The following is a 56,505-nucleotide window of genomic DNA, read 5'->3' as shown; positions in this document are numbered from 1 at the left end:
TTTTGGTCGAAATCAAACCGCACACGCTGATGACGCCGAAAGGCGACCGCACCGGCTCAGTGATTGAGCCGATGCTGACCAGCCAATGGTTTGTCGCCATGTCCGCCACGCCAAACGGCGGCGAGTCTGACAGCGAATTCAAAGGCTTAAGCCTCGCCGACAAAGCCAAAAAAGCCGTCGATAGCGGCGCGGTACGCTTCATCCCCGAAAACTGGGTCAACACCTACAACCAATGGATGAACAACATCCAAGACTGGTGTATCTCGCGCCAACTGTGGTGGGGTCATCAAATCCCTGCATGGTACGACAACGAAGGCAATGTGTATGTTGCCCGCAATCAGGAAGAAGCCGAAAAACAAGCCGGCAAAACCGGTTTGACCCGCGAAGAAGACGTATTGGACACATGGTTCTCCTCCGCACTCGTGCCGTTTTCCACGCTCGGCTGGCCGTCTGAAACCGACGAACTCAAAGCCTTCCTGCCGTCCAATGTCTTGGTAACCGGCTACGAAATCATCTTCTTCTGGGTGGCGCGCATGATTATGATGACCACCCACTTCACCGGCAAAGTACCGTTTAAAGACGTGTACATCCACGGCATCGTGCGCGACCACGAAGGTAAAAAAATGTCCAAATCCGAAGGCAACGTCATCGACCCTGTCGATTTGATCGACGGTATCGACTTGGAAAAACTGTTGGTAAAACGTACCACCGGCCTGCGCAAACCCGAAACCGCGCCGAAAGTGGAAGAAGCAACCAAAAAACTCTTCCCCGAAGGCATCCCCAGCATGGGCGCGGACGCATTGCGCTTCACCATGGCGAGCTACGCCAGCCTCGGCCGCAGCGTCAACTTCGACTTCAAACGCGCCGAAGGCTACCGCAATTTCTGCAATAAATTGTGGAACGCCACCAACTTCGTGTTGATGAACACCGAAGACAAAGACTGCGGTCAAGACGAAATGCAGCCTTTGGCATTTACCTTTGCCGACCAGTGGATTATCGGCAAACTCCAACAAACCGAAGCCGCCGTAGCCGAAGCCTTTGAAACCTACCGCTTCGACCTCGCCGCGCAAATCCTGTACGAATTCGTGTGGAACGAATATTGCGACTGGTACATCGAGCTGGCAAAAGTGCAAATCCAAACCGGCTGCCCGACAACCCAGCGCACCACACGCCGCACCCTCGTGCGCGTACTCGAAACCATCCTGCGCCTGCTGCACCCAATCATGCCTTTTATTACCGAAGAGCTGTGGCAGGTCGTTGCGCCTCTGGCCAATGCCAAAACCGCCGACAGCATCATGTTGGCCGCCTATCCGCAAGCCGATAAAGAAAAAATCGTTCAGACGGCCTTCGACAAAATGGCCGCATTGAAAGACTTGGTGGAAGAAGTGCGCAAACTGCGCGGCGAAATGGGTATCGCGCCAAACGTCAAAGCACCGCTCTTCGTCGAAGGCAGTGCAGAACTCGAAGGCCTGCTCAAATACCTGCCATCGCTGACCCGACTGACCGAAGCCAAGCTGGTGGACAACCTGCCCGAAGCGGAAGATGCACCTGTCGCCGTCTGCAACGGCGCACGCCTGATGCTGAAAGTCGAAATCGACAAAGCCGCAGAAACCGCCCGTTTGAGCAAAGAAGCCGAGAAGCTGCAAAAAGCCTTGGACAAACTCAATGCCAAGCTCTCCAAACCCGGCTATACCGAAAAAGCCCCGGCGCATTTGGTGGAAAAAGACAAAGCTGATTTGGCAGAGTTGCAGGACAAAATGACGAAGGTTGAAGCGCAGTTGGCGAAGTTGAAAGGGTAGTATTGTTTGGTTGTAAGAAAGGCAGCCTGAAAACGGTGAGGTGATTTTCAGGCTGCTTTAATTAGAAATAAGGAACAAATTATGTTGGTGAATAATGATAAAAAAAGATACAGCTATAACAATATTGATACTAGAAATAAAAAATTTATCCATAAAAATTTTAATAAAACCACTAGCTACCACTCTAACTTTTCCCACTCCAAATTTATCAATGCCTCTTTTATAGGTGCTAAATTTAAATTTAGTTCACTATTTGGCTCTACTTTTGATAATTGTTACTTAAGGGGAACACTATTCAGAAAATGCAACTTAAAAGAATGTATTTTTAAAAATTGTATTATATCATCCTCCTTATTTGAAAACAGCAAACTAGAGAGTTGTTATTTTGAGAATTGCAAAATTCTTAATTCCCCATCATTATCAAATGCTATTTTGCATAATAAAGAAAATATTACTAATGAAATCCTAGAACAGTACCCTCAAGAACATTGTTTCAGTAAACAATTAATTGAAGAGGTTAAGTTACTAAAGAAAAATGAATTCATTCGTAAATCTTCTATTTTGCATTTAAAAAAACAACGGATAGAAACAGTTTCACTAAAAGTTCTCGTAGAAGAGTTTGGTGAAGAATTCTTAATTAATAACCTAAAAAATCTGAATATTATGGTAACTCGCAATTTTTCATCGCTAAGTTACATAACCAACATCTTGAAAAAAATACAGAATAATGATAAAAAGGAATTCCTCGGCTCCACTACGCTTGATATTCCAAAATTGACTGATGAATGCTCGTCTACGGACTGATGCGAGGTTAAGGCTTTCATTTTAAATATGTTGATGGAGGGATTGCCTATGGTGATGGATTGTTTTACTGTTTTAAGTTTTGTTTCATTAGTTGTTTACAAAATTATGTTGAACGTCAATATCAAGTGGTCTAGTGGGGTTCTAATAGCAAGCATAGGTTGGGTCAAGACCCAACAAAACCGTTAAATTATCTGTTTTGTGTTAGATTTTTAACCCAAGTTACCAAAAGGCCGTCTGAAACTTAAATTTCAGACGGCCTTTTTCTTTTTTTTAATCCATCACATTCAATCAAACCAAACGATCTGACTTTCATCCACGCTGATGCAGATTTCCTGTCCGGTTTGCGGTTTGTCCGTATTGTGGTCGGCGTGGGGATACCAAATCAAATCGCCGTATTGCGGATGGGCGAGGGTGAGGCGTGTACCTTCGGCGAGGGGGACGGCTTCGTTGATGCGGACGGCTGTGCCGTTTGGGTCGAATCGGATGGCGTGTTGGGGGATGTAGCGTGTGTCGCCGGTGTTGGCCAAACCGAGCAGCAAGGCGGCTTGGGCATTGACGGGGCGGCGGATAAGGGTTTCCGGCGTGCCGTGTTGGAGGATGCGGCCTTCGTGCATGATGGCGATGGTGTCGGCCATGGTGCAGGCTTCCTCGGCGGAGTGGGTGACGAGGATGGCGGGGATGTTTTGACTGCGGATGCGTTCGGCGGTCAGGGTGCGCAGGTGGTGGCGCAGGTGGGTGTCGAGGCTGGAGAAGGCTTCGTCCAAGAGCAACAGCGACGGGCGCGTGATTAGGGCGCGCGCGAGGGCGAGGCGTTGCTGTTCGCCGCCGGAGAGGCTTTCGGGTTTGCGTTGCGCTTCGTGTTCCAAACCGATGTCGCGCAAGGCCTGCATGGATTGTTCTTCGATTTCGGCTTTGGGCAGGCGGCGCATTTTGAGGCCGAAGCCGACGTTGTCGAGAGCGGTTAAATGCGGCAAAAGGGCGTAGTCTTGAAACATCAGCGAGATATTGCGTTTTTCAGACGGCGTGTCGGTGATGTTGTCGCCGTGGAGCCAGACTTCGCCGCTGTCGGGACGCACCAGGCCGACGATGGTTTTGAGCAGGGTGGATTTGCCGCAGCCGGAGCGGCCGAGTACGGCGAGGATTTCACCTGCTTCGACGTTTAGGTTGATGTCTTGGGCAACGGTTTTGCTGCCGAAGCGTTTGTTGATGTTTTTGAGTTGCAACATGGTTTCAGACGGCCTTTAAAAATGGGGTCGGCAACGGATGCTGTCGAGCCATGCGGACAGCGGATGTTTGGGGTCGATCAGGCCGTATCGACGGCAGGCTTCGATCGTGACCAACTGGGCATCGTGCATCATGTGTCCGCCCAGCATGGCATCGAGCAGGGTGGGGATGTCCATCAATTCAAAACCGGCGACTTCGCCGTCTTGGTTGGCGGGTTGGAAGCCTTCGGGCAGGACGATGTCGAAGATATGCAGGATTTCGTTGTGGACACCGCGATTAACGGGGCGCAAACTATATATTTGGGCAGTCGGTCGGATATGGGGGGTTAACGAAGCGGGAATGCCTGCTTCTTCTTCGCCCTCGCGGCAGACGGCTTCAGACGGCCTCTCGCCGCTGCTGATGCCGCCGCCGGTCAGGTTGTCGAGTTTGTTCGGATCGACGGCTTTGTGCGGACTGCGGCGGCCTATCCAAAAGCGCAGACTGTTTTCTGTTTCGACCAATCCGTTCAAATGCACTGCCTGACTCATCAGGCCGAACGGACGAAAGGCGGCGCGTTCGAGTGCGCATAAAGGCTTGCCTGCCTGGTCGCAGATGTCGAACTTTTCACCGCGCCAACCTTTGAGCCAACCGCACTCGCGCCATTTTTGCGCCAGCGTTTGCAAACTGTCGCCCATTTCCGGCCAGCTGTCGGTTTCCAAATTCAGGCCGTCTGAAAGGGTTGACTGCCTGCCTGTCCAATCTTGCCCGAGGCGTTCGCGCCATAACGGGTTCAGACGGCCTAAAGGCAGGCCGTTGAGATACAGAATGCACCAATCGTCGGATGCGCCATAGCTTGTCTGCGCCCAATCCCACAATGCGTCGTGGACATTGGGGGTGAATACCTGTTCAAAACGGAAAGACTGAGACATGGCGCATCCTCCAAAAGAACTAAAGATACGTCGATTTTAGCCGTTTACGGCGAATTTGCAAAACGACCATACCCCCTGAAAACCGCTATAATAGAGTAAACCATCCGAAACGAGCACATGATCATGAGTGAATTGACCGATATCCTTTCCTACAACCAACATTTCGTTGAATCGGGAGAGTACGAAAAATATTTCACCGACAAATACCCCGGCCGCGAGCTGGCCATTCTTTCCTGCATGGACGCACGCATTATTGAATTGCTGCCCAATGCTTTAGGCTTGAAAAACGGCGATGCCAAGCTCATCAAAAACGCCGGTGCGCTGGTGACGCACCCTTGGGGTTCGGTGATGCGCAGTTTGTTGGTCGCCGTATTTGAACTCAAAGTCAAAGAAATCATGGTCATTGCCCACCACGACTGCGGTATGCGCGGATTGCACGCTGAAGAGTTCCTCCAACGCGTACACGACAGCAATATCCCCGACGACCGCATCGAAACCCTGCGCAATGCCGGTATCGATTTGGACGGCTGGCTGACCGGTTTTGACAACGTCGAAGACAGCGTGCGCCACACCGTCGAGCTGATTCGCAAACATCCGCTGATGCCCGACAACATCGCCATCCACGGCCTGGTCATCCACCCGACCACAGGCAAGCTCAACCTGATTGTTGACGGCAGCCTGCCTGCTTCAGACGGCCAAAACATCTAACGCAGACACCACCACGAAATGAAAAACATCGGATTATTCGGCGGCACGTTTGACCCCATCCACAACGGCCACCTTCACATCGCCCGCGCCTTCGCTGACGAAATCGGTTTGGACCTTGTCGTCTTCCTGCCGGCAGGCGACCCATACCACAAAGACAGCACGCGCACGCCGGCACAAGAGCGCCTCAATATGGTTGAACTCGCCATCGCCGACGAGCCGAAATTCGCCGCCAGCGACTGCGACATCGTCCGCGACGGCGCGACTTATACGTTTGACACCGTCCAAATCTTCCGCCAGCAGTTTCCCGGCGCGCAACTGTGGTGGCTGATGGGCAGCGACAGCCTGATGCAGCTGCACACATGGAAAAAATGGCAAACCCTCGTGCGCCAGACCCATATCGCCATCGCCATGCGCCAAGGCGACAACCTCAACAAAACCCCGCGCGAATTGCACGCATGGCTTGGCGAAGCCCTGCAAAACGGCAGCGTCCGCATCCTCAACGCGCCGCTGCACAACACCAGCTCCACCCAAATCCGTGCCAATCTTGCCAAAACGCACCATTCAGACGGCCTGCCGCAACCCGTCGCCCAATACATCCGCCAACACAAACTCTATGAAAAATAGCGTTTATTCAGGCAGATAAGCTATAATGCCGTCTGAAAACATTTCAACTAGGAAAATAATGAACGAACAAGAATTGCAAGACCTGCAAAAAATGGTCGAAGTGGCCGTAAACGCCCTCGAAGACATCAAAGCCAAAGACATCTCTGTTTTGGAAACCCAAGACAAAACCTCCCTGTTCGCCCGCATGATTATTGCCAGCGGCGACAGCACACGCCAAGTCAAAGCACTGGCGAACAACGTTGCCGTCGATTTGAAAGAAGCCGGTTTTGAAATCCTCAGCACCGAAGGCGACAGCGGCGAATGGACGCTCGTCGACGCAGGCGACCTCGTTGTCCACGTCATGCTCCCTGCCGTGCGCGACTTCTACGACATCGACACCTTGTGGGGCGGAGAAAAACCGAGTTTCCACGCCGGTATGCAAAAACCTTGGCACGCCGCCGACTAAAACGGTTTATCCATACAAAGGCCGTCTGAAACTTGAAAGCAAGCAAGTTTCAGACGGCCTTTTGCTATAATTCCATTCTTTTCACATTATTCAATTTATTGCACCATCATGCCCCACCCCGATTTCTCCCAAACACTCTCCAAAGACTGCCATTTCCTGCGTTCCGCCTTCAAAAATCCCAACAAATACGGCGGCTTGGCCAAAGTCGAAGAAAAATACCAAAAATCGCACGAAATCTTTTTGAAGCGTTTGGCCGCATTACCCAAGCCCGAATTCGACAACACGCTGCCCGTTCACGAAAAACTCGACGAAATCAAAAAAGCCATTGCCGAGAATCAGGTAACGATTATCTGCGGCGAAACTGGTTCGGGCAAAACCACGCAGTTGCCCAAGATTTGTTTGGAACTCGAGCGCGGGGCGGCGGGGCTGATCGGGCATACCCAGCCGCGCCGTTTGGCCGCGCGCTCGGTGGCGGAGCGGATTGCCGAAGAGCTGAAATCGGAAATCGGCGGCGCGGTGGGCTATAAGGTGCGCTTTACCGACCACACCTCGCGCGATGCCTGTGTCAAGCTGATGACCGACGGCATCCTGTTGGCAGAAACCCAGACCGACCGTTATCTTGCCGCCTACGACACGATTATCATCGACGAAGCGCACGAACGCAGCCTGAATATCGACTTTCTCTTGGGTTATTTGAAACAGCTCCTGCCGCGTCGCCCCGATTTAAAAGTCATCATCACCTCGGCAACCATAGATGCAGAACGCTTCTCCCAACACTTCAACGGCGCGCCTGTGCTGGAAGTGAGCGGACGGACGTATCCCGTCGAAATCCTCTATCGACCGCTAACCAGCAAAGACGAAGACGACGCAGAAGTGGAGCTGACCGACGCGATTGTCGATGCGGCAGACGAATTGGCGCGCTACGGCGAAGGCGATATTTTGGTGTTCCTGCCGGGCGAACGCGAAATCCGCGAAGCCGCCGAAGCCCTGCGCAAATCCACGCTGCGCCGCAACGACGAAATCCTGCCCCTGTTCGCACGCCTGTCGCACGCCGAACAGCACAAAATCTTCCACCCTTCGGGCGTAAAACGCCGCATCGTGTTAGCAACCAACGTCGCCGAAACTTCGCTCACCGTGCCGGGCATCAAATACGTCATCGACACCGGCCTCGCGCGTGTCAAACGCTATTCCGCACGGGCAAAAGTGGAGCAGCTTCATGTAGAAAAAATCTCCCAAGCCGCCGCCCGCCAACGCTCCGGCCGCTGCGGACGCGTCTCCGCAGGCGTGTGTATCCGCTTATTTTCAGAAGAAGATTTCAATAGCCGCCCCGAATTCACCGACCCCGAAATCGTCCGCAGCAACCTCGCCGCCGTCATCCTGCGCATGGCAGCGTTGAAACTGGGCGATGTGGCGGCATTCCCGTTTTTGGAAATGCCCGATTCGCGGTATATCAATGATGGATTTCAGGTGTTGTTGGAATTGGGGGCGGTGGAGGAGAATTAGATTGAAAACAGGCAACCTTAAAATGTGAAGCAGCCTGCACTTTTAAGGTTAACTTGAATAAAGTTTAGATAACTTAAATGTAGAAAACCAAGCGGCCAACTAACTGACGGCTTGGTTTTTGACCCACCCCTGACCCTAATTCTTACAACGGTGTTTCAGGTATTCGGTTTCCCTTTCTCCTAGCTGTATTCACAGCAACAGTTGTAAGCCGAGATTTTGATTTATCTTTGCGCTATGAATGCAAACAGGCATTTCATAGGGCTTAATCAATAATCATGATGATAAATCGTCAGGCTTAATATTGCCCAATGAATAGCATTTTATTTAAGACTGCTTTCGTGCCTTGGGGGTTTTAGGTATTTTACCATGAAGCTGGATATTCAATAATATTATCTACAGAAAACCCATGATTTAGCAATGCTTGCCGAACGAGAAAAGGCAAAGATTGAGTATATTTAGGGAAGTCATGACAAAACTCCCACCAAAACCTACCCATATTTTCAAGATCTTTACTGCTTAATTTATCAAAAAATCGAAGTAACTCGCTAATTCCTATTGATTGATTGAAAATAGTTTGCCATGTCGCTGCTTCTAAACTTTTATCATAATCGCCATAAATTTTCTCTTTTAAGATTACATAAAATTGTTCATTCCTTTGATAATGAATGATAAATTTATATTTTGGTACAAATTTATTATAGCCATCTTTTTTACCAATAAGAAGACTAAAAATTATTTTGCCTTCTACTTTAATAAATTCAATTTTAGATGTCTCTGCATTTTTGCGCCAATACAGCTTGAATGTGTTCCTGCGTAACTTGTATCCGAATAAATTCAATAAAGGTTTGAGCTGCTGCTCTGTTGCCAATTTTTCGCCCTTGCTCCATGCACTCACAACTGATTGTTGTGTTCGGCAAGTTTTAGCAATTTCAGTTTGCGTCCAACCATTATTCAATGCCAACCTGACGAGTTCTCTCGTCTGCTTAAATGGTTTTTTCTTTGTCTTTTCAGATTGTGTTTCTGTCTTTTCGGTTTGTTTGTTTTCCATAATACCCCCAATATGCCAATTAAAATGGCGATACCAAGTATAATATCGCCATTTATAGGCAAGGCAAAGGCTATTTTTTGCCTTTACCGCTATTCGCAGGATTTTGTGGATTCATCTGCCAGCCACGATTTCCCTGATTTTGTGAATACGTTTTATTTGTTCCTGACGTGCCTTTATTAGCATTGCTCATGTTTGATTGATGATTGGCTTGTTTATTGCTCATTTTAGTTCTACTCCTGAAAAAGATATTTAATCTGCTTGGTGAAACTGTGAATTGCTTTGCAATCACTCGGTGTTGATGGGATTGCAATTCTACGGTTATTTGGTGCTACCAAAATATTGTGCTTTTTCCTATTTTGTATTTTCCACCCCCTATTTAGTAGTGAATGAATAAAAGAATTGATTTTTGAATTGGTGCTAAATTTTTTCATGATTACCCCCATGACGATAGGTAGCATCATAAAAAATTCGTAGCAAAAGTTCCATTGATAAAAAGTTGATAAGTTTTGATATTTTATGATATTTTGTAATTTGTTGATATTTAATGGTTTTAAGATAGATATCCTATAACTTTAAGATTTACTTCCTTAATTTTCAACATATCATTTATTCTATTTTATGCAATCCATTGAAAAAAAACTAACCCTAGCCCGCTACCGCCTGACCAAACTCGGCGAACAAATGGCGCGGCTGCCTATCGACCCGAAAATCGCGCGCATTTTGTTGGCGGCGAAAAAACACGACTGCATAGCAGAAATATTGGTGATTGCGTCCGCGCTGTCGATTCAAGACCCGCGCGAGCGGCCGCTGGAGGCCCGCGATGCCGCGACCAAGGCGCATGAACGCTTTACCGACAAGCAGTCCGATTTCCTTACCTATCTGAATATTTGGGACAGCTTCCAGCGCGAGCGCGACAAGGGCTTGTCCAACAAGCAGTTGGTGCAGTGGTGCCGTCAATATTTCCTGTCGCACCTGCGGATGCGCGAGTGGCGCGAGCTGCACCACCAGCTTGCCCAAACCGCGATTGAAATGGGTTTGACCACCAAGGAAGCCGCTTTCAGACGACCTCCCGAAATCAGGCAGCTCACGTCGTCTGAAAACCAAGGCGACCAAGACTTATCCGCCAAACTCAAACAAAAACAACTGGATAAGAAGCAACACCGCGCCCAAATCCGTGCCGCCAAAGAAGCGGACTACGAACAAATCCACCGCGCCCTGCTCACCGGCCTCATCGCCAACGTCGGCATGAAATCGCCCGACGGCAACGACTACACCGGTGCGCGCGGCAGCCGCTTCCACCTTTTCCCCGCCTCCGCCCTGTTCAAAGCCAAACCCAAATGGGTGATGGCGGCAGAACTCGTTGAAACAACAAAACTTTATGCCCGCGACGTAGCCGCTATCCAGCCCGAATGGATCGAGCAGGAAGCGCCGCACCTCGTCCGCTACCACTATTTCGAGCCGCACTGGGAACAAAAACGCGGCGAAGTCATCGCCAGCGAACGGGTAACGCTCTACGGCCTGACCGTCCTGCCGCGCCGCCCCGTGTCCTACGGCAGAATCGCCCCCGAAGAAGCGCGCGAAATCTTTATCCGCAGCGCGTTGGTAGCGCAGGAATGCGATTTGAAAGCGGACTTTTTTGTCCACAACAAAAAGCTGATTAAGGAAATTACCGAACTCGAACACAAATCGCGCAAGCAAGACGTGCTGGTCGACGACGAAGCGCTGTTTGCGTTTTATCACGAACGGCTGCCCGATTTTTATACGGCGGACGCGGTTTCAGACGACCTGCATCCCGCAAATCCGCAGCAAACCGCCCCCTCCCCCGTGGGGGAGGGCAAAACTGTTGCCGCACAAACCAACTTTTCCGCAACCGCAGCAAGCCCTCTCCCTAACCCTCTCCCACAGGAGAGGGAACAGAGTGCCGCAGTTTCAACGGTTTCAGGCAGCCTGAAATCATCCGCAACAACATTCCGCATACGCCCCGCCGCACATAATGATGCAGCCCAAATTGCCGAACTGTTCCGCCGCGCCGTCCTGCACATTGAAACAAGCCATTATAGCGACAGCGAAAAAGCCGCATGGATACAGGGCGCGGACAATGCCGCCTTTTGGCAAAAACGGATTGGACGCGGCTGTATCCGATTGGCAGCGCAAAATGACCGCATACTCGGCTTTATCGAATACCTGCCCGAGCAAAATCATTTGGACTGCCTATTTACCGACCCTGTCCACCAGCAGCAAGGCGTTGCTTCCGCGCTGCTGTCTGCCGTTTTGCCGCAGGCGGATGCAGATAAAACGGTAACGGCAGATGTGTCCGCAGCCGCGTTGCCCTTTTTTAAAAAACAGGGATTTATACTGCAACATCAAAACCAAATTCAGCGAAACGGCTTGGTTTTAATCAATTACCGCATGATTTTGCAAACCGACAGCATTGATGCGGCCGCACAAACCAACTTTTCCGCAACCGCAGCAAGCCCTCTCCCGCAGGAGAGGGAACAGGGTGCCACAGCTTCAACGGTTTCAGGCAGCCTGCATCCTGCAAAACCTCAGCAACCCACCCCCTCCCCCGTGGGGGAGGGTCGGGGAGAGGGCAAAACAGTTGCCGCTCAAACTAACTTTTCTGCAACTTCAGCAAACCCTCTCCCTAACCCTCTCCCGCAGGAGAGGGGAAAGGATGCCGAAGCTTCAACGGTTTCAGACGCCCCCAAACCCAAAAAGCAGCCTGCACCCCCAAAAGATCGTCTGAAACCCCTCCCCCTCGCCGACATCCGCACCTTCCAAGCCTGGCTCAAAACCGCCGAGCGCGACAATCCGCGCCTGCTGTTCCTCAGCCGCGACGACCTCATGCAGCACGCCGCCGCGCACATTACCGAAGAACAATTCCCCAAATACTGGCAAACCGCAGACGGCAAATTCAAACTCAGCTACCGCTTCGAGCCGCACCACCCGCTCGACGGCGTTACCCTCACCCTGCCGCTCACCGTCCTCAACCGCATCAGCCCCGCCGCCCTCGAATGGCTCGTGCCCGGTATGATACGCGAAAAAATCCAGTTGCAAATCAAAGCACTGCCCAAACAAATACGCCGCATCTGCGTGCCCGTGCCCGAATTCATCACCCAATTTTTAAACCAAAACCCCGACCGCAACGCCCCCATCCTGCCCCAACTCGCCCAAGCCATCGCCAAAACCGCAGGCGACATCCGCATACTCGAGCAAATCAACCAAGACGAATGGGCTGCGTTCAGGCTACCCGAACACTGCTATTTCAACCTCCGCATCATCGACGACGGCGGGCAAGAATTAGCCATGGGGCGCGATTTAATCCAAATCCAACAACAACTTGGCAAAGCCGCCGCCACCACCTTCCGCGACAACACCCAAGAATTCGAGCGCGACAACGTTACCGCATGGGACATCGGCACCCTGCCCGAATCCATCAAATTCGCCCGCGGCAAACAGCAGCTCACCGGCTACCTCGGCCTGCAAAAAGAAAAAGATGGCCGCATCGCCCTGCGCCTGTTCGACACGTCCGCCGCCGCCGAACAAGCACACAGATTAGGCGTGATCGAACTCATGAAACTACAACTAAAAGAACAAGTTAAAGACCTGAACAAAGGCATCCAAGGCTTCACCCAAGCCGCCATGCTGCTCAAACACATCAACGCCGACACCCTACGCGACGACCTCACCCAAGCCGTCTGCGACCGCGCCTTTATCGGCGAAGACGAGCTGCCGCGCAACGAAAAAGCCTTCAAAGAACAAATCAAACGCGCCCGCAGCCGCCTGCCCGCCGTCAAAGAAGCCCTCAGCCGCTACCTGCAGGAAACCGCCGCCGCCTACGCCGAACTGAACGGCAAACTCGGCAAACACCCGCTCACCCACCTCATACGCCAACGCCTGCAAACCCTACTCGCCGCCGGCTTCGCCACCCGCACCCCGTGGGCACAATGGCCGCGCCTCCCCATCTACCTCAAAGCCATGACTCTGCGTCTCGAAAAATACAGCGGCAACCCCGCCCGCGACGCAGCCCGCGAAGCCGACATACAGGAATTGGAACAAATGTGGCAGGAAAAAACCGACGGCTTGGTGAAACAAGGATTGCCCGTTTCAGACGACCTCGCCGCGTTTAAATGGATGATTGAAGAATTGAGGGTGTCGCTGTTCGCGCAGGAGTTGAAGACGCCGTATCCGGTGTCGGTGAAGAGGTTGATGAAGGCGTGGATTGATATAACCGTCTAACACTTTTTAAGGTAAAATCTAGCAATTTTAAAATTTTTCTGGGGCAGCAGATGAACAATCTTGAAACTAAAATTACCCATTCTGGGATACAAAGTCATTTTAAGAATACTGAACCAGAACAAGCTATCATCGAGTTAGCTTGGAATGGTTTTGATGCTAAGGCCAAAAATGTTGATATTACTTTCTTTAAGAATGAACTAGATACTTTACAAGCAGTAACTGTACTGGATGATGGTTTAGGGATTGATATAAATAATATTCAAGACAATTTTGGCAAATTTAATGATTCTTCAAAAAAGGATAATGTTGAACAGCATGGTTCACGTGGCAGGGGACGGTTAGCTTTTCATAAGCTAGCAAACAAAGCTGCATGGTATACAAAGAATATACATGGTAATCAAGCTAAAATTACTATTAATAGCTCAGATCTTACTAAATGCCCTTGGGAAAATATAAATGATTGCAAACAACATCTTTCATTAAAAGGAAAAAACTCTGGAACATGTGTTGAATTAAACGAAATTTTTCCTCAAATTTCTATAGACGAAGCTAAATTAGTACAAAAGTTATCGATTGAATTCGGTTGGTTTCTTGCTCTGCATGATACTCATAGCCTTCAATTAAATTCGACAAAAATTACACCTCCAAAACATAAATTATTCAAACACAATATTTATCTTGATGATTACAACTTTGAGATTAAATTATTTTTATGGAATAAGAAACCAACATCAGAGAAATCTTATATTTATCTATTAAACAGCCATAATAAAGTTGTCTTTAAGAAATTAAGTAGCTTTAACCAAAAAACGGACTTTTATATCAGCATATATATAATTTCAAAATGGGCTGATAACTTTTCAACTTACAAAGAACCTGATTTAATAAATGAACAACCAATTTATAATCCCTCATCAGAGACATGGAAAAGAGTAGAATTAGAATGCACTGAATTTACAAGAAAAATCTATCATGATTTTCTAAGATCAATGGTTGAGGAAAAAATAGATCAATTTGAAAAAAATGGAGTATTCCCAAATTATGTAGATATTTCAAATCAAGAACAAAAAGAATGGAGAAAAGAAAATACTAAACAATTAGTTCGTGAGCTGTATTTAGCAGATCCTAAAATTTTTAATAACTTAAATATCAAGCAACAAAAAATTATTATACGTCTGCTTGATAAGTTATCTATATCAAATGAGAATGATGGTTTAATTGAAATTATTGAAAGTGTTTTAAATCTAAATGAAGAAAACACAAAAAGACTAGCACAACAAATTTCAAAATCAAAATTAGAACATATTATTAGTACAATTGAAATTCTACAACGTAGGGAAAGTGTAGCTTATAAATTAAGAGAAATTATGAACTATCACTACCAAGAAGTTTTAGAAACCCCCGATCTTCAGGGCATTATTGAAAATAATACTTGGCTATTTGGTAATTCTTATGAAACCATTGGAGCAGAAGAGGATAGTTTTACAAAAACTGCATTGGCTCTAAGAAAGATGATTCCTGATATTGATCATATTAATCAATCTGATATGGATGACAACTTTCCCCCAGACAAATTAGAAGGTGTAAAAAGACAAGTTGATTTATTTTTAGCTCGTAAAGTTCCTTTTATATCACCGACTGGAGAGAAATTCTTTAGATGCATAATCATAGAAATTAAACGTCCTGCAATCTCCTTAAATTATAAACATTTAAGACAATTAGATGATTATAAAAGGATATTACAAAATCATCCGGAATTTAGTAGCGAAAATTTACGTTTTGAATTGATTCTAATTGGTAGAAAAATATCTCAAGCAGATACAGATATTCGTGGCCGTATAAATTCATTAAAAGATAAATTGGAACAAGGTTTAGTAACAGATGATGATAGGTTCAAGTGTTATGTAAAAAATTGGTATACATTGTTAGATTCTTTCGATTTATCAAACGGATACCTATTAGATACACTCAAAGCCAAACGTGAAGATCTTGGCAATTTTTCTGCAAAAGAATTGATTACTGATTTGCACCAAAAGTCTCTATAATTATTGCAATAATTAGAAAGTTGTAGCCTGCATCCAACCACATGCGTGCCTTCAGGTACACACCTTACCTGCCAATCACGCAAACTTGGAATTCGTTTGTAGTGTGTGTGCGGTACGCAAGTACACGGTCTTTCTAAACTACACCTTTTCCAACCACCCCAAAAGGTCGTCTGAACCCCATTTTCAGACGACCTTTTGCCACTTTGCTAAACAAATCTTCCCGCTACCTTCTCCCCAAACATCACCCGAACCAGTAAACTCCCCATTGTTTCAACAACTTCTTGGAAGCAAACCATGCCCCGTATCCATCCGCTCCACCTGTTCCCGCCCCATATCGCCGAACGCGGTCTGCTGTATTTTCAGCAGGGCAAGGTTCGCGATGTCCAAAAAACTTCCGCTGGGCGTTATCGGGCGGAGGTGTGCGGTTCGGAAAACTATTCGGTATGGCTGAAGCTGGATAGTGATTTGTACATTAAGGACGGGGGCTGCGATTGCCCTTATGGCTGGGCGTGCAAGCATATGGCGGCGTTGTGGTATGCGGTGCGCGCTCAAACGCCGGAGGGGCAGCCTGACGAATCTGAAGCGCAGCAGCCTAAAAAGGGCGGCAATCCGTATCGGCAGCAGCTCTCTAGTATCTTTTCCCGAACCCGATATTATGATTACTACGAAGCCGCTGATCTGGGCTTCAGGCTGCAAAACTGGTTGGAAGATGTGGCGCAGGAGGGAACGGCGGCGTTGCAGCATGCTTTGCCTCTGTTGATACCGCGTTTGCAGGATGCTTTTGAAAAGGCGGACGATTCGGACGGTATGTTGGGCGATGCTATGTATATGGCACTCGACCTGCTGGAAGAGGCGGTCATGGAAAACGTCCCGAAGCGTTTGATTAATTTTTTGGACAAATGCTTGGACGACAGCCGCTATTTTGATTTCTCGGAGGCAGGCAATAAAATCTACCAAATCCGCGCCCGAATCTGGCGTCTGTGCGGCGAATGGCAGGCGTGGCAAGATTATGTGGCTAAACGTTTGGCTGCTACCGAGTCGGGTTGGGAATATGAATTTTGGGCATTTGAGGGTTGGCAGGTTTTGCAGGCGAAAGGCGATACTGCTGCCGCGCAAGATTATTTCAGACGACATCTGCACCTGCCGCAATTCAGACAAATCGCGGTAGAACAAGCTGTCGGGCAGCAAGATTGGGCAGAAGCGGAACGCCTCTTGCGTGAAGGAATCAAGATTGCCAAAGCTGAAGGAACCCCCGGCACAGCGCACAAATGGAAGCTGCAACTTTTTGATGTATTGAAGGAAACCGGTAAAAATGTACGCGAAATCGCAGCGGATTTGGCGTTTTCCACCAGCCTTTCGTTGCCGCATTACGAAGCGTGGAAAGCCACGTTTCCCGCCGCCGAATGGCCGGATGAATTCAACCGCCTGCTTACGCGCTTGTCGGGTCAATATTCGCTGCGAGCTGAAATATTGGAGCATGAACAGGAATTCGATCTGTTGCTCGCCCTATTGCAGCAACACCTTTCGTTGTACATGATGGAACGTTTTGCCCCGTCTTTCCCCGAGCCGTATCACGATCAAATCGTAGCTTGCTACCTGAAAATCTTTGCGGCTGAAATCAATAAGGCAAGCAACCGTAAGCAATACCGCCAGCTCTTGAACCAATTAAAGACCCTCCGCCGCCAATATTCCGCACAACGGCAGGCGATGGAAGACTTTGCCGACGAAATCAGGGAACGATATAGCGAAAAACCGCGCCGGCCTGCGCTGTTGGAAGAATTGAATCGGGCGGGGTTTTAGGAGAAAGCTGTTCATCTATACCTTGTAATAGATCTTTCTAAATAGCAAGCTGTAGCCTGCATCAAACCGCGTGCGTGCCTTCGGGCGCACACCCTACCTATGAATCACAAAGAATTTGAAATTTATGCGTAGGGTGTGTGCGGTACGCACGCACGCGGTTTTTTTAAAATGTTCTTTCCAATCAAACCAAAGGCCGTCTGAAAGTACTTTCTACCTTTCAGACGGCCTTTTTATATTTATATTTCTGTTTATTTTTCCAACCGTGCAATCAGTTCATCGGCCAAGTCCAAATAAGCTTGGGTGCCTTTGGCGTGGGCGTCGTAGGCGAGGGCGGGGAGGCCGTGGCTAGGGGCTTCGGCGAGGCGGATGTTGCGGGGGATGACGGTGTCGAAGAGCAGGTTGCCGAAGTGTTGTTTGAGCTGTTCGCTGACTTCGACGACGAGGCGGCTGCGGCTGTCGTACATGGTGCGGACGATGCCGGTTACGTCGAGGTCGGGGTTGATGGCTTGGCGGATTTTGCGGACGGTGGCCACGAGGTCGGAGATGCCTTCGAGGGCGTAGTATTCGCAAAGCATGGGGACGATGACGCCGTTGGCGGCGACAAGGCCGTTGAGGGTGAGCAGGGTCAGGGACGGGGGGCAGTCGATGAGGACGTAGTCGTAGTTGTCGGCAACGAGCTGTAGGGCGTTTTTGAGGCGGATTTCGCGTGCGATTTCTTGGACGAGTTCGACTTCTGCGCCGGCCAGTGTGCGGTTGGCGCCCAATACGTCGTAGCCGCCTTCTTTGCTGCGGACGACGGCGTTGGGGATGTCGGTTTCGCCGAGGACGACTTGGTAAACGCCGTTTTCGATGGTGGCTTTGTTGATGCCGCTGCCTGTGGTGGCGTTGCCTTGGGGGTCGAGGTCGACGACGAGGACGCGGCGGCCTTTGGAGGCTAGGGAGGCGGCGAGGTTGACGGTGGTGGTGGTTTTGCCGACTCCGCCTTTTTGGTTGGCGACGGCGAGGATTTGTGCGCTCATGTGCTTTGCTGTCGTGTTAAGTGTGGATGGCTGGATTGTACCGTTATTCGGTATGCTTGGGTTGTTTTCAGACGGCCTTTTTGCGGATGATGACGATATGGCGTTCGGCATTGAGTTGGGGGACGTGCAATGCTTCGACTTTTTCTACGGCGACGCTTTCGGGTAGTTTGTCGATTTCTTCTTGCGGATATACGCCTTTCATGGCCGCCCAGTAGCCGCCGTCTTTGAGGAGGTGCTCGGTCCAGTTGACGAAGTCGGCGAGTTCGGCAAAGGCGCGGCTGGTGATGACGTCGGCGCGGCAGTCGGCGGCGGCTTCTACGCGGCCGCTGATGACGCGGACGTTTTTAAGGCCGAGTTCGATTACGGCTTGTTGCAGAAAGGCAGTTTTTTTGGTGTTGGCATCGAGGAGGGTGATGTCGAGGTCGGGGCGGCAGATGGCGGTGGGTATGCCGGGCTGTCCGCCGCCGGAGCCGACGTCGAGCATGGTTTGTGCGTGTTCGATATAGGGCAGGAGGGTCAGGCTGTCGAGCAGGTGGTGGCTGACGGTTTGGGCGGGATCGCGCAGGGCGGTCAGGTTGTAGGTTTTGTTCCACTTTTGCAGCAGGGCGGCATAGTCTAGCAGTTTGGCCTGTTTGGCTTCGTCGATGTCCAAACCCAGTGCCTGTATGCCGTCGCGGAGCTGTTGCGCCTGATTCATTTGTTATTCCTTATTGGTTAAAACGCGTTGGATGTAATGGTAACGGAAAGCATGCCGTCTGAAAATGTTTGTGCCTGTTGAATCAACGTTTCATTTTGTGAAAGACAATGGGCTGCTCCGGCGCGCGCGTGAGCTGTTTGGGCAGGGTCAGCATGGCGATGATCCATACGGAGAGGGTGTAGTAGAACATGCCTTGTCCGCGCATGCCTGCCAATGCGGCATTGCCTAAGATGGCTTCAAAAATCAAGCCTGCCGCCGCCGAGGCACACGCTGCGACGCCGGCAAGGAAGATGGCGTAACGCGAATGCCGGCGCATCATTTTTTTATACGCCAGCTTGGTCAGTCCGCCGGCAATCGGCAGGTTGAGGAAGGCAAACATGCCGCAGACAAACCATGCGACGGAATCCTGCCAACCGCTTTGCCATGCCCACGCGCCGTCTTTGACCGTGACCAACAGCCCTTGGCCGTCTGAAAAGGCGATTTGCACGATATTGTGCAATATCATCGCCAGCGGCAGGGTGAGGAACATCAGTGCCACCAATAGGGGGCGGTAGGGCTTTTCTTGAGTCAGGTACATGGCGGCTTGCCTTGGGGAAATAAGTTGAAATGATAGCAGATCGGCGGTTGATTCACGTTTGTTAGCGCTGAAATTGCTGACAAAAACGGTCAATTAAAAAAGAAATGAAAAATTCTTTTTTCTTGGCAAACGTTGGCAGATAAAGGGTAAGAAAACGTTTTCAGACGGCCTAATCTATGATTTTTATATGAACCGAACAGAAAATCTTTGCATTTCTCCGTAAAATCTACTAAATTCTTAATAACATATTATAAAGACCTGAAATCTGGAACCCAAACCGAAACTGCCTTCCGCCATTTACGCTCGGAAACTCAGCAGGCAAAAAGTTTCACACACAACAAAACCAAAAAATAATTCCTCTGAAATCAGTTGTTTATAATGATAGATAACCACAAGGCAAACCATGCCTGACTTTAGTAGGAGTAAAACCATGGCTGAAGCAACCGATGTCGTATTAGTAGGCGGCGGCATTATGAGCGCCACTTTGGGCGTATTGCTCAAAGAACTCGAACCATCTTGGGAAATCACCCTGATCGAACGCTTGGAAGATGTAGCGTTGGAATCATCAAATGCATGGAACAATGCCGGTACGGGACACTCTGCGCTGTGCGAATTGAACTATGCGCCCCTGACTGCCGACGGCACGATCGATCCGACCCGCGCCCTCAATATTGCCGAACAATTCCATATCAGCCGCCAATTTTGGGCGACTTTGGTCGAAGAAGGCAAACTGACCGACCGTTCTTTCATCAATTCCGTCCCCCATATGTCGCTGGTGATGAACGCCGACCATTGCAGTTATCTGCAAAAACGTTTCGACGTGTTCAAAACCCAAAAACTCTTTGAAAAAATGGAGTTTTCTACCGACCGCGCCAAAATCGCCGAATGGGCGCCGCTGGTTGTCAACGGTCGTGATGAAAGCCAACCCATTGCCGCCAACTACTCCGCCGAAGGTACGGACGTTGATTTCGGTAACTTGACCCGTCAAATGGTGCAATATCTGCGCGAAAAAGGCGTGAAAATGGAATTCAACCGCCATGTTGAAGACATCAAACGCGAATCTGACGGCGCGTGGGTACTCAAAACCTGCAACACTGAAAACCATGAAGACCATTTGACCCTCCGCAGCCGTTTCGTGTTCCTCGGCGCAGGCGGCGGCGCACTGACCCTGCTGCAAAAATCCGGTATTCCGGAAGGCAAAGGCTACGGCGGCTTCCCTGTTTCCGGCCTGTTCTTCCGCAACAGCAACCCTGAAACCGTTGCCCAACACAATGCCAAAGTGTACGGTCAAGCTTCCGTTGGCGCGCCTCCTATGTCCGTTCCACACTTGGATACCCGCAACGTGAACGGTGAACGTCATCTGATGTTCGGTCCATACGCAGGCTTCCGCCCCAACTTCCTCAAACAAGGCTCGCTCATGGATCTGCCGATGTCCATCCAAATGGACAACCTCTATCCTATGCTCCGCGCCGGTTGGGCTAATATGCCGCTGACCAAATATCTCTTGGGCGAATTGCGTAAAACCAAAGAAGAACGTTTTAATTCGCTCTTAGAGTATTATCCGGAAGCCAATCCTGATAATTGGGAACTGATTACCGCCGGTCAACGCGTACAAATCATCAAAAAAGACCCGAAAAAAGGCGGCGTACTCCAATTCGGTACCGAAATCGTCGCTCATGCCGACGGTTCGCTGGCCGCATTGCTAGGCGCGTCCCCAGGCGCATCAACCGCCGTGCCTTTGATGATTAAGCTGATCAACCAATGCTTCCCGGGCCGTATCGAGTCATGGTCAGGCCGTCTGAAAGAATTGGTGCCCGGCTACGGTATCAAGCTGAACGACAATCCGACTTTGGCGGACGAAATCATCAGCCACACTTCGGCCGTTTTGGGCATTCATCACTAATTGAAGCAGACACAAAGGCGGGCATTCTTGCCCGCCTTTTTTCAAACCATTAAAATAGCGGCATTCAGGCCGTCTGAAATCTAATCTGCGACAGCATGTTGCACGATTCAAACCCGAAAATCAGCCCCAATAGAAAAACGCCATGACCGATATTCTCAACAAAATCCTTGCCACCAAAGCAGAAGAAGTGGCCGCCCAAAAAGCCGCCGTTTCCTTGGAGGACATCAAAGCCCAAGCGCAGGCTGCCGCGCCGGTTCGCAGCTTTATCGGCTCGATCCGTGAAAAACACGCGCAGAATCTGCCTGCCATTATTGCCGAAGTCAAAAAAGCCAGCCCGAGCAAAGGCCTGATCCGTCCTGATTTTCATCCTGCCGAAATCGCCGTTGCCTATGAAAAAGCTGGCGCGGCCTGTTTGTCCGTGTTGACGGACGAACCTTATTTCCAAGGCTCACCCGAGTATTTGAAACAGGCGCGTGCGGCCGTGGCGCTGCCGGTCTTGCGTAAAGATTTTATCATCGACGAATACCAAATCTATCAGGCGCGCGCGTGGGGTGCGGATGCGGTTCTTCTGATTGCCGCTGCACTGGAAGCCGGGCAGCTTGAGCGTTTTGAAGCCGTTGCCCACGAATTGGGCATGACTGTATTGTTGGAGTTGCACGATGCGTCCGAGCTGGAAAAATGCCGCAACATGACTACGCCGTTGTGGGGCGTCAACAACCGCAACCTGCGTACGTTTGAAGTGACCCTGCAACAAACCCTCGACCTCTTGCCTGAATTGAACGGCAAAACCGTTGTAACCGAAAGCGGCATCCGCAACAAAGAAGACGTCGATTTCATGCGTAGCCACGGCGTGCATACTTTCCTGATCGGCGAAACCTTTATGCGAGCCGACGATATCGAAGCCGAAGTCAAAAAACTGTTTTAAACCCTAAAAACATCAGGCTGTCTGAATTTTCAGACGGCCTGAATCGATTTGAAGGCAGAATAATGTTTACCGTACAACGCATTTACGCTTATCAGCCGAATCTCGAGCAGACGGCCGTCTTTATCGACCGCCTCTATCCGCGCGGCGTCCGCAAAGAGGTTTTTGCCACCGCACTTTGGCTGAAAGACATTACGCCCAGTGCAAACCTGCGCCGTTGGTATCACGAAAATCCGGCTCAAAATTTCGACGGTTTTGTCAGCCGTTATCATGAAGAGTTGCACAATGAAACCGCACAAGCCGCCATCAAGCAGCTATTGGATTTGGAGCAGCAACACGGCAATATTTTATTGCTGACCGCCGTCAAAGACCCTCGACATTCCCACGTCTCTGCGTTGGCTCAATTTTTGGGCGCAAGGTTTGAATACCGCGATTAAAACATCAGTGTTTGGGCTGAATGCAAAAAGGCCGTCTGAAATCAGGGTTTCAGACGGCCTGCTATTTTCAAATCAAGAAGGATAACGGTGTGCCACCAATTTTCCGTCTATATATTCGCCGATATAGACTTGCGAGGCTTCAAGGTGGAGGCGGTCAAGCTCTTGTTGCAGCCACTCTTCATCACGCTTAATGATTTCGAGGATGTCGGGGTCGACTTGGCCGTCTGTAATCAGCGGATAGCGTAGGCTTTCGTCGCCGTACTGAATGACGGCGAGCTGGCCGTTTTGTTCCATCACGGCGCGTTTGACGGCAGAGATTTCGTAGATGCCGGCGGCGCGGAGTTTGAACATGAGGTCGTGTGCGCTGATGCCGTTTTTCATACATTCTTCAGCTTGGACTTCGCCGTTGACGATGGTCCAAACGGATTTGCCGTCAATCACGGATTTGACCCAGTGGTTGTGGTTTTTGATGAATTTCAGGCTCAATACCAATAGCGTCCACAAAATCAGTACGAGGAAAAATTGCAACAGGCCGATGCTGTCGCTGTAAATCACGTCGCTGATGATGCCGCCGAGTACAAAGTTTTGTACTTGATCCATGGCGGAGATCGGTGCGAGGTTGCCTTTACCTAAGATTTTGATTTACAAAATTAAACATAAAATATCCATCTAATCTGAGGAAAAATAGAAAGGTCGTCTGAAAACTAAATTTCAGACGACCTTTCCCGTTTGAAACGGTCCCAAATGGCAGGGTTGCTTTATTTCTTATTACCCAACTGCGGCAATACCGATCCTTCGCCCAGCGACAGCAAACCGCTGTGAGAGTAGATACCCAGTTTGGCGCGGGTGTCGGTGATGTCGAGGTTGCGCATGGTGAGCTGGCCGATGCGGTCGAGCGGGGTGAACGCGGCGTCTTCGACTTTTTCCATACTCAGGCGTTCCGGTTGGTAGGTCAGGTTAGGCGATTCGGTGTTCAGAATTGAGTAGTCGTTGCCGCGGCGCAGCTCGAGGGTGACTTCGCCGGTGATGGCTTTGGCGACCCAGCGTTGGGCGGTTTCGCGCAACATGAGGGCTTGGCTGTCGAACCAGCGGCCTTGGTAGAGCAGGCGGCCGAGGCGCAGGCCGTTGATGCGGTATTGTTCGATGGTGTCTTCGTTGTGGATACCGGTGACCAAACGCTCGTAGGCGATGTGGAACAATGCCATGCCCGGGGCTTCGTAGATGCCGCGTGATTTAGCTTCGATGATGCGGTTTTCGATTTGGTCGCTCATGCCCAAGCCGTGACGGCCGCCGATGCGGTTGGCTTCGAGGAAGAGTTCGACAGGATCGGCGTATTCTTTGCCGTTTAATGCAACCGGCACGCCTTCTTCAAAGCGCACGCTGACTTCTTCGGGTTTGACTTCGACGTTTTCGTTCCAAAAGGCAACGCCCATGATGGGTTTGACGATTTTGATGCCGCTGTTGAGGAATTCCAAGTCTTTGGCTTCATGCGTCGCGCCGAGCATATTGGAATCGGTGGAGTAGGCTTTTTCAACCGACATTTTGTAGTTGAAACCGTTGGCAATCAGAAATTCGCTCATTTCGTGACGGCCGCCGAGTTCGTCGATAAATTGTTGGTCGAGCCAAGGTTTGTAGATTTTCAACGCCGGATTGGTCAACAGGCCGTAGCGGTAGAAACGCTCGATGTCGTTGCCTTTGTAGGTACTGCCGTCGCCCCAGATATTCACATCGTCTTCTTTCATGGCGGAAACGAGCATGGTGCCGGTCACGGCGCGGCCCAGAGGCGTGGTGTTGAAGTAGGCGATGCCGCCGGTGGAAACGTGGAACGCGCCGCATTGGATGGCGGCGATGCCTTCGTGTGCCAACTGCGCGCGGCAGTCAATCAGGCGGGCATTTTCTGCGCCGTATTCCATCGCTTTTTTAGGAATGGCGTTGTAATCGTCTTCGTCAGGTTGGCCGAGGTTGGCGGTGTAGGCGTAAGGCAGTGCGCCTTTGAGTTTCATCCACAACAGCGCGGCAGAGGTATCAAGACCGCCGGAGAAGGCGATGCCGACTTTTTGACCGATGGGGAGATTTTGTAAAATAGTATGGTTTTGGCTCATTGGGATTCCTCCAGACTTGAAAAGTTGAAACCATTATCTTATAAATGGAATACATTGTCAGCAATTAGGCCGTCTGAATGTTCGGAGGGCCGTATTAAAGAAACCTCATCATGAACGCTTTTAACCTTATTATCATCGGCGACGAAATCCTGCACGGCAGCCGTCAAGACAAGCATTTCGCCTTTTTTAAATCTTTATTGGAATCGCACGGGCTGAAGCTCAATCAGGTGCAATACTTGCCCGACGAACCTGATTTGCTGGTTAAACAACTGCGCCGCAGTTTTTCAGACGGCCTGCCGACTTTTGTTACCGGCGGTATCGGTTCTACGCCTGACGACCACACGCGCCAAGCCGCAGCGGCCGCTTTGGATTTGCCTGTCGTCCGCCATCCTGAAGCCGCCAAGTTTATCGAAGGCGTGACCCAGAAACGCGGCGAACCGCTCGATTCGCCGGAACACGCCCAACGCCTGAAAATGGCGGACTTTCCCGCAGGCGCAAAACTTGTGCCCAACCCGTTCAACAACATCGCCGGATTTTCCATCCGCGAACATTATTTCTTCCCCGGCTTCCCTGTGATGGCGCACCCGATGGCGGAATGGGTATTGGAAACTTATTACGCCGACCGCTTTAACCAAACCGAACGCGGCAGCCGCAGTGTGTATGTGTTCGACCAACCCGAGTCGCGCATTACGCCGATTATGGAACATCTTGAACATACCTACGCCGGTGTCCGTTCGTACAGCTTGCCCACCGTGGGCCGTACCGATTCAGACGGCCGTTATACTCCGCCGCATATCGAGTTCGGCATCAAGGCGGAGGGCGAGGCCTGCCGCTTGATGGATGCGGCGTGGGAAGATGCGTTGCAGGGTTTGCAGGCGATTGGCGCGACTTTGAAAGAAACGGTGGAATAATGCACTTATCCCCAGCACAATCCAGACGCGCACTGACTTTTGCCTCTTTGCTGTTTTTGCCGCCAACCCTCATCATCGGTATTTGGCTGGCGCAATATGGCGGCTTCGCTTTTGAACCGCCGCTGATGCACGCCGTCCATGCCCACGCGGGAACATGGTTTGACCCGATTGCCACCGTGTTGCACTATCTAGGCAAAACCGCGATTGCCGTGCCGCTGATCGGCGCGGTTGCCGCCGCCCTGTATTTTGCCGATAAGAAGCGCGAAGCGCTGTTTTGCGTGTTGGCGGCATTGGTGCCGACTTTGAACATGTTGATTGTGAAAGTATGGTTTGCCCGCGAACGCCCGTTGCTTTGGCCGCGCCTGATTGAAGAGAGCAATTTTTCCTTTCCCAGCGGCCACAGTACGTTTTCCGCTGCCATTGCCGTCATGTTGATATTGCTTTGCCGTCGCACGCGCTACCGCCGTGCTGCTTGGATAGGCGGTATTTCCTTTGCTCTGTTGACTGGGTTTTCACGCATCTATTTGGGCGTGCATTATCCCACCGACGTTTGGGCAGGCTGGACAAACGGCACGCTGACTGCCTTGCTGGTGTATATGCTCATCTTCAGGCCGTCTGAAAAATAGAAGAAATAAATCATGAATACACGTTCACCCAACACGCCTTATTGGCTCAGAAACGGTCATGCCGACACCCTGTTTGCCAAGCTGCTGCAAGGCAAGGCGCCCGACTACCGCCGCGAGCTTCTGCCCGACAGTACCGGCAAAACCCAAGTTGCCTACGATTTTGTCGACAGCGCCAATCCCGATGCGCCGTTGGTGGTTTTGTTCCACGGACTGGAAGGCAGTAGCGAGAGCCATTACGCGGTCGAATTGATGAAAGCCGTACAGCAGCGCGGTTGGAACGGCGTGGTTGCCCATTTCCGCAGTTGCGGCGGTATAGAAAACACCGCGCCCGTGTTCTACCACCTCGGCGATACGCCCGAAATCGCCTTTATGCTCAACACACTGGCCCGACGCTATTCAACCATCTACGCTGTCGGCGTTTCTTTGGGGGGCAATGCCCTGGCCAAATATTTGGGTGAGCAGGGCAGCAATGCCGTTCCACGCGCATCTGCCGTCGTTTCCGCGCCGGTTGATGCCGTAGCGGCCGGTACGCGATTTGATCAGGGCATGACGCGACTGATTTACACGCGCTATTTTTTAAATTCGCTGTTGCCGAAAGCCCAGGCGATTCCTCAGTTTCAGACGGCCTTAAGCCAGCAAAACTGCAAAACGCTTGGCGACTTTGACGACCGCTTTACCGCGCCGCTACATGGTTTTGCCGACCGCCACGATTACTACCGCCGTAATTCCTGCAAACCGTTCCTGAAAGGCGTGGGTACGCCGTTACTGCTGCTAAATGCCGTCAATGACCCTTTCCTGCCGCCAGAAGCCCTGCCGACCGGGCGGGACGTGTCCTCGGCCGTTACGCTGCTGCAACCGGCATACGGCGGGCATGTCGGTTTTGTCAGCCGCGATCAAGGCCGTCTGAATCTGCAATGGCTGCCACAAATCGTGTTGGACTATTTCAAACAGTATCAGCCGTAAATGGAAAAGGGCATGTATGCAGACATGCCCTTAGGGTGTAGAAAGTAAAAAGGCCGTCTGAAAACGAGTTTCAGACGGCCTTTTGAATAGCTTGATTATTTACCTTTGTCGGCTTTGGCTTCTCTTTTCAGAGAAGCGTACAACTCAGGGTCGCGGTTTTTCAGCAGGGAAGCAACGGCCAAGTCGTCACGGTTAACTTTAGCCAAATCTACGCGCTCGATGTGTACCAAACGCAGCAATTCGCGTACAGGTTTAGGCATATTGCGGCCAGATTCGTAACGGGAACCGCCGGATTGAGTCACACCAATGCGGCTCCAGAAGTCCATTTGGTTCAGGCCGAGTTTTTTACGGATATCGCGGATGTTTTCAATTTTTTCGAACGATTTCATGAATCTTCCTTATTGTGGTATTTGTTGCATGCCTCTAGGCATAAAAATGGGTCTGCAAGAATGCCGGCATCCCTTTCCTGTAGGCTTTTGGGGTGATATGTGGGCGTATTGCAAATGACTGATCTAGATAATTAGACAGTATATTCGAAAGAAGTTTTCCGCTGTCTGCCATAATTTGTGTAAATATTTCTTAATTCATTATTTCAGTAAATTTTCATTATATAAATCATTAAATTATGCGCTTATCTTAAATATGGCGTAAGCAAATTTTTACATAATTAAACAATTCAATTTGGGTGAAAACTTAATTTCGAGTTTTTATTCGGTTTTCTAGGTTGAGAATGCGAATAAACTTCAGGCCGTCTGAATCTATGTTTTCAGACGGCCTGAAGGTTTTTTCAAGGTTAAGGCTTACCGCTGGCAGGGCTGATGGTGAGGATTTCGTAGCCGGTTTCGGTAACCAAAACTTCGTGTTCCCATTGGGCGGAGAGGGAGCGGTCTTTGGTAACCACTGTCCAACCGTCGTTCAGGATGCGCAGATGGCGTTTGCCTTGGTTGATCATCGGCTCGATGGTAAAAATCATGCCCGGTTTGAGGACGAGGCCCTCACCTTTGCGGCCGTAGTGGACTACTTGAGGTGCTTCGTGGAAGCCGCGGCCGATGCCGTGTCCGCAGAATTCCTGCACGACGGAGTAGCCGGCATTTTCGGCAACCTGTTGGCAGGCATAGCCGACGTCGCCGAGGGTGGCGCCGGGTTTGACCGCTTCTATACCCGCCATCATGGAGGCGTGGGTCACGTCGATCAGGCGTTGGGCAATCGGGGAGACTTTGCCGACGGTAAACATACGGCTGGAGTCGCCGTGGAAACCGTCTTTTTTAATGGTCAGGTCGATGTTGACGATGTCGCCTTCTTTCAGCGGCTTGTCGTCGGGAATGCCATGGCAGATGACGTGGTTGACGGAGGTGCAACAGGATTTCGGGTAGGGCGGGTTGCCGTAGTTGAGGGGGGCCGGATAACCGCCTTGAACGTTGACGTGGTAGTCGTAAACGAGTTTGTCGATTTCGTTGGTGGTGACGCCGGGTTTGACGAATTGGCCGATGTAATCGAGGGCTTCGGCGACCAAGCGGCCGAGTTCGCGCATTTTTTCGATTTCTTCGGGGGTTTTGATGATGACTTCGTTCATGAGGTTTCCTTCTTGTTTCAGACGGCATGGAGGCCGTCTGAACGGGACGGGTGTGCCGTCTGTTTAAAACAGGTTGTCGAGATTGTCTTTATTGCGCGGTTTGGCTTGTGGTTTTGCCCCAGGCTCGGCTTTCGGAGTCGGTTTGGACTCGGGGGCTTTGGCTTTTTCCGGTTTGTTTTCTACCGCTTGTGCGGCAGGTTTGTTGCTTGCGGCTTTGTTTTCTACCGGCTGGCTGTCTGCTTTAGGTTTGTTTTGAGCGGCAGGGCTGCTGTTGTCGGATGGTGTGTTTTCTGATTTGTCGGCTTCAGTGCGTTTGTTTTCTGTGCGTTTGCCGCGGTGTGCAGCGGCGCGGTCGTTTTTTACACCTTCTTCCGCTTTTTCACCTTTTTCATTTTGTGGGACGACAGGATTGCCGGAGGCAGTTTTTGCGTCGCCGTCCTTGGCAGGCTGAACGGTTTCAGGTTCGACTGTGCCGTTGGGGCGCCAAACTTCAATGCGTGTGTCGGTTTGTTCGGCAGGGCTTTTTTCGGGTACGTCGGTTTTACCGGAGTGTAGGGTGCTGAATACGCCGGCAACAAGGGCTGCGACGGCGATAAAGCTGACAAGGAATAAAGCGCGGATTAGGTGTTTGGGCTTAAGTTGGAAAGGGGTTTTATTATTCTTGGACATGATGGGTCGGGTAATCGTTGGAGGAATGGCCGTCTGAATATTCAGACGGCCCCGGGTTGCCTGTGAATCAGTTGGCAACGTAGTTTTGATAGAGGGTCACGACTTTTTGTACGCCGACGGTCGTGCTGACTTTTTGGGTCACGCGGGCTTGTTCGTCAGGTGTAAGGATGCCCATCACATAGGTCACGTTGCCGTAAGTCACGATTTTGACGCGTGCTTGGGTGGCCGGGCTGAGGCCCAACAGGGAGGCGCGGACTTTGGATGTACCCCAAGTATCGTTGGTCACGTCGCCGAGCGAACGCGCTTGTGAGGCAACGGTGATGTAGTTGTACACGCCTTCTGCGGCTTGTTCGGAACGGGCGATGCGTTCAACAAATTGTTTTTCGCCTTCGGTAGCCACTTGGCCGAGCAGGAGCAGGTGGCGGTTGTAGCCGACAACGTTCAGTTTGGGTTTGTAGCCTTCGACTTGGTTGTTTTGGCGCAGGTAGGAGCGTGCGGTGGTTTCGACGCGCAGTGCCATAACGTTGTCGTCTGTTTGCGCGCCGGTGGTGCGGCGGTCGACGGCGGATTTGGTGCCGACGGCTGCACCGCCGATCAGTGCGCCGACGCAGCCGCTCAGACTCAGGCTTAAGAGGGTCGCAGTCAGAACGGGGAGGGTGTAGCGTTTGATATTCTTCATATCCTTTTCCTTGGGTATGGACGGTTGGGTGTTCAGACGGCCTTTAAGGGATGGGCCGTCTGAAAAGAAAGGGTTACATGCCTTCAAGCAGGACGGAGTCGATGCAGTCGCACATGGCGTGAATCAGCAAAATATGGTTTTCCTGAATGCGGGCAGTGCGCGGATAAGGGACGTTGAGCAAAACATCGGTATCTTTGAGCATGGCAGCGATTTTGCCGCCGTCGCGGCCGGTCATGGCGATGACGTGCATATCGCGTTCGTGTGCCGCTTTGATGGCTTCGATGACGTTGGCGGAATTGCCGGAGGTGGAGATGCCGACCAATACGTCGCCTGCACGTCCGAGCGCGCGCACTTGTTTGCTGAATACATGGTCGAAACCGTAGTCGTTGCCGATGGCGGTCAGGGCGGAAGTATCCGTCGTCAGCGCAATAGCGGCCAATTCCATGCGTTCTTTTTCAAAACGGCCGGTCATTTCGGCGGCGAAGTGTTGCGCGTCGGCAGCCGAACCGCCGTTGCCGCAGGCCAGGATTTTGCCGTCGTTCATCAGACATTGAAGCATCAACTCGGCAGCCTGTGCGGTCGGCTCGACCAGTACTTTTTCGGCTTCCTGCTTGGCGCGGATGCTCTCGGCAAAATGCGCGGAAACGCGTTCTTGTAATGTTGTCATGAGGTTAACCTGTAATATTTTGAATCCATTCGGGTTGGCCGTCGCCCTCAATCAGTACCGCATCCAGGCGGCAGGGAGCGTGGCTCAACCCGTGCTTTTGCAGATAATACTCTACACTTCGTTGCAATTTCAATAATTTGGACGGCGAGATGCTGTATGCGGCACCACCGAAACCTCGGTTTTTGCGGTATTTTACTTCAACAAACACAATCGTACCGCCGTTTTTGACGATTAAATCGATTTCGCCGTAGGCACAATGCCAGTTCCGCGCCAACAGCGAGCAGCCTTTGTCCAGCAGGAATGCCAGCGCCGCATCTTCGGCCGCCGCCCCCTGTTTGTGGTTTAAGCGCATGAAAAGTTTACCCGTTATATAATCATTGTTTTTAAAGAGACGCCGTTTCAGACGGCCTTGAATCTATGTACACAAAACACCTGCAAAAAGCCGTCGACAGCATCGAAAAACAGACATTATACGTTGTCGCCACACCCATCGGCAATTTAGCCGACATAACGTTGCGCGCACTGGCCGTGCTGCAAAAGGCCGACATTATCTGCGCCGAGGACACCCGTGTTACCGCCCAGCTTTTGAGCGCATACGGCATTCAGGGCAAACTCGTGAGCGTTCGCGAACACAACGAGCAGCAAATGGCCGACAAAATCATCGGCCATCTTTCAGACGGCCTGAGCGTCGCCCAAGTTTCGGATGCGGGTACGCCAGCGGTGTGCGATCCGGGTGCGAAACTTGCCGCCCGCGTGCGCGAAGCCGGATTTAAAGTGGTGCCTGTGGTCGGCGCAAGCGCGGTCATGGGGGCGTTGAGCGTGGCCGGTGTGACGGAATCCGATTTTTACTTCAACGGTTTCCTGCCGCCTAAGGCCGGCGAACGCCAAAAACTGTTGACCAAATGGGTGGAAGCCGATTTTCCGATTGTGATGTTTGAAACGCCGCACCGTATCGAAGCAAGCCTTGCGGATATGGCCGCGCAGTTCCCCGAACGCCGTTTGACATTGGCGCGCGAAATTACCAAAACGTTTGAAACCTTCCTCTGCGGCACGGTTGCCGAAATTCAAGCCGCCCTTAAAAATGACAGCAACCAAACGCGCGGCGAGATGGTGCTGGTGTTGCACCCTGCGGTGAAAGAGAAGCACAGCGATTTGCCCGAAGCGGCGCAAAATACCATGAAAATCCTTGCGGCCGAGTTGCCGACCAAACAAGCCGCCGAGCTTGCCGCCAAGATTACCGGCGAAAGCAAAAAAACCTTGTACGATTTAGCGTTGGAGTGGAAACGGATTTCAGACGACGCTTGAGGTCTTGTAGGCTTATTTCTCTCAACCTGTGGTGTAAACAACGCGACGATTTCCTACAGGTAAGGCTGGGTATTGTTCGTTATCCGTTTGCCGGTTCTACAGGCTTTATATAGGTAAAGTTCTGTTTGCCGCATTGCTCCCCCCCCCCCCTTGTAATTTACAATGACACTGCATACAACTAGTATGTTCTTAAATCTTTCAATCTACGGGAGTGGACTTATGAAACAAAACATCATCGTTGCCTTATTCGACATCTCCAGCGAAGCTTATCAAGCCTTTTCTGAATTGAAAGCTTACTCGCAGACAACAGATGCTTTGGTGGCACAAGCCGTTTTGGTTAAAAAGGAAAATGGTCTGATTATCCCAGCAGAAAGCACCGACTTTACCGCCAATACGGTCGAAGGCACATGGACGGGCGGCCTCATTGGTTCGCTGGTCGGCATCCTCGGCGGTCCTATCGGTGTTCTGTTGGGTGGAGCTACTGGCGCACTCATCGGCAGTGATGTAGGCACTGCCCAAACATTGGGAGAGGGGGCGTTGCTGGAAAATACAGCCAAAAAACTGGATAACGGCAGTACTGCAATCATTATTTTGGCGCAAGAATCCGACGAGGCTGTATTGGATGCTTTCTTCCACCGTTTCAAAACCGTTATTCTCCGGCAAGATGCAGCCGTTGCCCAACAGGACGTATTGGCAGCAATAGAAGCGCAGGAAGAAGTGGCACGTCAGGCACACGAAGCTTGGAAAAAACAGCGCAAAGCCGAACGCAAAGAGAAAGTGGAAGCCTTCAAGGCCGACATCAAACAAAAATTCGACGAATTGGCAGCCAAGTTGAAATAACACTGCCACCAACCCAAGGTATGTAACCGCTCAAATTTTCCGTTTCGGATGCATGCCAAACCGGTTTGAGGCTACCTGAAAATCTATTTTTCAGGTAGCCTCTCCCTTTTTCATGCCCCGAGACCTTTGCAAAGGTCTCAACCTATGTTATTGCGAAGGTCTCGGCCTTTTTATAATTGGATTTTAGATCGATCCAATAGGTTCAATACGCTTCTAAGTTTGCATTTCAGACGGCCTCAATGTTTGGCAAACCTGCTTTAACGCTGCCATACGTTGCGCAAATATTCGATGCAGTCGGTCAGGGCGTAAAACGGGGCGTTGCCGTGATTGGCGTTGGGGTAGAGGGTAAAGCGGACATCCGCGCCGAGGTGGTGCAAAGTGCCGGCAAGAATTTTGGCTTGTGCAACCATGCCGCGGCTGGTTTGGTCGGGGCGGTTGTTTCTGCCTTCATGTTCGCCTGCGCCGAGGCGGATGCCGATTCTTTGCGGTAAAGTGTCGGGCAGCCAATCGAGTACGCGGCGGTCTTGCCACCAGATAGACGGCGACACCAGCAAATAATGGCGGAAGCGTTCGGGGCGGGTGAACAGGGAATAGAGGCCGTACAAGGCGCCGAACGAATGGCCGAAGACGGCTTGGTTTTGGGTATCGATGCGGTATTTGCCGTCGAGCAGGGCGGAGAGTTCGTCATCGATAAAGCGGCTGAAGCGGTCGGCTTGGCCGTATTGTTTGCGTTCGGATTCGGGCGCTTTGTCGGGCAGCGGCGGCGTGTAGTCGAGGGCGCGTTGGCTTAAGTCGCGGATGGTGCCGCCGGTGTAACCGATGCCGACAATCAGACAGGCGGCATGGCTTTTGGTGATGGGGTTGATGAGCAGGGATTGCGCCATATTGAGGATGGCGGGGAAAAAGGCGTCCCCGTCAAGAATATACAGTACGGGATAGCCGCCTGCCGGACGCTCGCCGAGTGCCGCGGCTTGAATGCGGTAGGTGCGGCCGGTGTGGGCGGAAGTAAGGGCGGTTTCTTCGGCTTGCAGCAGGGTGGCGGCTTGCCAGTTAGGACGGATGGACATGATGGGGTGCTTTAATCAATGGTTGCTTAAGGGAAAAGGCCGTCTGAACAATGGTTTTCAGACGGCCTTATTGTACGGATTTCTGCCTTTTTAACAATACGCGCGATTAGCGTACGTCAACGTAGGAGCTGCTGTGCAGTTCGCGCAGGAGGTTGGTGGTCGCCTGTTGCGCTTTTTGTTGGGACAGGTATTGGCGGACGGCGTTTTGTTGGCGCTCTTCAGGCGTACCTGCTTCGCGGACGTCGTTCAGCTTGATGATGTGCCAGCCGAATTGGGTGCGGATAGGGGCGCTGATTTGGCCGGGTTTGAGTTTGTGGACGGCTTCTTCAAATGGGGCAACCATCATGCCGTCGGCAAACCAGCCCAAATCGCCGCCGTTGCCGGCGCTGCTGTCTTGCGAGTATTGGCGTGCCAAACCGCCGAAATCTGCGCCGCTGCGGGCTTGTGAGTAGATTTTGCGGATGGTGCTTTCTGCGCCGACGGCGGCATTGTCGTTGTCGGCTTTAATGAGGATGTGTTGGGCATGATATTGGCGCACAGGGTCGGCTTCGGGCAGGGTGATGCCTTGTTGTTTGGCCTGCTCGATGTAACGTGCCACTTCGGAGTCGCTGACGCGGCTGTTTTGCATGATGGCCTGTTGGCGCACTTTTTCAACAATAATGCTGTCGGCGATGTCTTGACGGACAGCGGCAGACGGATTTTTGATGTTGGGGTTGTGCGCGATAACGGCTTCGATTTCGCTATCGGTTGCTTGGATGTTGCGGCGTTTGCCTGCTTGGAGGATCAGGGATTGGTTGATCATTTGTGCCAAAACTTGTTGGCGCAGCTCGTTGGCGTCCATTTGTGTGCCTTTAGGCATGGTTTGACGCGCTTGCGCTACGGCTTGCGCTACTTGGCGGTGGGTAATGACTTCGTTGTCGACAACCGCGGCAATGCCGTCTGAAAGATGTACGCCGCTTTGTACGGCTGGCATGGTGGTGGCGCTGACGGCAGCTGCTTTGGCTGCGCGCGCTTTGGTCGCTTTGGCTTTAGGGGCGGCGTGTGCGCCTACTGCGAGAGTGAGTGCGGCGACGAGAATCAGGGGTTTGAAGTTCATTGTTTGACTACCTCGTTGGTTTTGCTGTAACCGGGGATGGCTAAGCGGAGTTTTTCGAATGGGTTGTTGCCGATATTGCTCAAGTCTTTGAGTTGGAGGTTGAAGAATACGGCGTTTTTGTGGCTGTTTTCGCCGGTAACATAGCGTTGGCCGACCAAGCTTGCGCTCCAGCAGCCGCAGTTGCTTTTGTATTCTGCACCGATGAGCATTTCCAGCGGTTTTTTGGCTTCGATTTCGTAGTTGTAACGGGCAACGGCGTACAGGTTTTTACTCAACGGCCATTGGGCGGCAAGGTCGACTTGGCTGAGCCTGTCGTAGAAATAGTCGCCGTTGGCTTGCAGATAAATGCGCTCGTTGCGTCCGTATTTGTAGCGCGCGCTTAAGACTTTGCCGGGTTCGGGGTTGTAGGCAATCCCTGCGGCGTAGCTTTCGGCACGGCTTTGGTTTTGGTTGTAGTGGATGTCCAAGTCGATGCGGATGCTCGGGGTAATGTTGCCGTGTGCAAAGGCTACCCAGTCGGACTGGCTGCGCGGATAACGGCTGACGCTGCCGTCAGGCAGGACGTTGTCGTTTTTGAAGTAAAACTTCTGGCCGATACCTGCACGGAAGAGTTCCGCACCGGTGTTGGGGTTGAGGATACGGCTTTGTGTGGCCAGCGTCAGGCTGTTGGCCGAATTGATGCGGTCGTTGCCGGAATAAAGGTTTTCGCGGAACAGCTGCGAATAGGTAAAGCTGTTTTCAGAGCTGTCGAAATTAGGCAGGTCGTTTTGGGACTTGGTCGGAATGTAGTTGTAAAACAGGCGCGGTTCAAGCGTTTGCAGGTATTCCCCGCCGAAGAGCCGGGCCCTGCGCTCGAAAGTCAGGCCGCTGTCGACGTTGATAATCGGCAGGACGCGGCTGACATTGCGGCTGCTTTGGCCGTTGAAGCTGTTGAGGCTGTAATAAGTGGCGTGTACGCCGACTTTAGGCCGGATGTAGCCCCATTGGTTGTGGAAATCCCATTTGACGCTCGGGTAGAGCACCACGCGGCTGCCGTCTTGCTTGGTATCGTGGTCAAAACGGGTGAATTGGCCGAACACGTTGAGTTGCGCTTTGCCGAGATGGCTTTGCCAACGGCCGGTCAGACGGGGCATGATGGCATAAGGTTCGTCCTTATAGCCGTCTTGGTTGGCCAGCGTTTGGTATTTTTGTACGCGCAACGAGCCGTCAAAGCTGCCACCCAACAGTTTGTCGCTGTAATTGAGCCATGCCTGACGGTCGAGGTTGACGTTGCGCGCGATGTCTTCGCGGCCGTAGAAGTCGCGGTAGTAATCGTCGTCGGAAACTTGGTTGTAGTTGATGCCGCCGCTGATTTTGCTGTTCAGCTGCTGCTGGTGTTTCCATTTGAACTGGTAGCGGTTGTTGTGGACGCTTTTTTGGTCGTTGGGCATCCAGTCGCCATCGACTTCGCCGCTGTAATTCGGTTGCAGATAACGGACTTGGCCGCCCAGTTGCACGCCGCGTTTGCTGATAATGCCCGGGCGGATGGTGGTATCCAAATTCGGCGCAAGGTTGAAGTAGTAGGGCAGGCTCAGCTCAAGGCCGTCTGAACCTGTGGCAATGGTCGGAACGAGCAGGCCGCTTTTGCGGTTGCCATTGATGGGGAAGTCCGCCCAAGGCGTGTAGAGGACGGATACGCCGCCGAATACGAGCGAAGCGTGTTTGGCCACGCCGATACCAGTCGATTCATCGGCCTCAATGCTTTGCGCTTGGATATACCAGCTGGCATCGCCGGGCGAACAGGTGTTGAATTTGGTATTGATGAGTTTGTAGAGGCCTTTGCCTTTGAGTTCGGCTTTTTCGCTGACACTTTGAAGGCGGCGTCCGCCTTGTTCGGTATTGAGGCGCACGGCGGTGCCGGAACCGGTTTGGTCTTTGAGGTTGTAAACCAATTGGTCGCCGGATACGGTCGAACCGTTTTGATACAGAGTAAAGCGGTCGCCGGCGGTAACGGTATCGGTGGCTTGGTCGTATTGCGCCCAATCGGCGTTGAGAACATCGGCATTGCGCTCGACGATGACGTCGCCTTCGGCACGGACGCCGACCTGGGTTTGGCCTTCTATTTTATCGGCGTTGACGCGGGTGTAATCGGCAGGCAGGGCAGGCTCGCCGCTGCGTTTGATTTCGGCGGTTTCGGCCGGCTTGGCATCTTCGTGGTCGCAAAACAGGCAAGTGCTGCCCAAAGAAAGCGGATCGGCTTCGCTTTGGCTGGTTTTTGCCGGTTTGGATGCGGAGGTGTGGGCAGGGGTATAGTCTTCCGCCTGCGGAACAGAAGCATCTTCCGCGCGCACGGCTGTTGCGCCAAAGCCCATAATTAAGGCGAGTACCAAGGGTTTGAGTGAAAATAAACGAGCCAAAATCGCCCCTTAAATCGGTTTGCCAGTTAGAATAGCGGTTATTGTAACCTGAAATTCTGCGATACCGCTATGCAACGACAAACCGAATTACAAAACTGGCTGGAGTCTGTTTACCCGAACCAGCCGTTCGAATTGAGCTTTGCGGCAGCCGATGCCGACTTCCGCCGCTATTTCCGTGCGACGTTTTCAGACGGCCAGACCGTTATCTGTATGGACGCGCCTCCTGAGAAGATGAGTGTTGCGCCTTATTTGAAAGTACAAAAACTGTTTAACATGGTCAATGTGCCGCAAGTGCTTCATGTGGATGAAGCGTTGGGCTTTATGGTGTTGAACGATTTGGGCAATACCACATTCCTGGCCGCCATGAATCAGGAAAACAGTGCAACCGCCCACAAAGCCCTGCTGCTTGAAGCCATCGACGAACTGATCGAACTGCAAAAGGCCAGCCAGCCCGGAAAACTGCCGGAATACGACCGCGAAATCATGCTGCGCGAGATTAACTTGTTCTCCGAATGGTTTGTGGCCAAAGAATTGGGCCGCGAGCTGACTTTCAAGCAACGTCAGTTGTGGCAGCAAACCGTCGACACGCTGTTGCCGCCTCTGTTGGCGCAGCCTAAAGTGTATGTCCACCGCGACTTTATCGTCCGCAATCTGATGCTGGCAAAAGGTCGTCCGGGCGTGTTGGACTTCCAAGACGCGCTTTACGGCCCGATTTCCTATGATTTGGTGTCGCTGTTGCGCGATGCATTTATCGAATGGGAAGAAGAATTTGTATTGGACTTGGTTATCCGTTACTGGGAAAAAGCACGCGCCGCCCAGCTGCCTGTGCCTGCCGAGTTTGACGAGTTCTACCGCTGGTTTGAATGGATGGGTGTACAACGCCATTTGAAAGTGGCCGGTATTTTTGCCCGCCTGTACTACCGCGACGGCAAAGACAAATACCGTCCTGAAATTCCGCGCTTCTTGAACTACTTGCGCCGCGTATCCCGCCGTTACAACGATTTGGCGCCGCTGTATGCGTTGCTGGTCGAATTGGTCGGCGATGACGAATTGGAAACAGGCTATACCTTCTAAGCTTGGTTTTAAGATTTGATTCCACTTTTCAGACGGCCTGATCAACAAAAGGCCGTCTGAAACCTTTACAGAACATATAAAAATGACTTACATGATTTACCCCAAAACCTACGACGTGATTGTCGTCGGTGGCGGCCATGCCGGTACCGAAGCCGCGCTTGCCGCCGCACGCATGGGTGCGCAAACCCTGCTGCTCTCGCACAACATCGAAACCCTCGGCCAAATGTCGTGCAATCCCTCCATCGGCGGTATCGGCAAGGGCCACCTCGTGCGCGAACTCGACGCATTGGGCGGCGCGATGGCGTTGGCCACCGACAAATCCGGTATCCAGTTCCGCCGTTTGAACGCCAGCAAAGGCGCGGCGGTGCGAGCCACGCGCGCGCAGGCCGACCGTATCCTATATAAAGCCGCCATACGCGAAATGTTGGAAAACCAAGAAAACCTCGACCTTTTCCAACAAGCCGTCGAAGACGTCACGCTCGACGGCGACCGCATCAGCGGCGTAATCACCGCGATGGGCGTGGAATTTAAAGCCCGCGCCGTGGTGCTGACCGCAGGCACGTTTTTGTCCGGCAAAATCCACATCGGTTTGGAAAACTACGAAGGCGGCCGCGCGGGCGACCCCGCCGCCAAATCGCTGGGCGGCCGTTTGCGCGAATTAAACCTGCCGCAAGGCCGTCTGAAAACCGGCACACCGCCGCGCATCGACGGCCGCACGATTGATTTCTCCCAGCTTACCGAACAGCCCGGCGACACGCCCGTTCCCGTCTTTTCCGTGCGCGGCAACGCCGAAATGCACCCGCGCCAAGTGTCCTGCTGGATTACGCATACCAACCTGAAAACACACGAAATTATCCGCTCAGGCTTCGACCGCAGCCCCATGTTCACCGGCAAAATCGAAGGCGTCGGCCCGCGCTACTGCCCGTCCATCGAAGACAAAATCAACCGCTTTGCCGACAAAGACAGCCACCAGATTTTCCTCGAACCCGAAGGCCTGACCACCAACGAATACTACCCCAACGGTATCTCCACCAGCCTGCCGTTCGACATCCAAATCGCGCTCGTGCGCAGTATGAAAGGCCTGGAAAACGCCCACATCCTGCGCCCCGGCTACGCCATCGAATACGACTACTTCGACCCGCGCAACCTCAAAGCCAGCCTCGAAACCAAAACCATCCAAGGCCTCTTCTTCGCCGGACAAATCAACGGCACGACCGGCTACGAAGAAGCCGCCGCACAAGGCCTGCTCGCAGGCGCAAACGCCGTGCAATACGTCCGCGAACAAGACCCGCTCCTGCTGCGCCGCGAACAAGCCTACCTCGGCGTATTGGTGGACGACCTCATCACCAAAGGCGTGAACGAACCCTACCGCATGTTCACCAGCCGCGCCGAATACCGCCTGCAACTGCGCGAAGACAACGCCGACATGCGCCTGACCGAAGACGGCTACAAAATCGGCTTGGTGGGTGAAGCGCAATGGCGCATGTTCAACGAAAAACGCGAAGCCATCGAACGCGAAATCCAACGCTTGAAAACGACGTGGTACACGCCGCAAAAACTCGCCGAAGACGAACAAATCCGCGTGTTCGGACAAAAACTCAGCCGCGAAGCCAACCTGCACGACCTCCTGCGCCGCCCGAACCTCGACTACGCCACACTGATGACCCTGCCCGACGCACAACCTGAAACCGCACTTGCCGACAGCGTGGTCGAACAAGTCGAAATCCAAGTCAAATATCAAGGCTATATCGACCGCCAAAACGAAGAAATCGACAGCCGCCGCGATATCGAAACCTTAAAGTTGCCCGAGGATATCGATTACAGTAAAGTCAAAGGTTTGTCGGCAGAAGTGCAGCAAAAGCTCAACCAGCACAAACCCGAAACCGTCGGCCAAGCCAGCCGCATTTCCGGCGTAACGCCTGCCGCCGTCGCATTGCTGATGGTGCATTTGAAACGCGGGTTTAAAGATGCTAAGTAAGGTTTAATCCGAATAAAGGCCGTCTGAAACTTTCAGACGGCCTTTTTAAAACTGACACATATTTATGTAGATTAAAATAGAACGCATCCCTGCTGTCATTCTCATGCAGGCGTGAATCTAGAATCTGATCTACTGCATACCCAAAACCTGTCGAATAATAAGGCTTATTCTGGCAGGCAATTTATTGTCAGAGCAGAATATGTTTGTAATTTATGTGAGCAATACCCACACTTGTGTCTATATTTGTTATTTCATCTCCATACTGACTTCGACGTCTGTATCAGTAATAATGCAACGAGCACGGTACTCTATTTCCATGCCAGCGTTATTTTTTGCGGTAAAGCCACGAGTAACTACGATATTCTCTGTTATTCCGAGGAATGTCCCTGTATCGAGAACATGCCCTCTAAACGTGGACGGATTTACTAATTGCTGTTTAATGGCGACATCGCATAGGTTAATAGCAGCAGCTTCATCAATCTGCTTATCTTGCACAGCTGTAACATGGGCTTGGTTTTTAATATCATCCTCGGAAACATAGAAACGTTTACCGTTGGTGCAATCAGCAAAGAATACAATTTTGCTGCGAGGTTTGCTTTTACTGTCAGAAACTTCTACAAGCTCCACTCTGTCGCAACTGGATTCTTTGGCTATGAGTAGTGCTGCTTTTGGAATGAGTTCGTTAATTTTTGCAATACCTGACTTGCCCCAACGCTGATAAAGTTTCGGATTGTCTTTTTTCGTATACTTGAAATTTAAAATATCTGGATAGATTTTGGATTCTGGTGAGATAGTGGAAGGTTGGCTGCTGTCACTAGAAGAGTCTCTACCATCGCAACCTCTAACAAGTGAAAAAATTACAAAGCTTGCAAAAAGTATCCAAAGCACCTTTTTCATAGGATTTTTTTGTTTAGTCCCTGCAGAATCTGATCTTTGTCGCTGTAGCCAGTTTTGCCTACGTACCTCCAAATCTTGCGGTTCATTAAATAAAGCGGTACGCAATGTTTTGATAAACCGATCATTTTGTTCTATAAGAAGTCGTCTACCATCAAAAAGGTAGACTTCAATTACTTCGCCACTTTTTTCATTATATGATTCGATATCAATTAGATAAATCTTTGTTTTACGGTTGAAAACAATAAATGAATCATTGTAAGCAACAGTAGCTTTTGGGAAGTCTCCTGCCAGCACTCGGATTAAACGCATTATCTTCTCGTTCTCTCGTATAGTTGAAAATATTACTATATCCTAACAAAAAATTTACAATTATTCAAACAGCAAGTAACAACTATCAGATTGATAATCCAACCTTTTTTCAGGTGGCCTTTCTCTCGTTCAGGCTTCCTAAACCTACACATTAAGCAACAATTTCAAACATATCTTCATTTCCCCAGAGTCTTAACTAACAAAAAAGGCCATCTGAAACCTTAAAATCAGGTTTTCAGATGGCCTTTAATCATTTTAATAAACCGATAATTGTCCTATCGAGGCCGTCTGAATTTCAATACGCCAAGCTCGGAGACAAAGCCGTTTAGGGGGATGTCGTGGGGTTCGGTCGGCAGTGTGTCGGTCAGTTGGCAGCCGAAGCCTACGCCCAGGGTTTGGGTTTGCAGGCGGTATTTCGTGGCGGAGAGGGTGGCGTCGTAATAGCCGCCGGCTTGTCCGAGGCGGTAGCCGCGTTTGTCGATGCCGACGATGGGGACCAGCAGCAGGCTGAGTTGGTGGACGCGGATTTTTTTGCCGGTGAATTGGGGGACATGCAATTTAGCGCGGCCGCGTTTGCGTTCTTGTTTGGCGCCGTCGGCAGGGTAGGGGGTGAACCACATCCGCCGCGTGTTCGGTTCGATATAGGGCAGGTAGAGTTTTGCGCCGCGTTTTTGTGCGGCACGGACAAAGCCGTCCAATCGCAATTCCTTGCCCATCGGCCAATACACGCCGATTTTCCGTCCTTTTTTGATGTAGAGCTTGAGCAGGCGGTTGATGGTTTCGGTGGCGGCGTTTCGCTCGTCGGCGCTCATTTGGGCGCGTGCGCGGCGGAACTGTTTGCGTAATGCCGATTTTTCGGGGTTCCTCATTTTCAGACGGCCTTTCGGGATTGCGGTAGAATGTTGCGATTATAACGATTTTATTAACATTCAAACAGGACGCACACAATGTGGCACATTGTCGCCATCGGCTATCTTTTTGTTGCCGTGATGTTTTCCGCCGCGCAGCCGAGTATTGCGCGCGCGTTGATTTATTTGGTTTTTTGGGCGGTGTTGCCCGCTGTGTTCACGGTCTTGGTCGTGACCATCCGCCGCCGCAACCGCCTGATGAAACGGCAGGAGCAGGCGGAGTTTGAAGCGGCCCGCCAAAAGGCGGTACAGGTGGATGAAAAACAGGACGGAAAGGTATAAAATCCCTTTTCAGACGGCCTCTTATCCGCTATAATCCGTCAGTTTTCCATTTCGGAAACACTCTTTTATTTTTTAAAACTTATGCCCACTTTCGCCGAAGGGTGCTTGACAATAGGCGCCGCCTATCAAGTTCTATGCGATTGAATGTGTGCTCTTTAACCCTTTCAAGGAAATAACATGTCTCAAATTACTATGCGTCAGATGATTGAAGCCGGTGTTCACTTCGGTCACCAAACCCGTTTCTGGAACCCGAAAATGGCTCAATACATTTTCGGTGCGCGCAACAAAATCCATATCGTAAACTTGGAAAAAACCCTGCCGATGTTCCAAGAGGCGCAAGAAGCCGTACGTCGTCTGGTTGCCAACAAAGGTACAGTATTGTTCGTAGGTACTAAACGCCAAGCCCGCGACATCATCCGCGAAGAAGCTACCCGTGCCGGTATGCCTTTCGTTGATTATCGCTGGTTGGGTGGTATGCTGACTAACTACAAAACCGTTAAGCAATCCATCAAACGCCTGGAAGAAAAAACTGCTGCCCTGGAAAACGCTGCTGAAGGCGGTTTCAACAAAAAAGAAATTCTGGAAATGCAACGCGACGTTGAAAAACTGGAACGTTCTTTGGGCGGTATCAAAAACATGAAAGGCCTGCCTGACGCGATTTTCGTTATCGATACCGGCTACCAAAAAGGTACTCTGGTTGAAGCTGAAAAACTGGGCATCCCTGTTATCGCCGTAGTCGATACCAACAACAGCCCTGACGGCGTGAAATACGTTATCCCTGGTAACGATGACTCCGCTAAAGCTATCCGCCTGTACTGCCGCGGCATCGCTGACGCAGTTTTGGAAGGCAAAAACCAAGCGCTGCAAGAAACTGTAGCCGCTGCCCAAGAAGCTGCTGCCGAGTAATTCGGTACACAGAAGAGGGGCGTTATGCCCCTTTTCTCAAATCCCGTTCTGAAATCCGTTTCAGACGGCCACTATTTCCAAACACGGCAATGGCCGTGTTCCCAAAAATCTAGGAGATTCAAAATGGCAGAAATTACTGCAAAAATGGTTGCCGACCTGCGCGCCGCTACCGGCCTGGGCATGATGGAATGCAAAAAAGCCTTGGTTGAAGCTGAAGGCAACTTCGATAAAGCCGAAGAAATCCTGCGTATTAAATCTGGTGCGAAAGCCGGTAAACTGGCTGGCCGTACTGCTGCCGAAGGCGTATTGGCTTACGCGATCAACGGCAATGTCGGCGCATTGGTTGAAGTAAACTGCGAAACCGACTTCGTTGCTAAAGACGCCGGCTTCGTAGAGTTCGCCAACTTCGTTGCGAAAACTGCTGCCGAGAAAAAACCTGCTTCTGTTGAAGAGCTGAGCGAACTGGTTGAAGCAGAACGCAAAGCCATCATCGCTAAATTGGGCGAGAACATGTCTGTTCGCCGCTTCCAAGTGATCGACACTGCCAACCAACTGGTTGCCTACATCCACGGTGCTTTGGCTACCGAGGGCGTATTGGTTGAGTTCAAAGGCTCTGAAGACGTAGCACGCAAAATCGGTATGCACATCGTTGCCGCTAAACCACAATGCGTAAGCGAAGCCGAAGTAGATGCTGAAACCGTTGAAAAAGAACGCCACATCTACACCGAACAAGCTATCGCTTCCGGCAAACCTGCCGACATCGCCGCTAAAATGGTTGAAGGCCGTATCCGCAAATTCTTGGCTGAAATCACTCTGAACGGCCAAGCATTCGTGATGAATCCTGACCAAACCGTTGCCCAATTCGCTAAAGAAAACGGCACCGAAGTTGTCAGCTTCGTACGCTACAAAGTAGGCGACGGTATCGAGAAAGCCGTTGTTGACTACGCAGCCGAAGTTGCTGCTGCTGCTAAAGTGTAAGGCACTTATGAAAAAGAAAGCACCTAGATTCCAAACGAATCAGGGTGCTTTTTTTTGAGAAAACCGTTTACGGTACCTATTTTAAGACGGTCGAATATAAAGGCTGTCTGAAAACAAAACAATAATAGAACGACACACCATATCATTGTAATCCGACCGTTTGAAAATTCAGACGGCCCAAACTCCGACCGACGACATTCAAGAAAGCAAGGTATCCCATGACACAGCAAATCAAATACAAACGCGTATTACTGAAACTCTCCGGTGAATCCCTGATGGGTTCCGATCCGTTCGGCATTAATCACGATACCATCGTTCAAACTGTCGGCGAAATTGCCGAAGTCGTTAAAATGGGCGTGCAAGTCGGTATCGTTGTCGGCGGCGGTAACATTTTCCGCGGCGTATCTGCACAAGCAGGCAGCATGGACCGCGCTACTGCCGACTACATGGGCATGATGGCAACCGTAATGAACGCGTTGGCACTCAAAGACGCATTTGAAACTTTGGGCATCAAAGCGCGCGTACAATCTGCACTTTCCATGCAGCAAATCGCTGAAACTTACGCCCGTCCTAAAGCCATTCAATATTTGGAAGAAGGCAAAGTCGTGATTTTTGCCGCCGGTACCGGTAACCCGTTCTTCACGACCGACACTGCCGCCGCATTGCGCGGTGCGGAAATGAACTGCGACGTGATGCTCAAAGCCACCAACGTTGACGGCGTGTACACCGCAGACCCGAAAAAAGACCCATCTGCAACACGCTACGAAACCATTACTTTTGACGAAGCCTTGTTGAAAAACCTCAAAGTGATGGATGCCACCGCTTTCGCCCTCTGCCGCGAACGCAAGCTCAATATTGTAGTATTCGGCATTGCTAAAGAAGGTTCGCTCAAACGCGTGGTAACCGGCGAAAACGAAGGTACACTGGTTCACTGCTAATCATTGAGAGGCCGTCTGAAACAGCCGAACGGGATACATTCGGCTTTCAGACGGCCTTTTATTTTCAGTCGGTTGCGTGGGCAGTTTTCCATAGTTGGAACAGGTTAAAGGCTTGCTTGACCATAATTTCCAACCGACAATTCGATAACAAAAGGATACTCCATGAATATCACCGTCTTGGCTGTCGGCACGAAAATGCCGCGTTGGGTGGATGAAGCCGTCGGCGAGTACGCCAAACGCTTCGGGCGCGATGTTAATTATGCGCTGAAAGAAATCAAGCCAGAGAAACGCGGCGCGGGTGTAAATGCGGCTCAGGGCATGGCGGCTGAAGAAAAACGCCTGCTGGAAGCCATACCGCAGGGCGCGTTTTTGGTGGTATTGGACGAGCGCGGCAAAGCGCCGACTTCGGTCGAATTGGCGCAACATTTAAAAAGCTGGCAGCAAAACGGCGAACACGTCTGCTTTATTATCGGCGGCGCAGACGGCATGACCGACCGATTGAAACAGCAGGCAAACATGATGATGCGCCTTTCCAGCCTGACCTTGCCGCACGGCATGGTGCGCGTTTTATTGACCGAGCAGCTTTATCGCGCCGTTTCGATTTTGCACAACCATCCGTATCATCGGGAATAATCCGTTTTGATTGCCGAGATAAGACGGCAATGCCGCCTTGTCGGTTAAAAGCAGGGTTGAACCTGTTTTCAGACGGCCTGATTTTTCCGCATGAATCCTTTATAATCGTTTCTTTGATAAATCAACATCTTTCGGGAGAACCCAAATGTCCGATTTCCGTCAAGACTTCCTCAAATTCGCTTTGGCACAAAACGTGTTGAAATTCGGCGAATTTACGACCAAGGCCGGCCGTCAGTCGCCTTATTTTTTCAATGCCGGTTTGTTTAATGACGGCGCATCGACTTTGCAACTGGCGAAGTTTTACGCCGAGGCCATTATTGCCAGCGGCGTGAAGTTCGATATGCTGTTCGGCCCAGCCTATAAAGGTATTATTTTGGCGGCGGCAACAGCGATGATGTTGGCGGAAAAAGGCGTAAACGTACCGTTTGCCTACAATCGCAAAGAAGCCAAAGACCACGGCGAAGGCGGTGTGTTGGTGGGCGCGCCTTTGAAAGGCCGCGTGCTGATTATCGATGATGTGATTTCCGCCGGTACATCCGTGCGCGAGTCGGTCAAACTGATTGAGGCCGAAGGCGCAACGCCTGCCGCAGTGGCTATTGCGCTCGACCGTATGGAAAAAGGCACGGGCGAATTGTCGGCGGTGCAGGAAGTCGAAAAACAATACGGCCTGCCGGTGGTTTCGATTGCCAACTTGAACGACTTGTTCACGCTCTTGCAAAACAATGCCGAATTTGGCGGCTTCTTCGAGCCGGTCAAAGCTTATCGCGAACGTTACGGCGCGGTTTAAACCATAACATCATGCTCAGGTCGTCTGAAACATTTTTCAGACGGCCTGAAACATTAGCTAAAATATATTTTTGATTTAATACACTTACGGAAAATACTCATGCCTGCTTGTTCTTGTCCTCATTGTAAAACACCGCATTGGGTGAAAGATGCCCAGTTGAACGTGGCGCAGGGTTTCGTGGTCTGCACGCGTTGTTCGGGGATGTTTAAGGCCAAGGATTATCTGTCGGGCAACCTGCCGGCCGATCCGGCCCATCTGCCTGTGGCGGTAACGGATGTGCGCCTCGTGCATAACATCGGCGCGCAAATCCTCAAGCATTCCAAACTCTCGCGCAAAGAAATTTCCGATTTGCTCAATAGCGCGCTTAAGGAAGAATCTAAGGCGGAAGAGCAGGCAGCGGTCAAAACGCGCAAGGACGGTTTCAACTGGACTTTGGCATCGCTGATTGCGCTGACGGTTTTGATTATGCAACTCTTTTATCTTGCCCTGCTATGAGTGCCATCGCCCATTTTGTCGCCAGCTTTCGTGAGGCCGCGCCCTATATCCAATATTTGCGCGGCAAAACCATGGTGGTTGGCGTGACCGACAGCCTGTTGGAAGGCGAAACTTTGATTCGTTTGGCCGCAGATTTGAATCTGTTGGCCAGCTTGGGCTTGCGTTTGGTCTTGGTACACGGTTCGCGGCATTTGCTCGACAAATTGGCTTCGGGTCGGGATTTTGTTCCGAAATACAGCGGCAGTCGTCGGATTACCGATGAAGCGACTTTGATGGAAGTGAAGCAGGTAGCGGGGATTATCCGCAGCGATGTCGAAGCCGCTTTGTTCAGCAGCGTATCTGCACCGCAACGGAGCAAGCCGCCGGTTATTGCGTGTGGCAACTTTATTACCGCCCGTCCGCTGGGCGTTATCGACGGTGTGGACATGGGCTATACCGGTACCGTCCGCAAAATCGACGCGGAAGAAATCCGTTTGCGTTTGGACAGTGGCGCGGTGGTGCTTATCAGTCCTTTGGGGCATTCGTACAGCGGCAAAACCTTCAATCTGAGTATGTGCGAAACCGCTCAGGAAGTAGCCATGGCTTTGCAGGCGGAGAAACTGGTTTTCTTGACCGAAGAAACCGGTATTCGTCGTGCCGACGGCTCGTTGGCCAATACTTTGTCTGTCGGTGAAGTGCAGGAACTGATACACGACAATCCCGATGCGCCGGCCGATTTGCTGCATGCGGCGGTAGGTGCGTTGGAAAACGGCGTATCGCGGGTACAGATTCTCAACGGCCGTGAAGATGGTAGCCTGTTGCGCGAGCTGTTTACCCGCGAGGGCAGCGGTACATCTATTGCGCGTGAGCCGTTTGTTTCCATCCGTCAGGCACGCAGCGACGACATTCCGCACATCATCGCCTTAATCCGTCCGTTGGCGGAACAAGGCATCTTGTTACACCGCAGCCGCGAGTATTTGGAAAACCATATTTCCAGTTTTTCCGTATTGGAACACGATCAAAACATTTACGGCTGCGTGGCGCTGAAAACCTTTTCCGAGTCGGACTGCGGCGAATTGGCCTGTCTGGTGGTGTCGCCCGAAGCGCGCGATGGCGGCTACGGCGAATTACTGTTGGAACATCTGTTTCAAAAAGCACGCGCCTTAAATATCAAAACGCTTTTCGCCTTATCTACGCACACGGGCGAATGGTTTGTCGAACGGGGCTTTCAGACGGCCTCAGCCGATGACCTGCCTGCCGAACGCCGGCAGGAATACAATGCCAACGGCCGCAATTCCAAAGTATTTGTTTATGACTTGCAGGCCGTCTGAAAACCTCAATCCTATTATCCGTTTTTAAAAATCACTCAAATCTTATGTTGAAAATTATCTCTGCCAACGTCAACGGCATCCGCTCCGCCTATAAAAAAGGTTTTTATGAATACATCGCCGCTTCCGATGCCGACATCGTCTGCGTGCAGGAACTGAAAGCTCAAGAGGCCGACCTGTCAGACGATATGAAAAATCCGCACGGTATGCACGGCTACTGGCATTGCGCCGAAAAGCGCGGGTACAGCGGCGTGGCGGTGTACAGCAAACGCAAACCCGACAATGTGCAAATCGGCATGGGCATTGAAGAATTTGACAGGGAAGGCCGTTTTGTCCGTTGCGATTTCGGCAAGTTGTCGGTAATTTCGCTGTATCTGCCCAGCGGCAGCAGCGCGGAAGAGCGCCAACAAGTGAAATACCGCTTTCTGGACGCGTTCTATCCCATGCTCGAAGCCATGAAAAACGAAGGACGCGACATCGTCGTCTGCGGAGACTGGAACATTGCCCACCAAAACATCGACCTGAAAAACTGGAAAGGCAACCAGAAAAACTCAGGCTTCCTGCCGGAAGAGCGCGAATGGATAGGCAAAGTCATCCATACGCTCGGCTGGACGGATATGTGGCGCACACTTTATCCCGATGTGCCGGGCTATACCTGGTGGAGCAACCGCGGACAAGCGTATGCGAAAGATGTCGGGTGGCGCATCGATTATCATATGGTTACGCCGGAGTTGGCCGCCAAAGCCGTTTCCGCACATGTTTATAAAGACGAAAAATTCTCGGATCACGCCCCTTTAGTTGTGGAGTATGACTATGTTGCCGAATAAGGTTTTGGGTAAATATGACTGGAATGTAAACGGCAAAACCGGCGTAGGCGCGGCGTGGGTCGTGGCAGCATTTGTGCTGCCTATGCTGGTGTGGGCGGTGTTTATGCTGGCGCGGATGTCCGGCTTGGTTACACCGACCAAGGCCAATCCGACTTGGGCGTTGGTATGGCTGCTGTTTTCCCTGCCTTGCCTGCTGATTGCTGCCAAATGCTTTGCTTGGAAGGGTTGGCGACTGATTGCCAACATCGTACTTTGTCTGGCGACTTGTGCCATCCTCAGCGTGCCTGCCGCATTGCTGATTGCATTTACACTCAACGACTTGCTCAAATAGGCCGTCTGAAATGCAGAGCTTCGAACTCGAAGAAATGGCACTGTTTCTGATACGCGATGCGGATGAAGCGGAAATGTGGATAGACCGTTGGACGGTTAGCTATCCGATTGTCCACACTGCCGAAGCTGATGGCCGTCAAACCATTTCCGAATGGCAACACGCCATTCAGACGGCCTTCGACCATATCGTCAGCAGAAATATTGCCGTCGTGGCTCATGGTGCCGGCGTATCTGCATTTTTGGCGTGGTTGTATCAAGCCGACATCCTGACGCAAAAACGCCTGACCAATATTATTTTGGTCTCGCCGCGTCCAGAAGCTTTTCCCGAAGACGAAATCCATACGCTTCAGCGCGTCCGCTGCCTTTGCCGTACAGCGTTGGTTATCGCCGAAACAAACGGCACGCCACGCGATTGGGCGCAAGAACAGGCCGATCGCTGGCATGCTCGTCTGCTTCAATCGCCGCATTCCGGCCAGTTAAACGGCGCACTCGGCGGCTGGCAATGGGGCATGAAGCTGATGCAGGAAATGCTGTTGAGTAAATAGTTTAGAAGTGTCTATCAAGAAGAAAGGCCGTCTGAAACCGATATGTATTTCAGACGGCCTTTATTTACAAATATCATGTTAAATATAATTAAAAGAAATTATTCTCATTTCTTTTGTGAGGCAATATAATTCGGTTGTTTCGTTAAATTGAGTATAAAAATGCAAATACCATTTCATTTGGCTTTATTACCCACGCTGATTATCGCTTCCTTCCCTGTTGCTGCCGCCGATACGCAGGACAATGGTGAACATTACACCGCTACCCTGCCCACCGTTACCGTGGTCGGACAGTCCGACACCAGCGTACTCAAAGGCTACATCAACTACGACGAAGCCGCCGTTACCCGCAACGGACAGCTCATCAAAGAAACGCCGCAAACCGTCGATACGCTCAACATCCAGAAAAACAAAAACTACGGCACGAACGATTTGAGTTCTATCCTTGAAGGCAACGCCGGCATCGACGCTGCCTACGATATGCGCGGCGAAAGCATTTTCCTGCGCGGCTTTCAAGCCGACGCATCCGATATTTACCGCGACGGCGTACGCGAAAGCGGCCAGGTGCGCCGCAGCACTGCCAACATCGAGCGCGTGGAAATCCTGAAAGGCCCGTCTTCCGTGCTTTACGGCCGCACCAACGGTGGCGGCGTCATCAATATGGTTAGTAAATACGCCAACTTCAAACAAAGCCGTAATATCGGTGCGGTTTACGGTTCGTGGGCAAACCGCAGCCTGAATATGGACATCAACGAAGTGCTGAACAAAAACGTCGCCATCCGCCTTACCGGCGAAGTCGGGCGTGCCAATTCGTTCCGCAGCGGCATAGACAGCAAAAACGTCATGGTTTCGCCCAGCATTACCGTCAAACTCGACAACGGCTTGAAATGGACGGGGCAATACACCTACGACAATGTGGAGCGTACACCCGACCGCAGCCCGACCAAGTCCGTGTACGACCGCTTCGGACTGCCTTACCGTATGGGTTTCGCCCACCCGAACGATTTTGTGAAAGACAAGCTGCAAGTTTGGCGTTCCGACCTTGAATACGCCTTCAACGACAAATGGCGCGCCCAATGGCAGCTCGCCCACCGCACGGCGGCGCAGGATTTCGACCATTTCTATGCAGGCAGCGAAAACGGCAGCCTAATCAAGCGTAACTACGCCTGGCAGCAGACCGACAACAAAACCCTGTCGTCCAACTTCACGCTCAACGGCGACTACCACATCGGCCGTTTTGAAAACCACCTGACCGTAGGCATGGATTACAGCCGCGAACACCGCAACCCGACCTTGGGTTACAGCCGCGCCTTTTCCGCCTCCATCGACCCCTACGACCGTGCAAGCTGGCCGGCTTCGGGCAGGCTGCAACCCGTCCTCACCGAAAATCGCCATAAAGCCGACTCCTACGGCATTTTCGTGCAAAACATCTTCTCCGCCACACCCGATTTGAAATTCGTCCTCGGTGGCCGTTACGACAAATACACCTTTAATTCTGAAAACAAACTTACCGGCAGCAGTCGCCAGTACAGCGGCCACTCATTCAGCCCCAATATCGGTGCAGTGTGGAACGTAACGCCTGCCCACACACTCTACGCCTCATATAACAAAGGCTTCGCACCTTATGGCGGACGCGGCGGCTATTTGAGCATCGACACTTCGTCTGCCGCCGTGTTCAACGCCGATCCCGAATACACCCGCCAATACGAAACCGGCGTCAAAAGCAGTTGGCTGGACGACCGCCTCAGCACCACATTGTCCGCCTACCAAATCGAACGCTTCAATATCCGCTACCGTCCCGACGCGCAAAATGATCCCTACACTTGGGCAGTCGGCGGCAAACACCGTTCGCGCGGCGTAGAGCTGTCCGCCATCGGACAAATCATCCCCAAAAAACTCTATTTGCGCGGCTCGTTGGGCGTGATGCAGGCAAAAGTCGTTGAAGATAAAGAAAATCCCGACCGCGTAGGCATCCATTTGGATAACACCAGCAACGTTACTGGCAACCTGTTCTTCCGTTACACGCCGACCGAAAACCTCTACGGCGAAATCGGCATAACCGGTACGGGCAAACGCTACGGCTACGATTCAAGAAACAAAGAAGTGACCACGCTTCCCGGTTTTGCCCGAGTTGATGCCATGCTCGGCTGGAACCATAAAAACGTCAACGTTACCTTTGCCGCAGCCAATCTGCTCAATCAAAAATATTGGCGTTCGGACGCCATGCCGGGTAATCCGCGCGGCTATACTGCTCGGGTAAATTACCGTTTCTGATGAAATCAGGCAAAGGCCGTCTGAAAATAAGGCTAATTATCTAAGCCATATTTCAGACGACCTTTATAAAGGCTGAAATAAAACTAAACACATTTTTTCACTCAAATTGAACACGCCTTCAACAAAATGCCATAAAATCCGCACATTGATTTGAATGTAAAGAGATACCTATGAAACTGAAAACCTTAGCTTTGACTTCATTGACCCTGTTGGCATTGGCCGCTTGCGGCAAACAGGCTGAAACCAGCGTTCCGGCAGACAGCGCCCAAAGCAGCGCATCTGCTCCGGTAGCGCCAGCCCCATTGACTGAAGGCGTAAACTACACTGTATTGTCCACTCCTATCCCACAACAGCAGGCCGGCAAAGTTGAAGTATTGGAATTCTTCGGCTACTTCTGCCCGCATTGCGCCCATTTGGAGCCGGTTTTGAGCGAACACACCAAAACGTTCAAAGACGATACCTATCTGCGTCGCGAGCATGTGATTTGGGGCGACGAAATGAAACCTTTGGCACGTTTGGCCGCCGCAGTGGAAATGGCTGGCGAATCAGATAAAGCCAACAGCCATATTTTCGATGCAATGGTTAATCAAAAAATCAATCTGGCCGATACCGATACCCTGAAAAAATGGTTGTCAGAGCAAACTGCATTTGATGGCAAAAAAGTATTGGCTGCATTTGAAGCGCCCGAAAGTCAAGCGCGTGCGGCTCAAATGGAAGAATTGACCAATAAATTCCAAATCAGCGGCACACCGACCGTTATCGTCGGCGGCAAATACCAAGTTGAATTTAAAGACTGGCAGTCCGGCATGACCACGATTGACCAGTTGGTGGACAAAGTACGTGAAGAGCAGAAAAAGCCGCAATAAGTTGAAGGCTGAATGAGCAAAGGCCGTCTGAAAATAAGATATTTCAGACGGCCTTTCATATTAGACGTTATAGAATAGATGGTTGCTAAAGCCTCATGGTTTTAAATTTGAATACAAAACAAAACGCCGTCTGAAACTTTTCAGACGGCGTTTTCTGTTAAGTTGGCTTACAAACCTGGGAACATGCCTTTCATCCCCTTCATGCCTTTGGCCAAGCGCATCAGTTTGCCCAAGCCGTTGCCGCTGAACATCTTCATCATTTGTTGCATTTGTTCAAACTGTTTGAGCAATTTGTTCACTTCCTGCACGGTCGTACCCGCACCCATTGCAATACGGCGTTTGCGGCTGGCTTTGAGCAGGGCAGGGTTGGCGCGTTCTTTAGGAGTCATCGAGTTGATGATGGCTTCTACTTTGCCCATCGCTTTTTCAGCCGTGCCTTCGGGGATTTGTTTCGATATTTGACCCAGTTCGCCCGGCATTTTCGACATCAGGTTTTCCAAGCCGCCCATATTGCGCATTTGCTGAATTTGTTCTTTAAAGTCATTGAGGTCAAAGCCTTTGCCTTTTTGCAGCTTTTTCGCCATTTTGGCGGCGGCTTCTTCATCAATGCCTTTTTGAACGTCTTCAATCAGGGTCAATACGTCGCCCATGCCGAGGATACGGCTGGCAAGACGGTCGGGGTGGAAAGGTTCGAGGCCGTTGATTTTCTCGCCGACACCAATAAATTTAATTGGTTTGCCGGTCACATGGCGTACGGACAATGCCGCACCGCCGCGCGAGTCGCCGTCCATCTTGGTCAATACGACACCGGTCAGCGGTAGGGCTTCATTAAATGCCTGAGCGGTATTTACCGCATCCTGACCCAGCATGGCATCAATAACGAACAAAGTTTCAACCGGGTTGACCGCCGCATGAAGCGCTTTGATTTCGTTCATCATCTCTTCATCGATTGCCAGGCGGCCAGCGGTATCGACCATCAAGACATCGTAAAAATGTTTTTTAGCGTAATCAACGGCGGTAGTTGCAATCTCAACCGGTTTTTGGTTGGTGTCGGATGGAAAAAAGTCCACGCCGACCTGTTCGGCCAACAGGCGCAGCTGTTCAATCGCGGCAGGGCGGTAAACGTCGGTAGATACCACCAAGACTTTTTTCTTCTGATCGTTTTTCAGCAGGCGGGCGAGTTTGCCGACGGTTGTTGTCTTACCGGCACCCTGCAAACCGGCCATCAAAACGATGGCAGGCGGTGAAACCGATAAATCCAGCGTTTTGTTTTCCTTGCCCATCAATTCGACTAAGGCTTGGTTGACCACACCAATAAAGGCTTGGTCAGGCGTCAGGCTGCCGACGACTTCTTGGCCAAGGGCCTGTTCTTTGACTGTATTGACGAATTCTTTAACGACGGGCAATGCAACGTCGGCTTCCAGCAGGGCAAGACGAACCTCGCGCAAGGCTTCTTTGATATTGTCTTCGGTCAGCGTTGATTGGCCGCGAATATTTTTAAGTACCTTGCTGAAGCGGTTGGTCAGGTTGTCTAACATACTTATCCTTGATAATGAGAATAGCTGCCCAATACAGGGCATTCTTTGTTAAAATAAAATTCGGATTATTTTACACGATAGTCCGAAGTTATGCTTCAAGAACACAAATACGCACAGCAAGGCCGTCTGAAACCCTGCCGGCTGCCCATCTAGTGTTCACACGTCTATTGAGAAAGATATTTATGCCGATTGTCTTAATCTGCCTTATGCTGGTGTATGCCGGATTGGGCGCATTTTCCTGGGTGCAACATAAAAAGCACAATAATAAGTCTTACCCGCTGAAAACCGAGTTGCTGATTTTGAGCGGCGCATTATTGGTACATGGTGCAGCATTGATGTTCCCGGTATTGCAGGATAGGGTATTGATTACCGGTTTTGGTTATTCGCTCAGTCTGATAGTTTGGCTGATGTTGATGATGTACTGCCTGGGCAGCTTCTTTTACTGTCTGCGCGGGGTGCAACTCTTATTGTATCCCTGTGCCGCATTGACCTTATTGTTGGGTTTCCTTTTCCCGGGTGATTTTTCAGGCCGTCAAATCGTAGACTTATTGCCGCTGTCGCACATCGCATCATCATTGCTCGCATACGGATTATTTGGCATCGTTACCTTATTTGCCATCCTAATCCTTTTGCTCGACCGCAATCTGCACAAACGCCGTTTTTCTGCATTGGTCAGCTTCTTACCGCCATTATTGAGTTTGGAAAAACTGATGTTCCAAGGTATGTGGGCAGGATTCGTTTTATTGACCTATTCCGTTATCAGCGGTACGTTTTTTGCAGAAACCATTTTCGGCAAGCCGATGACCTTCACGCATAAAACCATCTTCAGTATTATGTCGTGGCTGATTTATGGTGCATTATTGCTGAAACACAGCATGACCGCATGGCGCGGCAAAAAAGCTGCCGTTTGGACTATTGTCGGATTTGTTAGTCTGATTTTTGCCTATGTGGGCAGTAAATTTGTCCTAGAAATTGTCCTTCAACGTATTGGATAAATAGAAACCATAAACAAAGGCCGTCTGAAAGAGCAATTCAGACGG

At 51.1% G+C, this 56,505-nt stretch carries 54 protein-coding genes (1 of these 54 only partly in view); 33 read left to right on the top strand and 21 right to left on the bottom strand.

Going from position 1 to position 56,505, the window contains the following annotated elements; translation table 11 throughout:
* Positions 1–1,799, top strand: the 3' portion of a protein-coding gene (locus HMPREF3052_RS03625) for a valine--tRNA ligase (protein ID WP_070748595.1). It extends 1,033 nt beyond the left edge of the window; only the last 1,799 of its 2,832 coding nucleotides appear in the window; the start codon falls outside the window, past its left edge; it ends in the stop codon at positions 1,797–1,799.
* Between the two features lie 81 nt (positions 1,800–1,880).
* Positions 1,881–2,603 (top strand): pentapeptide repeat-containing protein, encoded by a 723-nt coding sequence (locus tag HMPREF3052_RS03620; RefSeq protein WP_070588197.1) that lies wholly within the window; start codon positions 1,881–1,883, stop codon positions 2,601–2,603.
* A 284-nt stretch (positions 2,604–2,887) separates the two neighbouring features.
* Here the strand turns inward: HMPREF3052_RS03620 and HMPREF3052_RS03615 are convergent, their stop codons facing one another.
* Positions 2,888–3,829, bottom strand: coding sequence for an ABC transporter ATP-binding protein (locus HMPREF3052_RS03615; RefSeq protein WP_070748593.1), 942 nt, complete (start codon positions 3,827–3,829; stop codon positions 2,888–2,890).
* 15 nt (positions 3,830–3,844) lie between these two features.
* The gene (locus HMPREF3052_RS03610) at positions 3,845–4,735 is read right to left on the bottom strand and encodes an NUDIX hydrolase (RefSeq protein WP_070748591.1); all 891 of its coding nucleotides are present in this window, start codon (positions 4,733–4,735) and stop codon (positions 3,845–3,847) included.
* 123 nt (positions 4,736–4,858) lie between these two features.
* Here HMPREF3052_RS03610 and HMPREF3052_RS03605 point away from each other — a divergent pair, with 123 nt between their 5' ends.
* The 4 genes from HMPREF3052_RS03605 to hrpA all read left to right on the top strand — a co-directional run bounded on the left by HMPREF3052_RS03605 (position 4,859) and on the right by hrpA (position 8,015).
* Positions 4,859–5,443, top strand: a complete 585-nt coding sequence (locus tag HMPREF3052_RS03605) for a beta-class carbonic anhydrase (RefSeq protein ID WP_070748605.1) — start codon at positions 4,859–4,861, stop codon at positions 5,441–5,443.
* Between the two features lie 18 nt (positions 5,444–5,461).
* Entirely contained in the window at positions 5,462–6,067 is a 606-nt protein-coding gene (gene nadD, locus HMPREF3052_RS03600; RefSeq protein ID WP_003749340.1) for a nicotinate-nucleotide adenylyltransferase, read from the top strand.
* 58 nt (positions 6,068–6,125) lie between these two features.
* Positions 6,126–6,512 (top strand): ribosome silencing factor, encoded by a 387-nt coding sequence (gene rsfS / locus HMPREF3052_RS03595; protein ID WP_002246503.1) that lies wholly within the window; start codon positions 6,126–6,128, stop codon positions 6,510–6,512.
* Between the two features lie 108 nt (positions 6,513–6,620).
* Positions 6,621–8,015 carry an ATP-dependent RNA helicase HrpA gene (hrpA, locus tag HMPREF3052_RS03590; RefSeq protein ID WP_083318781.1) on the top strand — a complete coding sequence of 465 codons (1,395 nt, stop codon included), beginning with the start codon at positions 6,621–6,623 and terminating at the stop codon, positions 8,013–8,015.
* A 361-nt stretch (positions 8,016–8,376) separates the two neighbouring features.
* On the opposite strand, the gene HMPREF3052_RS03585 is transcribed toward hrpA, so the two are convergent.
* Together HMPREF3052_RS03585 and HMPREF3052_RS11750 are read right to left on the bottom strand one after the other, a co-directional pair.
* Positions 8,377–9,063 (bottom strand): helix-turn-helix domain-containing protein, encoded by a 687-nt coding sequence (locus tag HMPREF3052_RS03585; RefSeq protein ID WP_070748589.1) that lies wholly within the window; start codon positions 9,061–9,063, stop codon positions 8,377–8,379.
* Between the two features lie 70 nt (positions 9,064–9,133).
* Positions 9,134–9,286, bottom strand: a complete 153-nt coding sequence (locus tag HMPREF3052_RS11750) for a hypothetical protein (protein ID WP_003754616.1) — start codon at positions 9,284–9,286, stop codon at positions 9,134–9,136.
* Between the two features lie 395 nt (positions 9,287–9,681).
* Here HMPREF3052_RS11750 and HMPREF3052_RS03575 point away from each other — a divergent pair, with 395 nt between their 5' ends.
* The 3 genes from HMPREF3052_RS03575 (at position 9,682) to HMPREF3052_RS03560 (ending at position 17,147) form a co-directional block, all read left to right on the top strand.
* Positions 9,682–13,302 (top strand): GNAT family N-acetyltransferase, encoded by a 3,621-nt coding sequence (locus tag HMPREF3052_RS03575; RefSeq protein WP_070748586.1) that lies wholly within the window; start codon positions 9,682–9,684, stop codon positions 13,300–13,302.
* Between the two features lie 50 nt (positions 13,303–13,352).
* The gene (locus HMPREF3052_RS03570) at positions 13,353–15,347 is read left to right on the top strand and encodes an ATP-binding protein (RefSeq protein ID WP_070748584.1); all 1,995 of its coding nucleotides are present in this window, start codon (positions 13,353–13,355) and stop codon (positions 15,345–15,347) included.
* Positions 15,348–15,866: 519 nt separating this feature from the next.
* Positions 15,867–17,147, top strand: coding sequence for a hypothetical protein (locus tag HMPREF3052_RS03560; RefSeq protein ID WP_070748580.1), 1,281 nt, complete (start codon positions 15,867–15,869; stop codon positions 17,145–17,147).
* A 248-nt stretch (positions 17,148–17,395) separates the two neighbouring features.
* Here the strand turns inward: HMPREF3052_RS03560 and HMPREF3052_RS03555 are convergent, their stop codons facing one another.
* The 3 genes from HMPREF3052_RS03555 to HMPREF3052_RS03545 form a co-directional block, all read right to left on the bottom strand.
* On the bottom strand, positions 17,396–18,166 hold the full coding sequence (locus HMPREF3052_RS03555; RefSeq protein WP_003681348.1) for a ParA family protein: 771 nt from the start codon (positions 18,164–18,166) through the stop codon (positions 17,396–17,398).
* A 67-nt stretch (positions 18,167–18,233) separates the two neighbouring features.
* A complete protein-coding gene (gene rsmG / locus HMPREF3052_RS03550) occupies positions 18,234–18,863 on the bottom strand; it encodes a 16S rRNA (guanine(527)-N(7))-methyltransferase RsmG (protein WP_036493627.1) in 630 nt (209 codons plus the stop codon).
* An 82-nt stretch (positions 18,864–18,945) separates the two neighbouring features.
* Positions 18,946–19,440, bottom strand: coding sequence for a hypothetical protein (locus tag HMPREF3052_RS03545; protein ID WP_070748578.1), 495 nt, complete (start codon positions 19,438–19,440; stop codon positions 18,946–18,948).
* A 430-nt stretch (positions 19,441–19,870) separates the two neighbouring features.
* Here HMPREF3052_RS03545 and HMPREF3052_RS03540 point away from each other — a divergent pair, with 430 nt between their 5' ends.
* The 3 genes from HMPREF3052_RS03540 (at position 19,871) to HMPREF3052_RS03530 (ending at position 22,702) form a co-directional block, all read left to right on the top strand.
* Positions 19,871–21,343, top strand: a complete 1,473-nt coding sequence (locus HMPREF3052_RS03540; RefSeq protein ID WP_070748576.1) for a malate:quinone oxidoreductase — start codon at positions 19,871–19,873, stop codon at positions 21,341–21,343.
* Positions 21,344–21,485: 142 nt separating this feature from the next.
* The gene (gene trpC, locus HMPREF3052_RS03535) at positions 21,486–22,268 is read left to right on the top strand and encodes an indole-3-glycerol phosphate synthase TrpC (protein WP_049352659.1); all 783 of its coding nucleotides are present in this window, start codon (positions 21,486–21,488) and stop codon (positions 22,266–22,268) included.
* A gap of 62 nt (positions 22,269–22,330) precedes the next feature.
* Complete coding sequence (locus HMPREF3052_RS03530) at positions 22,331–22,702, top strand: DUF488 domain-containing protein (RefSeq protein WP_070748574.1); 372 nt, start codon at positions 22,331–22,333, stop codon at positions 22,700–22,702.
* A 72-nt stretch (positions 22,703–22,774) separates the two neighbouring features.
* On the opposite strand, the gene HMPREF3052_RS03525 is transcribed toward HMPREF3052_RS03530, so the two are convergent.
* Both HMPREF3052_RS03525 and argG read right to left on the bottom strand, forming a co-directional pair.
* Entirely contained in the window at positions 22,775–23,338 is a 564-nt protein-coding gene (locus tag HMPREF3052_RS03525) for a DUF421 domain-containing protein (RefSeq protein WP_349267316.1), read from the bottom strand.
* A 122-nt stretch (positions 23,339–23,460) separates the two neighbouring features.
* Complete coding sequence (gene argG / locus HMPREF3052_RS03520) at positions 23,461–24,804, bottom strand: argininosuccinate synthase (protein ID WP_070748572.1); 1,344 nt, start codon at positions 24,802–24,804, stop codon at positions 23,461–23,463.
* 110 nt (positions 24,805–24,914) lie between these two features.
* Between argG and HMPREF3052_RS03515 the strand changes: the two genes are divergently transcribed.
* Genes HMPREF3052_RS03515 through HMPREF3052_RS03505 form a run of 3 tightly spaced genes read left to right on the top strand, consistent with a single transcriptional unit; the run spans position 24,915 to position 27,304 of the window.
* Positions 24,915–25,715 (top strand): competence/damage-inducible protein A, encoded by an 801-nt coding sequence (locus HMPREF3052_RS03515; protein WP_070748570.1) that lies wholly within the window; start codon positions 24,915–24,917, stop codon positions 25,713–25,715.
* Positions 25,715–26,341, top strand: a complete 627-nt coding sequence (locus HMPREF3052_RS03510) for a phosphatase PAP2 family protein (protein ID WP_070748568.1) — start codon at positions 25,715–25,717, stop codon at positions 26,339–26,341. The genes HMPREF3052_RS03515 and HMPREF3052_RS03510 overlap by 1 nt, the downstream gene beginning before the upstream one ends.
* Before the next feature lie 12 nt (positions 26,342–26,353).
* Positions 26,354–27,304, top strand: a complete 951-nt coding sequence (locus tag HMPREF3052_RS03505; RefSeq protein WP_049352667.1) for a YheT family hydrolase — start codon at positions 26,354–26,356, stop codon at positions 27,302–27,304.
* 95 nt (positions 27,305–27,399) lie between these two features.
* Here HMPREF3052_RS03505 and HMPREF3052_RS03500 read toward each other — a convergent pair whose 3' ends face one another.
* From HMPREF3052_RS03500 to HMPREF3052_RS03475, 6 genes are all read right to left on the bottom strand, one after another.
* Positions 27,400–27,693, bottom strand: a complete 294-nt coding sequence (locus HMPREF3052_RS03500; protein WP_049352669.1) for a helix-turn-helix domain-containing protein — start codon at positions 27,691–27,693, stop codon at positions 27,400–27,402.
* Positions 27,694–28,097: 404 nt separating this feature from the next.
* Positions 28,098–28,877: a type I methionyl aminopeptidase gene (gene map / locus HMPREF3052_RS03495; protein WP_003683983.1), complete on the bottom strand. Its 780-nt coding sequence runs from the start codon at positions 28,875–28,877 to the stop codon at positions 28,098–28,100.
* Positions 28,878–28,940: 63 nt separating this feature from the next.
* Positions 28,941–29,546 (bottom strand): hypothetical protein, encoded by a 606-nt coding sequence (locus tag HMPREF3052_RS03490; protein WP_049329281.1) that lies wholly within the window; start codon positions 29,544–29,546, stop codon positions 28,941–28,943.
* 67 nt (positions 29,547–29,613) lie between these two features.
* Positions 29,614–30,225 (bottom strand): BON domain-containing protein, encoded by a 612-nt coding sequence (locus HMPREF3052_RS03485; protein WP_070748566.1) that lies wholly within the window; start codon positions 30,223–30,225, stop codon positions 29,614–29,616.
* A gap of 73 nt (positions 30,226–30,298) precedes the next feature.
* Positions 30,299–30,892, bottom strand: coding sequence for a phosphoheptose isomerase (locus HMPREF3052_RS03480; protein ID WP_070748565.1), 594 nt, complete (start codon positions 30,890–30,892; stop codon positions 30,299–30,301).
* A gap of 4 nt (positions 30,893–30,896) precedes the next feature.
* A complete protein-coding gene (locus tag HMPREF3052_RS03475; protein WP_070748563.1) occupies positions 30,897–31,244 on the bottom strand; it encodes a YraN family protein in 348 nt (115 codons plus the stop codon).
* A gap of 65 nt (positions 31,245–31,309) precedes the next feature.
* Here HMPREF3052_RS03475 and rsmI point away from each other — a divergent pair, with 65 nt between their 5' ends.
* Both rsmI and HMPREF3052_RS03465 read left to right on the top strand, forming a co-directional pair.
* Positions 31,310–32,197 (top strand): 16S rRNA (cytidine(1402)-2'-O)-methyltransferase, encoded by an 888-nt coding sequence (rsmI, locus tag HMPREF3052_RS03470; protein WP_070712221.1) that lies wholly within the window; start codon positions 31,310–31,312, stop codon positions 32,195–32,197.
* 219 nt (positions 32,198–32,416) lie between these two features.
* A complete protein-coding gene (locus tag HMPREF3052_RS03465) occupies positions 32,417–33,037 on the top strand; it encodes a DUF1269 domain-containing protein (protein ID WP_070712222.1) in 621 nt (206 codons plus the stop codon).
* Positions 33,038–33,294: 257 nt separating this feature from the next.
* Here HMPREF3052_RS03465 and HMPREF3052_RS03460 read toward each other — a convergent pair whose 3' ends face one another.
* From HMPREF3052_RS03460 to HMPREF3052_RS03450, 3 genes are all read right to left on the bottom strand, one after another.
* The gene (locus HMPREF3052_RS03460; protein ID WP_070748561.1) at positions 33,295–34,104 is read right to left on the bottom strand and encodes an alpha/beta hydrolase; all 810 of its coding nucleotides are present in this window, start codon (positions 34,102–34,104) and stop codon (positions 33,295–33,297) included.
* Between the two features lie 106 nt (positions 34,105–34,210).
* A complete protein-coding gene (locus tag HMPREF3052_RS03455; RefSeq protein WP_070748559.1) occupies positions 34,211–35,200 on the bottom strand; it encodes a peptidylprolyl isomerase in 990 nt (329 codons plus the stop codon).
* The gene (locus HMPREF3052_RS03450; protein WP_349267315.1) at positions 35,197–37,596 is read right to left on the bottom strand and encodes an LPS-assembly protein LptD; all 2,400 of its coding nucleotides are present in this window, start codon (positions 37,594–37,596) and stop codon (positions 35,197–35,199) included. Before HMPREF3052_RS03450 ends, HMPREF3052_RS03455 begins: the two co-directional genes overlap by 4 nt.
* A 69-nt stretch (positions 37,597–37,665) precedes the next feature.
* Between HMPREF3052_RS03450 and amgK the strand changes: the two genes are divergently transcribed.
* A complete protein-coding gene (gene amgK / locus HMPREF3052_RS03445) occupies positions 37,666–38,670 on the top strand; it encodes an N-acetylmuramate/N-acetylglucosamine kinase AmgK (RefSeq protein ID WP_070748555.1) in 1,005 nt (334 codons plus the stop codon).
* 82 nt (positions 38,671–38,752) lie between these two features.
* On the top strand, positions 38,753–40,648 hold the full coding sequence (gene mnmG, locus HMPREF3052_RS03440; protein ID WP_070748553.1) for a tRNA uridine-5-carboxymethylaminomethyl(34) synthesis enzyme MnmG: 1,896 nt from the start codon (positions 38,753–38,755) through the stop codon (positions 40,646–40,648).
* Positions 40,649–40,894: 246 nt separating this feature from the next.
* Here the strand turns inward: mnmG and HMPREF3052_RS03435 are convergent, their stop codons facing one another.
* Both HMPREF3052_RS03435 and HMPREF3052_RS03430 read right to left on the bottom strand, forming a co-directional pair.
* Positions 40,895–41,854 carry a hypothetical protein gene (locus HMPREF3052_RS03435; protein ID WP_070748551.1) on the bottom strand — a complete coding sequence of 320 codons (960 nt, stop codon included), beginning with the start codon at positions 41,852–41,854 and terminating at the stop codon, positions 40,895–40,897.
* A gap of 275 nt (positions 41,855–42,129) precedes the next feature.
* A complete protein-coding gene (locus HMPREF3052_RS03430; RefSeq protein ID WP_070748549.1) occupies positions 42,130–42,723 on the bottom strand; it encodes a 5-formyltetrahydrofolate cyclo-ligase in 594 nt (197 codons plus the stop codon).
* A gap of 78 nt (positions 42,724–42,801) precedes the next feature.
* On the opposite strand from HMPREF3052_RS03430, the gene HMPREF3052_RS03425 reads away from it, so the two are divergent.
* From HMPREF3052_RS03425 to HMPREF3052_RS03365, 13 genes are all read left to right on the top strand, one after another.
* Positions 42,802–43,044 (top strand): hypothetical protein, encoded by a 243-nt coding sequence (locus HMPREF3052_RS03425; RefSeq protein ID WP_070748547.1) that lies wholly within the window; start codon positions 42,802–42,804, stop codon positions 43,042–43,044.
* 177 nt (positions 43,045–43,221) lie between these two features.
* Positions 43,222–43,950, top strand: coding sequence for a 30S ribosomal protein S2 (gene rpsB, locus HMPREF3052_RS03420; RefSeq protein WP_002230071.1), 729 nt, complete (start codon positions 43,222–43,224; stop codon positions 43,948–43,950).
* Between the two features lie 123 nt (positions 43,951–44,073).
* A complete protein-coding gene (gene tsf, locus HMPREF3052_RS03415) occupies positions 44,074–44,928 on the top strand; it encodes a translation elongation factor Ts (RefSeq protein WP_012779539.1) in 855 nt (284 codons plus the stop codon).
* A gap of 218 nt (positions 44,929–45,146) precedes the next feature.
* The gene (gene pyrH, locus HMPREF3052_RS03410) at positions 45,147–45,866 is read left to right on the top strand and encodes a UMP kinase (RefSeq protein WP_002243681.1); all 720 of its coding nucleotides are present in this window, start codon (positions 45,147–45,149) and stop codon (positions 45,864–45,866) included.
* A 162-nt stretch (positions 45,867–46,028) separates the two neighbouring features.
* A complete protein-coding gene (gene rlmH, locus HMPREF3052_RS03405) occupies positions 46,029–46,499 on the top strand; it encodes a 23S rRNA (pseudouridine(1915)-N(3))-methyltransferase RlmH (RefSeq protein WP_036493712.1) in 471 nt (156 codons plus the stop codon).
* 145 nt (positions 46,500–46,644) lie between these two features.
* Positions 46,645–47,286 carry an orotate phosphoribosyltransferase gene (gene pyrE, locus HMPREF3052_RS03400; RefSeq protein ID WP_003682682.1) on the top strand — a complete coding sequence of 214 codons (642 nt, stop codon included), beginning with the start codon at positions 46,645–46,647 and terminating at the stop codon, positions 47,284–47,286.
* A gap of 99 nt (positions 47,287–47,385) precedes the next feature.
* Positions 47,386–47,781 (top strand): MJ0042-type zinc finger domain-containing protein, encoded by a 396-nt coding sequence (locus HMPREF3052_RS03395; protein ID WP_070748545.1) that lies wholly within the window; start codon positions 47,386–47,388, stop codon positions 47,779–47,781.
* Positions 47,778–49,091: an amino-acid N-acetyltransferase gene (gene argA, locus HMPREF3052_RS03390; protein ID WP_070748543.1), complete on the top strand. Its 1,314-nt coding sequence runs from the start codon at positions 47,778–47,780 to the stop codon at positions 49,089–49,091. The genes HMPREF3052_RS03395 and argA overlap by 4 nt, the downstream gene beginning before the upstream one ends.
* 44 nt (positions 49,092–49,135) lie before the next feature.
* Positions 49,136–49,915, top strand: a complete 780-nt coding sequence (locus tag HMPREF3052_RS03385; RefSeq protein WP_070748540.1) for an exodeoxyribonuclease III — start codon at positions 49,136–49,138, stop codon at positions 49,913–49,915.
* Entirely contained in the window at positions 49,902–50,246 is a 345-nt protein-coding gene (locus HMPREF3052_RS03380; RefSeq protein WP_070748538.1) for a hypothetical protein, read from the top strand. Before HMPREF3052_RS03385 ends, HMPREF3052_RS03380 begins: the two co-directional genes overlap by 14 nt.
* Before the next feature lie 10 nt (positions 50,247–50,256).
* The gene (locus HMPREF3052_RS03375; protein WP_070748537.1) at positions 50,257–50,790 is read left to right on the top strand and encodes an alpha/beta hydrolase; all 534 of its coding nucleotides are present in this window, start codon (positions 50,257–50,259) and stop codon (positions 50,788–50,790) included.
* A 159-nt stretch (positions 50,791–50,949) separates the two neighbouring features.
* On the top strand, positions 50,950–53,061 hold the full coding sequence (locus HMPREF3052_RS03370) for a TonB-dependent receptor (RefSeq protein ID WP_070748535.1): 2,112 nt from the start codon (positions 50,950–50,952) through the stop codon (positions 53,059–53,061).
* A 170-nt stretch (positions 53,062–53,231) separates the two neighbouring features.
* Positions 53,232–53,927, top strand: coding sequence for a thiol:disulfide interchange protein DsbA/DsbL (locus HMPREF3052_RS03365; RefSeq protein WP_070748534.1), 696 nt, complete (start codon positions 53,232–53,234; stop codon positions 53,925–53,927).
* A 167-nt stretch (positions 53,928–54,094) separates the two neighbouring features.
* Here the strand turns inward: HMPREF3052_RS03365 and ffh are convergent, their stop codons facing one another.
* Positions 54,095–55,465 (bottom strand): signal recognition particle protein, encoded by a 1,371-nt coding sequence (ffh, locus tag HMPREF3052_RS03360; RefSeq protein WP_070748532.1) that lies wholly within the window; start codon positions 55,463–55,465, stop codon positions 54,095–54,097.
* A 182-nt stretch (positions 55,466–55,647) separates the two neighbouring features.
* Between ffh and ccsA the strand changes: the two genes are divergently transcribed.
* Positions 55,648–56,460: a cytochrome C assembly family protein gene (gene ccsA, locus HMPREF3052_RS03355; protein ID WP_070748530.1), complete on the top strand. Its 813-nt coding sequence runs from the start codon at positions 55,648–55,650 to the stop codon at positions 56,458–56,460.
* Positions 56,461–56,505: the final 45 nt, after the last annotated feature.

Origin of the sequence: Neisseria sp. HMSC056A03 (assembly GCF_001815685.1) — a bacterium.
Taxonomy (GTDB): Bacteria; Pseudomonadota; Gammaproteobacteria; order Burkholderiales; family Neisseriaceae; genus Neisseria; species Neisseria subflava.
Note: the sequence above shows the minus strand (reverse complement) of the source record. Positions and strands in the feature narration are given on the sequence as shown.

Excerpts from the sequence above, each read along its gene's own strand:
- HMPREF3052_RS03490 (WP_049329281.1), bottom strand. The coding sequence starts at position 29,546 with ATGTCCAAGAATAATAAAACCCCTTTCCAACTTAAGCCCAAACACCTA.
- hrpA (WP_083318781.1), top strand. The coding sequence starts at position 6,621 with ATGCCCCACCCCGATTTCTCCCAAACACTCTCCAAAGACTGCCATTTC.
- HMPREF3052_RS03485 (WP_070748566.1), bottom strand. The coding sequence starts at position 30,225 with ATGAAGAATATCAAACGCTACACCCTCCCCGTTCTGACTGCGACCCTC.
- HMPREF3052_RS03615 (WP_070748593.1), bottom strand. The coding sequence starts at position 3,829 with ATGTTGCAACTCAAAAACATCAACAAACGCTTCGGCAGCAAAACCGTT.
- HMPREF3052_RS03465 (WP_070712222.1), top strand. The coding sequence starts at position 32,417 with ATGAAACAAAACATCATCGTTGCCTTATTCGACATCTCCAGCGAAGCT.
- HMPREF3052_RS03425 (WP_070748547.1), top strand. The coding sequence starts at position 42,802 with ATGTGGCACATTGTCGCCATCGGCTATCTTTTTGTTGCCGTGATGTTT.
- HMPREF3052_RS03375 (WP_070748537.1), top strand. The coding sequence starts at position 50,257 with ATGCAGAGCTTCGAACTCGAAGAAATGGCACTGTTTCTGATACGCGAT.
- HMPREF3052_RS03560 (WP_070748580.1), top strand. The coding sequence starts at position 15,867 with ATGGCGGCGTTGTGGTATGCGGTGCGCGCTCAAACGCCGGAGGGGCAG.
- rsmG (WP_036493627.1), bottom strand. The coding sequence starts at position 18,863 with ATGAATCAGGCGCAACAGCTCCGCGACGGCATACAGGCACTGGGTTTG.
- rpsB (WP_002230071.1), top strand. The coding sequence starts at position 43,222 with ATGTCTCAAATTACTATGCGTCAGATGATTGAAGCCGGTGTTCACTTC.
- pyrH (WP_002243681.1), top strand. The coding sequence starts at position 45,147 with ATGACACAGCAAATCAAATACAAACGCGTATTACTGAAACTCTCCGGT.
- HMPREF3052_RS03540 (WP_070748576.1), top strand. The coding sequence starts at position 19,871 with ATGGCTGAAGCAACCGATGTCGTATTAGTAGGCGGCGGCATTATGAGC.
- HMPREF3052_RS03505 (WP_049352667.1), top strand. The coding sequence starts at position 26,354 with ATGAATACACGTTCACCCAACACGCCTTATTGGCTCAGAAACGGTCAT.
- HMPREF3052_RS03510 (WP_070748568.1), top strand. The coding sequence starts at position 25,715 with ATGCACTTATCCCCAGCACAATCCAGACGCGCACTGACTTTTGCCTCT.
- HMPREF3052_RS03435 (WP_070748551.1), bottom strand. The coding sequence starts at position 41,854 with ATGCGTTTAATCCGAGTGCTGGCAGGAGACTTCCCAAAAGCTACTGTT.
- amgK (WP_070748555.1), top strand. The coding sequence starts at position 37,666 with ATGCAACGACAAACCGAATTACAAAACTGGCTGGAGTCTGTTTACCCG.
- HMPREF3052_RS03385 (WP_070748540.1), top strand. The coding sequence starts at position 49,136 with ATGTTGAAAATTATCTCTGCCAACGTCAACGGCATCCGCTCCGCCTAT.
- HMPREF3052_RS03480 (WP_070748565.1), bottom strand. The coding sequence starts at position 30,892 with ATGACAACATTACAAGAACGCGTTTCCGCGCATTTTGCCGAGAGCATC.
- trpC (WP_049352659.1), top strand. The coding sequence starts at position 21,486 with ATGACCGATATTCTCAACAAAATCCTTGCCACCAAAGCAGAAGAAGTG.
- HMPREF3052_RS03395 (WP_070748545.1), top strand. The coding sequence starts at position 47,386 with ATGCCTGCTTGTTCTTGTCCTCATTGTAAAACACCGCATTGGGTGAAA.
- ccsA (WP_070748530.1), top strand. The coding sequence starts at position 55,648 with ATGCCGATTGTCTTAATCTGCCTTATGCTGGTGTATGCCGGATTGGGC.
- HMPREF3052_RS03545 (WP_070748578.1), bottom strand. The coding sequence starts at position 19,440 with ATGTACCTGACTCAAGAAAAGCCCTACCGCCCCCTATTGGTGGCACTG.
- HMPREF3052_RS03455 (WP_070748559.1), bottom strand. The coding sequence starts at position 35,200 with ATGAACTTCAAACCCCTGATTCTCGTCGCCGCACTCACTCTCGCAGTA.
- HMPREF3052_RS03610 (WP_070748591.1), bottom strand. The coding sequence starts at position 4,735 with ATGTCTCAGTCTTTCCGTTTTGAACAGGTATTCACCCCCAATGTCCAC.
- HMPREF3052_RS03605 (WP_070748605.1), top strand. The coding sequence starts at position 4,859 with ATGAGTGAATTGACCGATATCCTTTCCTACAACCAACATTTCGTTGAA.
- HMPREF3052_RS03530 (WP_070748574.1), top strand. The coding sequence starts at position 22,331 with ATGTTTACCGTACAACGCATTTACGCTTATCAGCCGAATCTCGAGCAG.
- HMPREF3052_RS03570 (WP_070748584.1), top strand. The coding sequence starts at position 13,353 with ATGAACAATCTTGAAACTAAAATTACCCATTCTGGGATACAAAGTCAT.
- rsfS (WP_002246503.1), top strand. The coding sequence starts at position 6,126 with ATGAACGAACAAGAATTGCAAGACCTGCAAAAAATGGTCGAAGTGGCC.
- HMPREF3052_RS03380 (WP_070748538.1), top strand. The coding sequence starts at position 49,902 with ATGTTGCCGAATAAGGTTTTGGGTAAATATGACTGGAATGTAAACGGC.
- HMPREF3052_RS03620 (WP_070588197.1), top strand. The coding sequence starts at position 1,881 with ATGTTGGTGAATAATGATAAAAAAAGATACAGCTATAACAATATTGAT.
- HMPREF3052_RS03460 (WP_070748561.1), bottom strand. The coding sequence starts at position 34,104 with ATGTCCATCCGTCCTAACTGGCAAGCCGCCACCCTGCTGCAAGCCGAA.
- pyrE (WP_003682682.1), top strand. The coding sequence starts at position 46,645 with ATGTCCGATTTCCGTCAAGACTTCCTCAAATTCGCTTTGGCACAAAAC.
- map (WP_003683983.1), bottom strand. The coding sequence starts at position 28,877 with ATGAACGAAGTCATCATCAAAACCCCCGAAGAAATCGAAAAAATGCGC.
- HMPREF3052_RS11750 (WP_003754616.1), bottom strand. The coding sequence starts at position 9,286 with ATGAGCAATAAACAAGCCAATCATCAATCAAACATGAGCAATGCTAAT.
- HMPREF3052_RS03365 (WP_070748534.1), top strand. The coding sequence starts at position 53,232 with ATGAAACTGAAAACCTTAGCTTTGACTTCATTGACCCTGTTGGCATTG.
- rsmI (WP_070712221.1), top strand. The coding sequence starts at position 31,310 with ATGTACACAAAACACCTGCAAAAAGCCGTCGACAGCATCGAAAAACAG.
- argG (WP_070748572.1), bottom strand. The coding sequence starts at position 24,804 with ATGAGCCAAAACCATACTATTTTACAAAATCTCCCCATCGGTCAAAAA.
- HMPREF3052_RS03575 (WP_070748586.1), top strand. The coding sequence starts at position 9,682 with ATGCAATCCATTGAAAAAAAACTAACCCTAGCCCGCTACCGCCTGACC.
- nadD (WP_003749340.1), top strand. The coding sequence starts at position 5,462 with ATGAAAAACATCGGATTATTCGGCGGCACGTTTGACCCCATCCACAAC.
- HMPREF3052_RS03430 (WP_070748549.1), bottom strand. The coding sequence starts at position 42,723 with ATGAGGAACCCCGAAAAATCGGCATTACGCAAACAGTTCCGCCGCGCA.
- HMPREF3052_RS03585 (WP_070748589.1), bottom strand. The coding sequence starts at position 9,063 with ATGGAAAACAAACAAACCGAAAAGACAGAAACACAATCTGAAAAGACA.
- HMPREF3052_RS03370 (WP_070748535.1), top strand. The coding sequence starts at position 50,950 with ATGCAAATACCATTTCATTTGGCTTTATTACCCACGCTGATTATCGCT.
- rlmH (WP_036493712.1), top strand. The coding sequence starts at position 46,029 with ATGAATATCACCGTCTTGGCTGTCGGCACGAAAATGCCGCGTTGGGTG.
- HMPREF3052_RS03515 (WP_070748570.1), top strand. The coding sequence starts at position 24,915 with ATGAACGCTTTTAACCTTATTATCATCGGCGACGAAATCCTGCACGGC.
- argA (WP_070748543.1), top strand. The coding sequence starts at position 47,778 with ATGAGTGCCATCGCCCATTTTGTCGCCAGCTTTCGTGAGGCCGCGCCC.
- HMPREF3052_RS03500 (WP_049352669.1), bottom strand. The coding sequence starts at position 27,693 with ATGAAATCGTTCGAAAAAATTGAAAACATCCGCGATATCCGTAAAAAA.
- ffh (WP_070748532.1), bottom strand. The coding sequence starts at position 55,465 with ATGTTAGACAACCTGACCAACCGCTTCAGCAAGGTACTTAAAAATATT.
- HMPREF3052_RS03475 (WP_070748563.1), bottom strand. The coding sequence starts at position 31,244 with ATGCGCTTAAACCACAAACAGGGGGCGGCGGCCGAAGATGCGGCGCTG.
- HMPREF3052_RS03555 (WP_003681348.1), bottom strand. The coding sequence starts at position 18,166 with ATGAGCGCACAAATCCTCGCCGTCGCCAACCAAAAAGGCGGAGTCGGC.
- mnmG (WP_070748553.1), top strand. The coding sequence starts at position 38,753 with ATGACTTACATGATTTACCCCAAAACCTACGACGTGATTGTCGTCGGT.
- tsf (WP_012779539.1), top strand. The coding sequence starts at position 44,074 with ATGGCAGAAATTACTGCAAAAATGGTTGCCGACCTGCGCGCCGCTACC.